Raw genomic sequence first — 56,768 nt, 5'->3', positions numbered from 1 at the left:
TGGCCCGCCACCGAACCTGCGCCACCCACACCGAGCGGACAGCAGGGAACTCGCGGACCCGCCGAACCAGTGCGTCGCGCAGGGCGACCGCCACTGGGTCGGTGGACCAGCCCAGCTTCATCTCCGCCCCGGGCCCGTAGGTCGCCCAGTCCCGCAGTACCTGCTCCCGAAAGATCGCCTGCCCGTTTCCCGAGCGAACTCCGAGCACGGCAACGCCGGTCTTCTCCAGGATGTCTCTCAGCCGCGCCGCGTCGCATTGCACCATTCCGCCAGCCGCCGGCAGCAGTTGCGCACCGAGCGCCGCGTCGGTGAACCCGAGCAGCGTGGGCGGTTGCTTGTCGTTGGGGAGCCCTCACCGTGGGTGCCCGTCCAGCACATCTCAGGAGTGTCGGCGTACGCGAGCCTGTGCTCAGGCGGGTACACGTGAAGGTGCCCGGTGGCCGTAGACAGCCTTCGGTCGGCCAACTAATTGGGGTGACAGGTCCCGTCTCGGTGGGCATGATCAGGCGGTTGTTTCGTCACGTCCGACTCCGGAGGCACACCACGACCATTCAACTCGCCCGGGACCTGCCGTGGCCCGCCGTAGACCCCCACCGGAACGCCTTCGATTGGGACGATAGCGAGGCGGCACAGCTGACGGCCCTGATCATCCCAATGGTGCCCTCCGATGCCGACCACGCGGCTGATCCGGACGGGATGGCGGGCTGGCGCTTCACCGACCAGGTCACCGCACTGTTGGTGTCCCGGTACGGCCGGTGGGCCTGCGGCTGGGACTATTCGAACCACTTCGGGGGTCCCGTTGAGACTTGGTGCTGCGTCTCGGACTCGGTTGGAGGGGCAGAGGAGACCGCCGAGCGCGTCGTGGCCTGCCTGCTTGAGTGGCGTGACTGGCTGGAGGACATCGCCGAGCGCTTCGAGCAGCTCGCACCGCTTCCAAACGCGAACGCAGAGGACCGCAGTTGGCACCTGGAACGCGCCGTGACCCGCCTGGTCACCGTGGTCGTCAACAGCACCCATGCCGACGGGGGGTGGTACCGGCTCTGCGGGACAACGCTGACCTGGTTCCTCACCTCTACCGGCCTGGGGCCGGACGAGGTCCGGAAGGCGGTGGAGGCTGCCATCGGCGGCCGCTTCAAGAGCCACGTCGCCCCGGCAACGACCTTGGTCGACACGGTCGGCGAGGACCTGGCGATCGGCCTGACCGGCCGCGGGTTCTACCGTGAGCGATGACGCGCTGGCCACCTGGTGCCTCATCAGGCAGGAGGTCGACTGGTCCTCGGCCGCCGAAGTGGATCTGACCCCGGTGCATCCTGCCGTGGACGGACTCGCCGCGTGGTTCAACGGCCCGGTCCGCCTCCGCAACGCCGACCGGGCCGACCGCCTGCTCGCGGCGATGACCGAATCCCGGGCCGCGGCCGCCTGCGGCGAACCGCTCACCCCGGCGCTCCTGGCCAACTGGCAGAAGCTGGTCCTCGGCGTGGAGGAGGTCCACCTACGCCGGAGCGACGCCTACGCAAAGGGCGGCCGGGAACGCTATGGACTCACGCCGCACACCTGGCAGGACTTCGCCGCGTACCTGCGCCAGAGCGCCGATCCGTCGCTGCCCCTGCCGGCCCGCGCCGCCAGGGCGTACCTCGACATCGCCTTCTTTCACCCGTACTCGGACGGCAACGCCCGCCTGGCACTGCTAGTCCTCGCCCACGTCCTGGACCGGGAAGGCATACGCCTGGACGAAGTGGAACCGCTGCAGACAACGCGTTACGCAGACGACCCGGACGGTGCCCTCGACCTGGCAGCTCTGATCACCATACTGATCCACACCACTCACAACCGATCCACCACACAGTGCGAGAGGAATCCTGCCGGAGCCGACAGGTGAGCACGTTCAGCAGTACGCGGTAGAGCACTTATCCGTGTACGCCGACAGGGAGCTGACCTCAGGTCAGATAAGCCTCTGCTCGGTCTGGATGTTCGTGACATTCGAAGCAGCTTCCAGAACCGCGCGGAGCTGTTCGTTGGTCAACGCCAGTTGCTGGAGCTGGGCGATGGCGAGCGCGAGGTCTGTCGCCAGCTCACGGTTTCGCCGACGGAGCTGCGGGCGGAGGGTCACGTCCGCTGGAGTGGTGTATCGACGGCCACTCGGTGATCCAGTTTCAGATTAGGCGGTGAGTGCGGTCGCGGGGGCCTCGTCGGGGTCTTGTCCCTCGATCGGGTGGAGGCGGCATCGGCCGAGGATCTCGGAGCCGATGTAGCGCCGCTGTTCGGCCCATTCGTCGCTCTGCTCGGCCAGGACGGCGCCGACCAGGCGGATGATCGCGGTGCGGTCGGGGAAGATCCCGACCACGTCGGTGCGGCGCCGGATCTCCTTGTTCAAGCGCTCTTGCGGGTTGTTCGACCAGATGGACTTCCAGACCGTTCGCGGGAACACCGCGAACGCGAGCAGGTCCTCGCGGGCTCGCTCCAAGTGCTCTGCGGCTTTGGGGAATCGCTCGTCGAGGGCGGCGATGACGGTGGCCATCTGCCGGCGGACCGCGCCGGCGTCGGGCTGTTCGAAGACGGTCCGCAGCAGGGTTGCGACCCAGGGCTGGGCGGATTTCGGGACCTGCGAGAGCAGGTTTCGGGCGTAATGGGTCCGGCATCTCTGCCAGGACGCCCCGGGCAGGGTGGCACCGACGGCGTCCACCAGGCCGGCGTGGGCATCGCTGACGACGAGCTTGACTCCGCCCAGGCCGCGGGCAACCAGGGACCGCAGGAACGCGAGCCAGCCGGCGCCGTCCTCGCTGGTGGCGACGTCCAGGCCGAGCACCTCGCGCTGGCCCTCGTTGTTGACGCCAACCGCGACGAGGCAGTGGACGTTGACGACCCGGCCGCCCTCGCGGACCTTCTGCGTCAGGGCATCGACCCAGACGAAGGTGTAGGGGCCCTGGTCGAGCGGGCGGTTTCGGAACTCGGCGACCCGCTCGTCCAAGTGCTTTGCCATCTCCGACACTTGGGACTTCGACAGCTGGGTGACGCCCAGACTTTCGGCCAGCTTCTCCACCCGCCTGGTCGACACGCCCAGCAGGTAGCAGGTGGCGACCACGCTGATCAGTGCCTGCTCGGCGCGACGCCGGCGCTCCAGCAGCCAGCTCGGGAAGTACGAGCCCGAGCGGACGCGCGGGATCGCCAGGTCGACGGTGCCCACTCGGGTGTCCCAGTCGCGATTGCGGTATCCGTTGCGGGAGTTGACACGCTCTTCGCTCGCTCGGCCGTACTCGCCGCCGCAGGCCCGGTCGACATCGGCGGACATCATCGCCTCGGCGAAGGTCTTCACCATCGCGCGCAACAAGTCCGGACTCGCCGAAGCGAGGTTCTCCTCCAGCAGGGCGGCGAACGGCAGACTGTCAGGTGCGGTCATCGTGTTGGTCTCCTCTTCGTGACGTCAGACATCTCGAAGGATCAACCGGTGGCCGTCTTAACTTTTCAGGCGACACCCGCTACCGGGACGAAACCCCCGGATCGGGTGGAACCCGTACACCACTTCCTTGGACGCAACCCGGGCGGAGATCGCCCGTCACCTCACCGAGCGGTTCAGCCTGGTACCCGGCCTGGACGTCACGCCGGTACCCGATGGGGTGGTCCCCTCCTGGTACGGATTGACCCTCACGTACCGGCCGAACAAGCTGGGCGGCTTGCCCATCGAGCGGTTCCACCAGGCTCTGCTCGCCGAGGGAGCAGTGGAGTTCGACCGGCCCGGATCCACCCGCCCCCTCCACGAACTGCCGCTCTACCAGCACCCCGACCTGCTGTTCCCGGGGCGTCCACACCATCATCGCAAGTACCAGCCCGGCGCCTTCCCGGTTGCCGAGCACGCCTACCAGCACACGATCAAGCTCCCGGCCTGGCATCGTGAGCAGGATCTCGCGCTGGCCGAGCGGTACATTCGCGCGGCCGTCAAGGTGAGCGAGCATCACAAGGAGCTACTGTGACCGTTACCTCCGCCGAGTTCCTGACCCGCCTTGTCAGCGACGCCCAACGGGACGGCATCACCGGCCTCGTGGCCGCCGCCCTCGTCACCGATGTCGACCGGATCCTCCTGGTGCGGCGCAGGCCCGAGGACTTCATGGGCGGGATGTGGGAGATCCCGTCCGGCAAGGTGGAGGAGGGCGAGAGCATCCTGGAGGCCCTCTACCGCGAGACCGCCGAGGAGACCGGCCTGACCATCGACAGCGTGCACAGCTATGCCGGGCACTTCGACTACCCGAACAGTCGCGGTGGCACCACCAGGCAGTTCACCTTCGCTGTCACGGTCGAGAAGGCCGAACCTGTCGTCCTCACCGAGCACGACGCCCACCAGTGGGCCCTGCCCGGCGAACTACCCGAGGTGAGCGAAGCGGTCCGCGAGCTGATCACTGGTTGAGTCTCGGGGCCGCCAACCTCCCGCTCCGGAACGCGGCAGGCGTGCGGCAGTGGCGGCCGGCGGGCGGGGGCGATCGAGCCTCTCCAACGGGCGTCTCCGCGGGGCACACTGCCCCTGAGTCGACTGTCCCGACGTACTGCTCCCCGCACCCGCGGGGTTGGTCCCGACGCACTCCAGCAGATGGCCATCGCCATCCACTGCTCCCCGCACCCGCGGGGTTGATCCCCGGCCGCCAGAGTCCGCGCGAATTGTGAACTGGCAGGCGCGGGAACCGCGCCGACGGCGGCGGGCGGCGGGGTTCCCCGTTGTCGGCGGCCGTTGCTGAACCACGCCCTGGAGGACAGCAGCCCTCTTCCGTCCTCTGTCCTCCACAGCCGCGCGCTGCCCAGCACGACTTGCAACCTCCGCCGGTCGGCAGCGACGGCAGACGGCAGGTGCTTCAGCCCTCGCCCAGCAGCCAGCCGTAGAAGGTGGACGCGTCCGGCCAGTCGGAGTCGGTCGGGTGAGTAACGAGCCAGACTGCGACCATGTCCAGTTCGCCATAAGAGGTGAACTCCTCGCTCTGACCCACGACCAGGGCAGCGGTCCCGACCTGCCAGGCAGCCATCCGCCAGGGACACCCTTCGGCCGAGACGGTGGCGTCGGCAACTCCGAGCTCGTCAGTCACCATTGCGCATGCCTGATGCCAGACGTCATCGAAGTCGTCCTCCACGACTTCCCAGTCCTCCAGCTCGCACTCGTCGCCAAGCGGTCCCAGGTCCGCGTACTCGCTGGCATCGACAACACAGAAGGGCAGAAAGAAACGGGACTGGCGGCCGTGCGTCCAGTCAGGGTCCGCCGCCACGAGTTGGTGGCCGGAGTCCGTGTCGACGCCCTGCCAGGCAGACTCCTCCCATCCACGTTCCTGAAGAAACACCCCTACACCGGCTTGGTCCCATTCGGTGCCTGCCAGGGCGACCATGTGCTTGATCAGATCGGGACTCAGTGGCTTCAGACGGACGATCACGAGGCTTCCTCGAACGTGGTGGGCAGGGAGCATGATCCTTGCGCATGAGATCACGGTCTCGCTCACCGGGGCACACGTCGGGCATCGTCTGGCGGTCCGACGGGATTAGCCCCTGAGCGCACCAGCACGGACCGGCGGACTCGCCGAGCCCGAAGCGGGCCGACATCACGAACGACGGTCCGTACAGACGGAGCAGCGGCGGCACCTTCGGGCGCCACGGAGCGAGGAGCTTCGACGAAAGCCGCCTGCGGTCGCCAGCCCGGTCATCGATGCGGCAGCCATTCGCCAAAAGAGCACGCACCTCGCCCGAGGGCCGATGGCGGCCACCGCGGACCGCCCGGCGCCGGCCGCATCCGCCGACCTCGGAAGCCCACTCAGTCACACACTGGTTGACTTTTGCTTCAATCGCGGCCGCGAGTATCCGTCGGCTCCCCTCGCAGACAACCTCGCCAAGCAGGAAGCCCGACGGCGCGGAGCCGCCAGCAATAACTACGCCTCATGCCAACACAAGTGGCCCCGCGTCAACCATGGAGGGTCTAACCTTGATCCACCACCCCGCCGACCGAACCACTCTGCGAGGGCTTGAACCATCGCGTCCAGGCAGCGTGATTTGGGAGGATATGACGTGATTTCGACAGAGGTGACCAAATCAATGACAGTACCCTCCAGAGCGCCGCTCGCCTGACAAACCACCAGGTCAGCAACTCTGCTCCCCGCACCCGCGGAGTTGATCCCGTGCCCTTCGGCCGCTACAAGCGCTACGACCGCTGCTCCCCGCACCCGCGGAGTTGATCCCGAGACCGGGATCGTGATCATCGTGCTCGGGGTCTGCTCCCCGCACCCGCGGAGTTGATCCCGAGATCGGCACCCCCGAGGAGCTGTCCCGCCGCTGCTCCCCGCACCCGCGGAGTTGATCCCCGCTCGCGGGCGGCGACCTCCTCGGCGGCCGTCTACTCCCCGCACCCGCGGGGTTGATCCCGGGCCACCGTCACGGCACCGCCCGGCCGGTCCACTGCTCCCCGCACCCGCGGGGTTGGTCCCAAGGGCGCCCGCATCCCGTACCGCACGGGCAACTGCTCCCTGTATCAGCGGGGTTGATCCCGGCGCCCTGTACGCCAACCGCAAGGTGATCGCCTGCTCCCCGCACCCGCGGGGTTGATCCCGACCACCCCCAACAAGGCGCCCGACATGGCGGCGCCGCCCGGCTCCGGCAAGCAGCCCATGCCGTGTTCGGGGCGGGAAGGTCGACTCGAAGTACCACCCCATGCGCTTGGCGTTCGTGCCCAAGTCCGGGAGGAGTTGGAGGCGCAGGTGCCCTCCGACCAGAGCCGGGGCGGCCGTAGGCCGAGGGCCCGCCACTGCCCCCTGGCCCGCCGAGACCGCTGCGGTGCCGCAGGCCGCAGAGCCCGCCTGGTGACAACTACCCCGCCCAGTCACAAGTGGGCGGGGCTTCGGGGTCAGAGGACCGACCGGTAGAAGACCTTCCCCTGGTGCGGCTCCACGCCGAGCGCCTCGTACAGCTCCAGCGCGGGCGGGTTGTCCCGGTCGGCCGTCCACTCGACCCTTGCGGCGCCGACCGCACGCGCTTCGTCATGTACGGCGGACATCAGGGCTCGGGCAACGCCGCGCCGCCGCGCGTTCTGCCGGACGTACAGCTCCTTCAGATAGAGGCTGATATCCGCCCCGGCCGCCGGCCACAGTCGGCTGACAGCAGCAAGCCCGACGACCTGGTCGCCGTCACGGGCCAGCAGGACCCGCGCCGCCGGCCAGTCGCCGAACAGCGCGCGGTCGACGTCGGCGACAGGCGGCGCGACGTTCTCCCCGCCGTAGTACTCCTCCACCTCGCCGAGGATCATTGCGATCACTTCGGCGTCAGCGCTGGTTGCGTACACGATGTCGAGTCCCATCGGGCTGCCTCTCAGTCAGCGGAGGGTAGCGCCAGCAGGTCATGCAGCACCCGCACCTCCGGCAAGCGTCGGTCGGTCCTCGGCACGCTATCCGCAAGATCGCGGGCGCGGTAGAGCAGCAGGGCGGATCGGTGCTCGATCGGCACGGCCTCGATCGTCTCGACGGCCAGGCCCGCGCCGTCGGACAGACGACCGTCGTAGGTCAGGCACTCGGCTCGGTCGAGGTGGACCAGGGCGCGGTCCAGGCGCTGCTCGACCGGGTACAGCTCCAGGGCACGCTGGTGTTGCTCCCAGGCCCGGCCGGTGTCGTGGAGCAGTGTCCAGGCACTCCCGCTATGGAACGCAAGCTGGGCGGCGTCGTAGCCGAGCGCGGACTGCTGCTGGTCCTCCGGGGCCAGCCGGCCGAGGGCTTCTTCGGCGCGGAGCAGTGCATCGGCTGTCTCGTCTCGGCGGCCGGCTCGGGCATACACCCGGGCCTCCAACGGGGCGGCGAGGGCGTCAGCGACGCACGGCAGGCCACCAGCCAGTTGCTGGGCCCGTACTGCGAGTTCGAGTGCACCCGCAAAGTCGCCGCCGTAGTACAGCTGGTAGGACTCCTGAGCATAGATCCAGGCGAGGACAGGCCGGTCCTCGGCCTGAGCCGCGGCGGCCCGGCCCGTGCGCCACCAGTCCCGGGCTCCGGGGTCGCCGAGCCGGAGCAGCGTCAGGGCGCCCTGGTCACCGCATGGCGGCGGCAGTATGAGGATCCGGACGCGCCGACGTTGAGCATGAGCCCGGATGGCGAGACCGTCGCCGGCCGTGGGTTCATCATGGAGCGCACCCGATAGGTGTTCGATTCAGGGAAGGCTCGACCGGTGTCCGGCGCGCGGTAGACGCGCCGGACACCGGTTCGTTAGGCAGCGCCTTCCGATGGCGAGGCCTCAGGGGTTGATCCCGCCACACCGGAGCGGCTGGACGAGATCGAGCACTGCTCCCCGCACCTGCGGGGTTGGTCCCTGGCCGCCGAAGTCCGCGCGGATTGTGTAATGGCGGGCGCGGGAACCGCGCCGACAGTTGGCGGCGGCGGGGTCCTCCGCTATCAGCGGCCGTTGCTGAACCACGCCCTGGCGGATGGCGTCCTGCTCCCGTCCCGTGTCCTGCACGCCGTGGCAGCGAGAGCCAGCAGCGCTTGGCAGGCCATACCGGTGCGTCAGAGGCCGGCGGCATAATTCGAGCCGTGGACCTGAGAGCGGAACTGCTGCCCCCGTCGGTGAGCCAGCAGCGCCTGGACGAGCTCCGCGCTGAGATCGTACGGATCGGCAACCTGGTGCTCTCCGGATCCGCGAACGCAACTGAGGCGATCAAGGACTTCAACGCGACGACGGGCCACGACTACAGCGCCCTCGACTTCGCCGAGTACCACGGCAATCAGGACCTTGCCGAGTTCGCGTTGCAGGCTGCACGACCGGCGCGCCCCCGGATCGCGGATGTCACCGTCGACGAGCTCGTCGAAATCGTCCGGAGGGTCCTAGCCGGAGACCCGGAGGGCGACTACTACCTGCGGCTGCTCACTGCCAATGTGCCGCATCCGAGGGTCAGCGACCTGATCTTCCATCCCCCAACCGCACTTCGGGACGCCTCGGCCGAGCAGATCGTCGAAGAGGCCCTCGGATACCGGCCGATCGCCCTGTAACCGGCGCAGGGCCTCGACCGGGTAAGCCCCCCACCCGGGTGGCAGTTCCGGCGGACCGAGTTCCCGGGCTGGCCGGCCCGGGAACCTCCGCGACACCAACGTGGTACCGCCTCAGCTCAGAACCCGACGATGCCCTCGCCGCCGGCGACGTCAGGCACGGTCGCCTACCCCAGGGCGGTCGGCGAACCATTCCAGCGCACGGCGAACTCGTCGACGACGCCGTTGACGCGCGTCCGCACGTGCCGATAGTGCCCGTCGTGACGTGGCAGCGGTGTCGACGGTGCCGGGGTCAGTGGGCATGGTGTCGACGGGGTCAGAGTGTGGCCATCGTCGGTGGCGCGGATGGTGGTGAGGGTGGAGTTGCCGGCGTGAGGGACGTAGAGCAGGTCGCAGACCCGGGTGACCCGGCAGGAGGCGCTCTGGCCGGTAGCGGCAAGTGGCTGCTGACTGGCGCTGCCGTGGTGGGACTCTCCTTGGAGAAATACTCGTCAACCAGGAATCCGACTGCGTGGAGCCGCCGGAACTAACTACGCCTCAAGTCGGCACAAGTGACCCCGTGTCAACCACGACGGCATAACCTTGATCCGCCGCCCCGCCGACCGAACCACCTTGCAAGGGCTTGCACCATTGCATCCAGGCAGCGTGGCTTGGGAGGATATGACGTGGTTTCGACAGAGATGACCAAATCAATGGAAGTACTCCCCAGAGCGCCGTTCACCTGACAGACCACCAGGTCAACAACTCTGCTCCCCGCACCCGCGGGGTTGGTCCCGACCCGATGAACAGCAATCCGACGTTCACAACCTGCTCCCCGCACCCGCGGGGTTGGTCCCTGCTTGTCCCAGGCGTCCTGCTTCGGGGTGACCTGCTCCCCGCACCCGCGGGGTTGGTCCCTCGCTGACCTGGAGGCATGTGAGGCCGGAATTCTGCTCCCCGCACCCGCGGGGTTGGTCCCATCTCCGTGAGTGACGAGGCGCGGCACGTGCTCTGCTCCCCGCACCCGCGGGGTTGGTCCCTCCCGTGGTTTTCCAGGCGGTTCGGCACCCGACTGCTCCCCGCACCCGCGGGGTTGGTCCCCCGGCCGGCAACCCCCTGGCGGCAGCAGGCGGCTGCTCCCCGCACCCGCGGGGTTGGTCCGTTCCTGGTCGGGATCGTCTACCTCAGCATCCTCTGCTCCCCGCACCCGCGGGGTTGATCCCACCGCGGCGCGGCCGGGGCGGTGGGTCGTGAGCTGCTCCCCGCACCCGCGGGGTTGATCCCCCTCCTCACGCCAGCTTGCCCAAAGGCTTGCCCTGCTCCCCGCACCAGCGGGGTTGATCCCGACCAGCAGTCGGACCTGTACCGGACGCGGGTCTGCTCCCCGCACCTGTGCGGGGTTGATCCCCTCGCAGTCGCGCTCCTGGTCCTTGGTGGCGGCTGCCCCCGCCCTCGCGGGGTTGGTCCCGGGGTCTTTCCGTTGCCCTTGGGCACCTCGATCTACTCCCCGCACCCGCGGGGTTGATCCCTGGTCCCGGGTCTGGACGATCGACCTCAATTCGCTGCTCGCCGCACCCACGGGGTTGGTCCCTCCGGCGGCAGCCTCCGCGACGCCGGAAACCGACGGCATGGTTCGAGTCGTGGGCCTGAGAGCGGAACTGCTGCCCCGTCGGTGAGCCAGCAGCGCCTGGACAACCTCTGCGGTGAGACCGTACAGATCGCCGACCTGGTGTTCTCCGGATCCGAAAACGCGGATGAAGCGGTCGAGGACGTCATCGAGTACGTAGGTGGCCGTGACCTTGCCGAGTTCGCATTGCAAGCCGCCCGACGGGCTCGCCCCCCGGGATCTCGGGCGTCACCGTCGGCGAGCTCGTCGAAATCGTCCGGAGGCTCCTCGCCGGAGACCCGGAGAACGACTACTACCTGCGGCTGCTCGCTGCCAATGTGCCGCATCCGAGGGTCAGCGACCTGATCTTCCATCCCCCAACCGCACTTCGGGACGCCTCAGCCGAGCAGCTCGTCGAAGAAGCCCTCCGCTACCGGCCGATCGCCCTGTAGCCGGCGCCGAACCCAAACCCGGGCAACAGTCCCCGGCCCGCCACCCAGCCGGCCCGGGGACTCCACCCCAGCCTCAGAACGCGACGATGCCCTCGCCCCCGGCCGCGTCGGGGACCGTCACCGAGCCCAGCGCGGTCAGCGAGCCATCGCCCTGCACCGCGAACTCGTCCACGATGCCGTTCCCGCCCGTCTGCACGTACAGGTAGTGGCCGTCGTGGGTGGCGGCGGTGTCGACCGTTCCGGGGTCGGTGGGCGTGTTGCCGAGGGGGGTGAGGGTGTGGCCGTCGTCGGTGGCGCGGATGGTGGTGACGGTGGAGCTGCCGGCGTTGGAGACGTAGAGGAGGTCGCCGATCCGGGTGACCCAGCAGGTGGCGCTCTGGTTGGTGGCGGCGAGGGCCTGCTGGGTGGCGGTGCCGTCGTGGTGGACGTGGAGGGTGGCGAGGGCGTTCGGGCCGGCCTCGGTGAGGAAGAGGCCGCGCGGGCCGTTGGGGACGAAGGCGAACGGGACGGCGCCGGGCAGGTTGGTGACCGTGGGCGTGGCGGCGGGGGTGCCGTCGGGGGCGAGGTCGAAGACGTCGAGGTTGTTGCCGTTGGCCTTGGTGGTCACCACCAGCTGGCGGCCGTCGCCGGTGAAGCCGACCTGGCCGGGGGTGTTGGTGAACTGGGGCGTGGCGTTCGGGTCCAGGCCGAGGTCGCGGTGCCGGTCGGGGCGGGCGTCCAGGCGGCCGTCGTGGACGGTGAAGCCCTGGACGGAGCCGCCGTCGAGGGCGTTCAGGACGAAGACGCTGTCGCCGCGCACGGCCACGCTCACCGGGAAGCAGCCGCCGGAGTCGACGACCTGACGGCGGGTCAGGCGGTCGCCGTCCACCGCGAACACGGTGACCGTGTTGCTGCCGGCGTTCGCGGCGTACAGCAGGGCGTGCTCCGGGTCGTAGGTCAGCGAGCCCTGCGAGGCCAGGTGGTCGACCATCGAGCCGTCGAGCTTCCCGCCCTGGCCGCCGGTGTCGTACACCTCCCGCTGGGTCAGCTGCCCGTCCTCGCCGCGGTGGTAGGCGACGACCTGGTTGCCGGCGGGGTTGTCGGTCTGGACGAACACGGCGTCGTGCCCGCCCTCCCGTGGGGCCTCTGCGGCGACGGACGGGGAGCTCGCGAGGGTCGCGGTGACGGCGGTGACGGCGACGACGACGGACACGGCGAGACGGACGGCACGGGGCATGGGGTACCTACTCCTGGGGTCGCGGGTGTGCGAGAACGCTAGGCGACGCGGCGCCAGAGCCACGGGAGGCGGCACCGGCGCGGGGCCGTTCGGCGGTACCCCGTCACCACCTACGGCTGCCCGCCGTCCTGCCCACTGTCCTGCCCGTCACCCTGCCCGCCGTCCTGCCCGCCGTCCTGCCCGTCGCCCTGCTCGCGGGCCTCCAGCGGGAAGTGGATCGGGCTCAGCAGGTACTGCGCCCGCTCGGGGCTCGGCCGGTGGGCCAGCCTCGGCACGATGGCGGCGCGCAGCTCGCCGATCAGCTCGTCCAGTTCCGCAGGGCTGAGCCAGAGGGCGTGCTGGCGGTAGCCGACCCGGTCGGCGAGCGGGTCGGCGCCGTCACGGTCGAGGTAGGCGTTGAACTCGGCGAGCAGGGCGGTCATCGCGGTCGCGAAGGCCTGCCGGTGGTCGTCGGCGGTGAGTGAGCGGAGCGCCTCGGGGCCGATCGCGGCCCGGTCCTGGCGCAGCCGGAAGTGGCGTTCCACCGCGCCGCGGACCTTCCGTTCCTCGGCCACCTCCAGGATCCCGCCGGCGAGCAGCAGGTCGATGTGCCGGTAGACGGTGGCCTTGGATGCCTCCGGGATCCGGGCGCAGAGCTGAGCGGTGGTCAGCAGTCGGCCGCCGCCCATCGCGTGGACGATCCGCAGCCGGATGGGGTGGGCGAGGAGTTCCAGGGTGTCCATGGCCGAATGTTCTCACAGCTGCTACCGTTCTCAGATATGAGAATCGATGGGGGTAAGGCACTGGAGGTCGCGCGGCGGTTCGCCGCGCTGCTCGGGGCGGAGGACTTCACCGGAGCCGTCGAGCTGTTCGCGCCGCCGCTGCGCGCCGCGATCTCCTCGGACTCGCTGCGGCTCGCCTGGGGCGCCGAGGCCGCGGGCCGGGGCGGGACCCGCACGATCGGGGAACCGGAAGCGGGCGGGCCGGCAACGGACGACCTGCTCCGCTTCCGCATCCCGGTCGCCTGCGCGGACGGCGGCTTCGCCGTCGTCACCTCGGTCGGCGCCGACGGCCTGCTGCACGGCCTGCGCCTCGCCGCGGCGCAGGAGAGCGCGTGGCAGGCGCCGCCGTACGCCGACCCGACCCGGTTCACCGAGCGCGAGGTCGTGCTCGGGACGGGCCCGCTCGCCGTACCCGGCACGCTGACCCTGCCCGTCGGCGCCGGACCGTGGCCGGCGACGGTGCTGCTGGCCGGCGGCGGCGCGTTCGACCGGGACGAGACGAGCGGCGCCAACAAGCCGCTCAAGGACCTCGCCTGGGGCCTCGCGACCCGCCAAGTCGCCGTGCTGCGCTTCGACAAGCCGAGCTTCGCGCACCCGGGCCGGCTGCCGGCCGGCTTCACCATGACCGACGAGTACCTGCCGCCCGCCCTCGCCGCCGTCGAACTGCTTCGCCGGCTGCCCGAGGTCGCGGCCGACCGGGTCCACCTGCTCGGCCACAGCATGGGCGGCAAGGTCGCGCCCCGGATCGCCGCGGCCGACCCGTCGATCGCGGGCCTGGTGCTGCTGGCCGCCGACGCCCAGCCGATGCACGAGGCGGCCGTCCGGGTGGCCCGCCACCTCGCGGCGCTCGCCCCGGGGGCGAGTGCGGACGCGGCGGTGGCGGCGCTGACCCGGCAGGCCGAGCTGGTCGCGAGTCCCGAGCTCACCCCCGCCACCCCGTCCGAGCTGCTGCCGTTCGGCTGGTCCGCCGCCTGCTGGCTCGACCTGCGCGACTACGACCCGGTGGCGACGGCGGCCGGGCTGACCTGCCCGATGCTGATCCTCCAGGGCGGGCGCGACTACCAGGTGACCGTCGCCGACGACCTGACGCGCTGGCAGGCCGCACTGGCCGACCGGCCCGGGGTGGCGATCCGGGTCCACCCCGACGCCAACCACCTGTTCTTCCCCGGCAGCGGCCCGGCCTCGCCGGCCGAGTACGCGCGGCCCGGGCACGTGGACCCGGCGGTGCTGGACGGGATCGCCAGCTGGCTGGCCGAGCGGGCCCGACCCTGAGGCCAACACCCGGGCGGCCGCCGTGAACCGTACTCTCATCCGCTGACCCCGGACTCTCATGAAGGACCCATTGCCCGGACGGGCCGCGGACGCGACACTCGATCCCGATGGAACTCGGGGCGACGATCCGGATGCTGCGCGCAGGTGTCTTCACCGCGCTGCTGCTGGTGCTGTCCGCGGGCGGGCACGTCCTGCTCACGGGCGCACCGCTGCCGCCCACCGTGATGGCCGCCGCCGGACTGGCCACCTTCGCGGTGACGCTGCGGCTGGCGGCCGTGGAGCGCGGGTTCGCCCGGATCGCGATCGTGCTGGGCACCCTGGAGCTGGCCCTCAACACGCTCTACAACGTCGGCCAGGACACCTGTGCGGGCCCGGTCAGGAGCGGCGGGCTGCTTCCCGACCTGCTGTGCGGCGGCGCGCCCGCGCCAACCGTCGGCGGCGGGGCACTCCACCAGGTGATCGCCGCGCCGTTCCAGCAGATCCTCACCACCCAGCTGCATCTGACGACCAGTCAGCTCGCCCTGGTGCTGCTGGCCCACCTCGCGGCGGCGCTGCTCGGCGCGCTGTGGCTGCGGCGCGGCGAGCACGCGGCCTTCCAACTCCTCGCCGCCCTGGCCCTGACCGCGATGCGCCCGGTGCGGCTCCTGCTGACCTGGCTGCTGGCGCCCGCCGCACCCGCGCCCGGCCCGCGCCTGCCCCACCGCCCGACGCCGGACCGCCGCCGGCCGCAGGACGTGCTGCTGCGCGCCGTGGCCCGGCGCGGTCCGCCCCTGGTCGTCGCGGCCCGCTGAGGGCCGACCAGGCACGCCGGCGCGACGGCACCGAGACCCGAGGAACCCGACTCGGCCCGCCCCCGCGCTCCCCGACCCACGACGACCATCCGCGCCCGCCTGCCCGGCTGTCCACCCGCCGGCCCTGCGGGGCGCGTCAGGGAGACACGCCATCATGAGCCAGCGCAACAACCAGGACGCCAAGCAGAGTGCCAAGCAGAACGCCCGCGAGCGGATGCGCGCCGAGCGCGAGCGCCAACAGCGCGCCGCGACCGTCCGCCGCAAGATCACCATCGGCGCGATATCCCTCGCCGTCGTGGTGGTCGCGGCCGGGGTCAGCGTCGCCCTGGCCGGCAACGGCGGCTCCAGCGGACCGCTCGTCCTGCCCGCCAACAGCAGCGGCACCGACGGCACCGTGATCGTCTACGGCAACCCCGCCAGCAAGAACGTGCTCGACGTCTACGAGGACCTGCGCTGCCCGATCTGCGACGAGCTGGAGAAGACCGACGGGACGACGATCCAGCAACTCGCCGACAACGGAACGTACGTGATCCACTACCACATGGCCACCTTCCTGGACTCCCGGCTCGGCGGCAGCGGCTCGCACAACGCCCTGGCGGCGGCGGGCGCCGCGCTCAACGAGAGCCCGGCCATGTTCAAGAAGTTCCACGACGTGCTCTACGCCAACCAGCCCGCCGAGGAGAACGACGGCTTCGCCAGCACCAGCCACCTGCTCGCCCTCGCCGCCCAGGTCCCGGGGCTGGTCACCCCGGACTTCACCAAGGCCGTGAAGGACGGCACCTACAAGCCCTGGGTGGACAAGGTGACCGACGCCTTCAACAACAGCGGTGTCAGCGGCACGCCGACCCTCAAGCTCAACGGCAAGCAGCTGACCGTCTTCGACGGCCAGGGGACGCCGATCAGCTCCACGCAGTACACCCAGCTGATCCAGCAGACCGTCTCCGCCAACTGAGCCCGGGGAGAGCCGAGATGACCACCGCCACCACAGCCGCCGCCGAGGCGCCGCCCCGCACCGGCAAGCTGACGGACACCGTCACCGCCGCCCGCTCCTACGCCCTGCTGCTGCTCATCGCCGGCGCCGTCGGCCTGGCGGCCTCGATCACCCTGACCCTGGAGAAGATCCGCCTGCTGGAGGACCCCTCCTACGTCCCGAGCTGCAACATCAACCCGATCATCAGCTGCGGCTCCGTCATGCGCACCAGCCAGGCCTCGGCCTTCGGCTTCCCCAACTCCCTCATCGGCGTTGCCGGTTTCGCCGTCGTGGTCACGGTCGGCGTGGTGGCCCTGACCGGCGCCCGGCTCCCCCGCTGGTTCTGGCTCGGCCTCCAGGCGGGCACCCTGTTCGGCGTCTGCTTCATCACCTGGCTGATGGACCAGACGCTCTACCACATCGGCGCCGTCTGCCCGTACTGCATCGTGGTCTGGACCGCCACCATCCCGCTCTTCTGGTACACCCTGCTGCACAACCTCCGCCACCAGGTCATTCCCACCCCCGCCCCTTGGCGCCCGGCCATCGACGGCGCGGCCGGCTACCACTGGGTGGTGCCGGCGCTCTGGTACCTGACGATCGTGATGCTGATCCTCAACCGCTTCTGGTACTACTGGCACACCCTCCTCTGAGGCCCGCCGCTCCTGTGCCCGGGAGTCGGCCGACTCCCGGGCACAGCGCTGCAGCGGCCGACGGGGCTCTCAACCCCAGGGCCTTACGAGGTGCTGCCGACGTAACTCGGGTTGGAGAGGTGGAGCGTGAGGGTGTTGTTGGTGCCCGGGACGAGGGCGTTGATGGGCAGGGATCCGATACCGAAGACGTCGGGGAGTTGGAGGGGCGCGCAGTTCTGGAAGTCGCCGATGGTGTAGGCCCCGGTGACGTCGCCGCCGGCCTGAACCGTGAAGTTGCCGCCCGCGGGTGTGGCGGCGGTGATGTTCACGGGATTGATGGTCTGGCAGTGGTCGCCGACGAACAGCGGGATCCAGGCGCCGAATACGCTGACCTGGACGTTGCTCAGCCTGATGGTGTATGAGACGTTCGAGGAGAGGGTGTTCTGGCCGGCACCGGTGTTCGTCAGCTGGCCGGTGACCGGGCCGACCTGGGTGAAGCTGGTGGTGGCCCGGATCGGGATGAATCCGAGCGCGTTGAACTGCACCTGTTGATCCGGAAGCGGCAGAGTGCCGTCGACGACCTGGGAATTGGCGAGATCGAGGGTTTCCGTCAGAGTGGTCGGACCGAGCGGGACGTCGGCGTTGATGCTGCCGATGTGCGTGGTGCCGACGGCGTCGAACGCATCCGTCAGCGTGGGGTCCGCAGCCTGCGCTGTGCCCGCCAGTCCGAGGTCGGCCAGCAGGGCGACGGCGAGCGCGAGTGGCACCGCGAACAAGCGGGCGCGGCGCCCGCGTTGGCGCCTGGACTTCATCATGGAACGTGCCTCCGATACGGAGCGTTGTGTCTCGTGCCCAGGAGCGCACGGTGTCGTCGCTGGGCAGGGGCACGGCGCGCCCCGAACGGGATCATCGATGACGAGAAGTCAGAAGTCGGACCCCGGCCGCGATGATCACTCAAACGGATGGTCTTTTCATACACCCAGAGACTCGGACGTTTCGCGGCACGGGATCGGATCTCCTCAGCAAGGTGGCGGGTTCGGTGCTCCCCGAACCCGCCACGTCACACGAGTCGTCAGACCCGCTCAGCCCTCTCGCTCAGTCACTGATCCAACGCCCCGGTCACGGGACGGTCCACTTCTGCGAGCTCGTCCCGTTGCAGGTGAAGATCTGCAGCTGCTGACCGTTGGTGGTGTTCCCGTTCGGCAGGTCGAGGCAGAGGTTGGACGGCGTGTTCACCAGAGTGCCGTCGGCCTTCGGCCACCACTGTTGCGCGCCGGTGCCGTTGCAGGTGAACAGCTGGACCTGCGTACCGCTGGCGCTGCCGCTCCCGAACACGTCCAGGCAGTGACCGAGGACCTGGACGGTGCCGTCCGGGGCGAGGGTCCACTGCTGGGCGGCCGTGCCGTTGCAGTCCCAGATCTGGATCTTGTTCCCGTCCGCCACCGAACTCGCGGAGTCGTCCAGGCACTTGCTGCCGGGTCCGGTGATCGTGCCGGTGGCCGGGGTGCTCGGGCCGACGTCGAAGGACGGCGGCGCGTCCGTGGTCGCCGAGCCCCACTGGGGGTTGGCCGTGCTGCTCAGGGTGTACTGCAGGGTCCCACCGTTGGCGACGAAGTCCTCGCCGAGCCACGGGTGGGTGCTCGCCGCGCCGTTGACGGTCAGCCCCGAGACGTAGGGGGTGTTGTCGGCGGCGCCCGGTGCGCTGATGTTGATGACCACGCCGTTCTCGCGGGTGATCGAGATGCTCGGGAACAGCGGGCTGGCCAGCGCCAGTTCGGCCCGTCCGGGGGTCTCCGGATACATGCCGAGCGCGGACCAGACCGCCCACGAGGACATCTCGCCGAGGTCGTCGTTGCCGGGCTCGCCGGTCGGCGCGTCCGAGTAGAGCTGGGTGAGCGCCTGGCGCACCACGGCCTGGGTGCGGTCGGGGCGGCCCGCGTAGTCGTAGACCCACGGAGTGCCGAGGGAGGGCTCGTTGCCGAGGTAGGCGTAGGAGGAGTTCGTCCCGGCGTTGAGCTGACCGAAGAACGAGTCCAGCTGGCCGACCGCCTTTCCGTTCCCGCCCATCGCGGTGATCAGGCCGTGCAGGTTCTGCGGCACCGCCCAGACGTTCTGCGCGCCGTCACTCTCGGCGAAGCCGTCCCCCGCCGTGGGCGTGAAGCTGGGCCAGCTGTGGTCGGCGGCGCGCGGCTGCAGGTAGCCGCTCTGGAAGTTGAACAGGTTGCGCCAGTTGGTCGAGCGGTGCAGCTCGGTGTCGTGCATGTCCGTGTCGCCGAGCCGGCCCGCGAGTTGGGCGGTCGCGAAGTCGGACGTGGCGTACTCCAGGGTCGCCGAAGCCGACCACCCCGCGTCGGTCGACACGTAGCCCTGGCCGAGGTACTCGCCCTGGAACGGACGCTCGTTCTCGTTGACCGTGCCTCCCCAGGCCTTCCAGAGCAGGCCCCAGACGTCGAACTGGGTGGCGCCGAAGGCGTACAGGGAACTGCCGATGATCGGCATCGGATCGCCGTCCATCACGCCGTCCGCGCTGTTGGCCACCGTCCAACGGTCGAAGTACCCGGCCTGGTTGCCCTGGTTGACGATCGACTGGCCGATGTCGGAGGCCTCCTGCGGGCAGAGCAGGGCCAGCAGTTGCACCTGCGAGCGGTAGACGTCCCAGCCGGAGAAGTTCGCGTACTGGGCATGACCCGTCGCGGCCGTGTGGATCTGGCCGTCGAAGCCGGGGTACCTGCCGTCGGTGTCGCTGAACACGTTCGGGGCCAGCAGCGAGTGGTAGAGCGCGGTGTAGAAGGTCCTGGTGTCCGGCAGTGAGCCGCCGCCCACCGCGATCCGGCTCAGGTCCGTGTTCCACGCGGCCCGCGTCCCCGCCTTGACCGTGTCGAGCGAGTTCCCGCCCACCTCGGCGTTCATGTTGGCGTAGGCGTTGTCGGCGCTGACGAAGGAGAGGCCGACCCGGACGGTGACGGTGGGGTTGGTCGAGGTGTCGAAGGACACCAGCGCCTGCTGGTTGTTGTTGAGCAGGGAGGAGCTGCTGAAGTTGCGGTCGAAGATGGCGGAGAAGTACACGGTGTACTTCTCCGACCCGGTGCCGCAGAACCCACCGCTGCTGCTGGAGCCGCTGATCCGGTTGCTGCCGAGGGTGAGGCTGCCGCTGTTCCCGCTGTAGCCGGCGTTGAGGGCCGTTCCCGCGTCCACGGTGAGCGACGCGGTCTGCCCGGCCGGGTAGCTGAACTGGGCGATCCCCGCGCGCTGGGTGGCGGCCAGGTTGGTGGTGATGCCGTTGTCGAACGTCACCGAGTACGTTCCGGGCGAGGCGGCCTCGTTGGTGTGCGAGAAGCCGGCGGGGCCACCGGGCGTGCTGCCCAGCATCGGCATGAAGGGGAAGTTGCCGAAGATGTCGCAGCCGGCGCCGGACAGGTGGTTCAGGCTGAAGCCGCGGATCTGGTTGCTGGTGTAGTCGTAGCTGGCGCCTCCCCCGCCCCCGACGGTGTCCGGGCTCCACTGGACCATGCCGAGCGGTGCGGAGGCGCCGGGAAAGGTGTGCCCACCGTCGAGTGACGATCCGAAATTGGTGGACTTCTGGGTGCCCACGAATGGATTGACGTACTGGGCCGGGTCGGTGACGGTGGTTGGGGCGATCGCTGCGGCGGCCGCGGTCGGCGGGGCCGCAACCGTGCCGCCGACCATCAGGAGCAGTCCGGCTGCCAGTGCGGCAGGACGGAGCAGTCTCAGTATTCGATGACGTGTTCTCATATCCCGTTCCTTGGTGGCCGTGCCGGCCGTCGGAGAATTGGTTCTGTATGGTCAGCGGCTGGTGCCGCCGATGGTTGTCGGGCCCTGCCAGGCGCCATCGGCCACCCAGTCGTTGTTGATCTTGCCACTGCCGTCCACGAACACGACGTGGTCACCGGCCGCGTCGGTGGCGATGCCGGAACCGGCACGCGCCTGACCGCCGATCGTGGCCTCCTGCCAGGCACCGTTGAGCACGTAGTCGTTGGCCACCTGGCCGTTGGCGTCCACGAAGTACAGGTGGTCGCCGGTGGCGTTCAGGGCCAGTGCAGTGTCGGAGCGCGCCTGACCGCCGATCGCCGACGGACCCTGCCAAGTGCCGTTGCTCACCCAGTCGTTGGCGATGCTGCCGCTCCCGTCCACGAACACGACGTGGTCGCCGGCCGCGTCGGTGGCGATGGCGGAGCCGGCGCGTGCCTGGCCGGCGACGGTGGCCTCCTGCCAGGCGCCGTTGAGCACGTAGTCATTGGCGACATTGCCGCTGGTGTCCACGAAGAACAGGTGGTCGCCGTTGGCATCCAGCGCCAACCCGGAGTCGGAGCGCGCCTGCCCGCCAACCGGGGCCGGGCCGTGCCAACCAGTGCTGTCGGACCAGTCGTTCACCACATTGCCACTGCTGTCGACGAACGCGACCATGGTGCCGGCCGCATTCGTCACCACCGGCGAACCCGCCCGGGCCTGACCGCCGATCTTTGACGCCGCCTGCCAGGCACCGTTGCTCACCCAGTCATTGACGACGTTGCCGTTGCCGTCGACGAAGAACGCATGGTCCGCCTTCGCATCGAACACCACTGGCGAATCGGAGCGCGCCTGACCACCGATCCCCGACGGCGCCTGCCAAGCACCATTGAGCACATAGTCGTTGGTGACGTTGCCGCTGGTATCGACGAACGCCACGTGATCACCGGCCGCGTCCATCGACACCGTGCCGAGGTTCGATGCCCCGCTGAACGACACACCGGGGTAGTAGGTGCTCAGAATCGACTGCCAGGAGTACCCGGCGGCGGCGCAGGCCTGCGACCCCCACTGGCTGAGCGTCTGCCGGGAGCTGGACGCACCGGCGCCGCAGGCCTCGGACGTGCTGTCGGTGAGGTCGTTCAGGTAGGAGGCCTCGAAGATCGAGCCGTTCTGGGTCATCACCGTGTTCCAGGTCGCCGCGACGGCGGCGTCCGTGGCGGGGTCGGACACGGTGGGGTTGTAGACCTGGTACTCGGTCGAGTCGTTGACGTTGTAGCAGGTGCCGTTGTAGATCCCGCCGCGAGAGTTGTTGACCCAGTACCAGGCGTAGGTCTTGGCCGCCATTGCGCCGGCCTTCAACGAGTCGGGCGCCCAGGAGGGGATCCACTCACTGGGCAGCACGTGCTGGACGTAGCTCTCGAACGGCACCGGGACCACGCCGATCTCCGTGCCCGTCACCGGCGCACCGGTCCTGTCGTGCGCCCCGTACTCCATCACCGTGATGGTCGAGGGCGGGGTCGTGTTGGAGGAGTAGCCGCCGCAGGAGCCGCTCGCCGTCGCCGACGTCACTGCCGCGGCCCGATCGGGCGGAGCCTGCTGCGCGACGCCTTGCTCGGTCATCGACTGTGCCTTGCCCGTCAGCAGTACGGTCAGCGCGTCACCGGTGCGCGCCGGGGTCACGCCCGCCACCTGGTACCTGCCGAAACCCGGAGCCGACACCGTGACCGTCACGGCCTTGCCGCCGGCGTCCGGGTAGTCGAAGGCGAATCGGCCCGCGCCGTCGGTGCGGCCCACCAACGTGCCGTCCACCTCGATGCGTGCTCGCGCCACTGCCGACAGCGAGGTGGGCAGGGTGATCACCCCACCGGACACCTTCTCCGCGCGGGCGTCCGACACGGTCCCCGACATGGCGATCGACGCCGGCTGCGAACTCTGTTGCGCCGGTTCCGGCTCCGGCGACGCGACTGCCGGGCAGACCGCCGCACCGCACACGGCCGCCATCGCCGTGACGCCGATGAGGGTCATGCGCAGACCACGGATGACTGACAAATCCGATTCCTTACTCGTGGACCGCGCCGGCTGTAAGGGCCAGCCGGCGCGGTGGTCTGGTCGTACCTGTGGGACTCGGCGGTGGTCAGCGGCTGGTGCCGCCGATGGTGGTCGGGCCCTGCCAGGCGCCGTTGCTCACCCAGTCGTTGGCGACGCTGCCGCTGCCGTCCACGAACACCACGTGATCACCGGCAGCGTCGGTGGCGATGCCGGAACCAGCACGCGCCTGGCCGGCGATCGCGGCCTCCTGCCAAGCGCCGTTGAGCACGTAGTCGTTGGCCACCTGGCCGGTGGTGTCCACGAAGTACAGGTGGTCGCCGTTGGCGTTCAGAGCCAGCGCGCTGTCGGAGCGGGCCTGACCCCCGATCGCCGACGGGCCCTGCCAGGTGCCGTTACTCACCCAGTCGTTGGCGATGCTGCCGCCACCGTCCACGAACACCACGCGGTCGCCGGCTGTGTCCGTGGCGATGGCGGAACCGGCCCGCGCCTGACCGGCGATCGTGGCCTCCTGCCAGGCGCCGTTGAGCACGTAGTCATTGGCGACATTGCCGCTGGTGTCCACGAAGAACAGGTGGTCACCGTTGGCATCCAGCGCCAACCCGGAGTCCGAGCGGGCCTGCCCACCGACCGGGGCCGGACCGTGCCAACCAGCGCTGTCAGACCAGTCGTTCACCACATTGCCACTGCTGTCGACGAACGCGACCATGGTGCCGGCCGCATTCGTCACCACCGGCGAACCCGCCCGGGCCTGACCGCCGATCTGCTGCGCCGCCTGCCAGGCACCGTTGCTCACCCAGTCATTGACGACGTTGCCGCTACCGTCGACGAAGAACGCATGGTCCGCCTTCGCATCGAACACCACCGGCGAATCCGAACGCGCCTGACCACCGATCCCCGACGGCGCCTGCCAAGCACCGTTCAGCACATAGTCGTTGGTCACATTGCTGTTGCTGTCAACGAAAGCCACGTGATCACCGGCAGCATCCATCGACACCGGCGAGGTCCGGGCCGGGGCGATGTTGTTGTAGCGCAGAGCGATGAAGTCGGAGATGGAGAACCCCTCCAGCGTGCTGGAGTAGATGCTGCCCTGCCGCTGGTCGGCGACCTCACCGTAGGTGTGCTCGGCGTCGTAGTCGAACGTCCCCGCGACCGGGTCGACCCACGAGTCGAACAGCACGACGTGGTCGGCGGTGTAGTCCAGCGCGTCGCCCGGCTGCAGGTTGGTGTCACCGCTGATGTTGGTGGCGGTGGTGGTCGCGACGCTCGGCAGGGTCTGGGTGACCAGGCTGTCCGTCAGGCCCCAGGCCATGGAGACGAATCCAGAGCAGTCCTCACGGTACGGACCGCCGGTCGCGCCGTCCTGCCAGGCGGCCTTCTCACTGTACGGGACCTTGTTGTCGATCCAGTCGTGTGCCCTGGCGATGATCTGCTGCTGGGTGATCGCACTGCCCGGGGCGGCCGGACCGAGGGATCCGGTCGAGGTGGGGCTGCCGAGCCCGACGGTGTCGGCCGAGGCGGCGCCGGCCGGTACCAGCGCGGCCGCCGCGCCGACCAGTGACGCGGCCGCGAGTATCGCAACGCCCCGTACGTGCTTGTGGATGGACATGACTTCCCTTCAGTGATTTCGCTGATCCTGCGTGTGTCAGTGCGTGCCGGCCGGGCCGGCCAGCAGGTTCGTGAGCAGCGACAGCACGTTCGGGTCCTGGTGCACGTCGTACGGAGCGGCCGAGGATCCGCCGCCCAGTTCGTCGAAGTGCAGGACCAGCACGGACGTGCCGGCCGCCGCGAGGTAGAGGTGGTTGGTCTGCGTGCCCGCGGCCGACAGGCCCTCGACGCCGGTCCAGCTGCGTTCGAACGCCGCCGCCTTCGGGGCCGTCGCAGTCTGCTGCGCCGCTGCGTCGGTGTTGACGTGCTTCGCGCTCTGCAGGGCCCTGGACGTGGCTTGACACGAGCTCATGCCGGACGTGACCTGCTCGTACGCGGTGTCGGCCGCGGCCTCGGTGCCGAAGATGTAGAGCTCCAGCACCGCGGGGTTGCCGGCGCCGCTCAGATACGGCTGCTGCTGCCAGGTCGCGGCGTCGTGCACGCTCGCGCACTCGTTCAGCGCGACGTCGTGCCCGCGGACATCGCGCACCGGGCCGGCGGTCTGCGCCGTCCACGACTCGGCGGTGGTCGCGGCGAGACCCGAGCGGACCGCGGTCACGGTCGTCGTGCTGGAGACGGGCGCCGTGGCGGCGTTGCCCGGGGTGGCGGCGGAATCCTCGGGAGCCGGTTGCGCCGGAGTCTCGGAGGTGCTCGGTGTCACCGACGCCGAGGGCGTCGGCACGTCGGGTGCGCTCGTGCCCGGCAGCGCTGACGCCGCGACAGCGCCCGCCGGGAGCGGCTGCGCCCGGGGGTGCTTGGTCACCGCAGTGCCGCAACCAGCGAGTCCGAGTCCGAGCATGACGACACAGGCCAGACCGAAGGCGACCCGACCCGATCGCGTGCCGGTGCGTCGCCTGGTCCGCCGCGCGCCGGCTCGACCCGCTTCCCCATCAACGGCTACCGAAGCGCGCACGCGGCTGAACTTCATCTGTCGCCCCCCTTGGACTGGTTGCTTCTTCCCGACGGCAAGAGCCTTCCGGTTCCCGGCAACCCGGCACTCACGCGCCGACAACGAGCGGTGGCAGCGGGCCCCGAGCCCCAGGCCGAGCGGCCGTCCGCCCACGAACCGACAATGACTGCAAAGATCGTCAACGGACCAGTAACATGCGGGCAACGGGACCTCGTCGGACACGAAGGCGAGCCCACGGGTCCTGGGGGGAAACACCGGTGCGCTTCAGCCTGCTCGGTCCGCTGACCGTCCATGATGGAACGTCAGCTCGGACGCTCGACGGCCACAAGGTGCGCGCGCTGCTGGCCGTCCTCCTGCTGAACCCCAATCAGCCGGTGTCCACCGACCGCCTGCAGGAAGCCCTCTGGGGAGAGAACCCGCCGGCCACGGCGAACGCCTCGCTCAAGAACCACGTCGCGCGACTCCGCCGCGCCTTGGCCGAGGACGGCGCCGACGAGTCACGGATCAGGGTGGTCCCGGGCGGATACCTGCTGGGCGTGGGAGCAGGCGAACGTGATGCCGACGACTTCACCGACGCGCTCGCGCTGGCCCGCGACGCCTACCTCCGGCAGGACTGGCCGACCGTCAGCCGACAGACCGGGCAGGCGGTCGCGCTCTGGCGCGGCGAACCGTTACCCGACCTCGCGGACCTGCCTGAGGCCCAACCCCACATCGAGCGGTACACCCAGGCCCGCTGGCAGGCCTTGGAGTGGCGCATCGACGCCGAACTGGCGCTCGACCGCCACCTCGGCCTGGCCCCCGAGCTCACCGGACTGATCACCGAACAGCCCCTGCGCGAGGCGTTCCACCGGCAGCTGATGCTGGTGCTCCACCGCACCGGACAACAGGCGGAGGCCCTCGCGGTCTTCGGCCGGCTGCGCCGCACGCTGGTCGACGAGCTCGGTGTCGAGCCGGGCCCTGACGTCCTGGCCGCCCACCAGGAGGTCCTGCGGCCCAGCGCCGTACCCGTTCCCGCCATCTCCCTCCCCCCGGAACCGGTGGACGAGCTGGACCAGGACGCGCCCGCGCCGACCACCGGGCCCGGCGTGCTGGCGCCCCGGGGTGATCTCGCGGAGGCCGCCGAGGCGCTGGCACGCAACGTGCACAGCCGCTGGATCCGCGAGGAGGAGCAGCGCCGGATCCACGATCCGTTCCCGCTCCCCGTGCGGTGGCGGTCGGCCCCTGCCGGCCTCCTCGATCACCGGGACAACATCAGCGGGACGGCCCCCGGAGCCGCGACCGGGACGCTGTCGCTGGAGGGTGACTTGGCCCGGATCGCGGAGGTCTACCGCCGCATCGGATCCGGGCGGCTGGTGGTGCTCGGCCGGGCCGGCTCCGGCAAGACCGTGCTGACGACGCGGTTCGTCGTCCACTACCTGGCCACCCGCACCGGCAGTGATCCCGTGCCGGTCATCTTCAGCATCGGATCGTGGGACCCGACCGTCACCGCGCTGCGCGACTGGCTCGTCGACCGGCTGCTGCGCGACCACCCGCACCTCGCCGCCCGTGCCGCCGGCCGTTCGACGCTGGCGGCCGCCTTGGTCGACGCCGGCTGGATCCTGCCGGTCCTCGACGGCTTCGACGAGATCGCCCCGGGACTCCACCGACCCGCCCTCCAGGAACTCAACGCGACGACCCTGCCGCTGCTGCTGACCAGCCGCACCGAGCAGTACACCGACGCGGCCACCACCGGCGTGCTCAGGAGGGCCGCCGGCATCGAACTGACCGACCTGACCACGGACGACCTCGCGCACTACCTGCCACGCACCGCCCGACCGACCGCGCCGGGCGAGCCGGGAAGCCCGGCCACGACCATGTGGGATCCCGTCCTGGCGGAGCTGCGAAGCCACCCGGAGAGCTGCTCCACCGTCAACCTCACCACTGTGCTGAGCACTCCGCTGATGGTGCTGCTCGCCCGCACCCGCTACAGCGACGCCCCCGGACAGGACCCGGCCGAGCTCCTCGACACCACCCGCTTCCCCACCCCGCAGGCCCTCGAACAGCACCTGCTGGCCGGCTTCCTCCCCACCGTCTACCGCGACGGCCCGACGGCCCGGACCGACACCGCTCCCCCGCGCCCGCGCCGCACGTGGGCCCCGGACCGCGCCCGGCACTACCTCAGCCACCTCGCCGGGCACCTCGCCCGGCCCGAGCAGCGCGACCGCCAGGACCTGGCATGGTGGCAGCTGCCGACCGGGTTGAGCCTGACCGCGCGTGTTCTCGCCGTCGTCCTTGCCTGCACCTTGGTGACAGACCTCAGCGGCGCACTCGTGAGCGGGATCGCACACCTGTTTTCGCCCGGTGTGCCGTTCACACTGCCCGGGATCGTTCTGGACGGATTACTGGACAGCCTGATCGTCAGCCTGGCCTTCGGGCTGGTCTACGGACTCGCCGTGGCGTTGCGCAAGGAGAGGTTCGAACCGTCCCTCATACGGCTGCGCCTACCGGGCCTCGGCCGGCCAACCGGTGCCATGCCCGTCCGCAGATTGCGCACCGCTTCGTGCGCCGGACTGCTGGTCGGCTCCGTCCTGGGATTCGAACGTGGCCTGTATCTGTCACTCGTCCACTTTCCGGGGGCAACGGAGGTCGTCGCCAAGTCCATGGCCGAGGCCATCCTGATCCGCACGACCCTGGATGTGGGCACCTTCGGTGCGACTGGCGGCCTGGCCCTCGGGCTCATGGCCGCCCTGGAGGCGCCACTGGAGATCGGATCCGCCGCCACACCCGCGAATCTACTGGCCGTCAATCGCCGTACGGTCGTTCGTCAAACACTGCTCGTCGCTCCGGTGATCACCATCGCCTTCAGTACTCTCTGGCGGGCAGTGGCGAGCGTGATCTTCCGGAGCCACATCAGCCCATGGCCCGCTTACTCCGAGCAGTTCCGTGTCGCTGTCCAATGCGGGATCACCGGAACCCTCTGCTACGTCCTCTCCTTCACCGCCTGGGGTCAGTGGGTGCTCTTCACCCGCATCTGCCTCCCCCTGACCGGCCGGCTCCCCTGGTCGACCATGGCGTTCCTGGAGGACGCCCATCACCGGGGAGTGCTCCGCCAGGTCGGCGCCGTCTACCAGTTCCGCCACGCCCGGCTACAGGGTCACCTCAGCCCCACTCCTCACGAACCGGAGCAGGGCGTGCCGACCACGGTGCCGACCTAATCGTCGACGGGCTCGCCGATCGGCCAGGCGATCTCCAAGCGGTTGTCCGGGGCGTCCGGCGTCCCGGTCCAGCGGCGGAAGACCATCCGGACCGGGCCCGCGAAAGCGAAGCCGTGCTGGGTGATCCAGTCGGCGACGGCGTCGTACGCGCCGAGGATCTGCGGGAACACAGCGGCCGCGCCCTCGACCTCCGTGCAGGCGAGGGCGGTCTCGGGCAGCTCGCGCACGGTCATGCCCTCGGGCAGGTCCGTGGGCTGCGCGCCGTCCTCCCAGAACGGCAGGCAGGCCTCGACGAGCGTCTCGTTCTCGTCGTCGCACACCCCGTGGAAGCGCACGAACGCGGGCCTGGGGAGCGTGAGCGGGCCGCGGCCGGCGACCTCGTACATCTCCTGGTAGGCGCTGCAGAGGAAGGCGTCAAGCCCGGAGTTGTCCACGGTCGCCCCGCGAACGAGGATCCGTTCGGCGGTGCCCTGGCGCACCGTCACGCGGTGGGTCATCCCTGCTCCTTCGGTCAGTCGGCTCAACAGGCGGTGGACCGTGGAGCGCTGCACCTCCAGCCGCCGTTCGGCCGCCCGCAGATGCGCCTGCAGGGCGGCGACCAGCTCCTCCTCGCCGCCGCCGAGCAGCCGGCGCACCTCTTCGACCGGGATGTCCAACTGCCGCAGCGCCCTGATCGACTGCGCCGTACGCACCTGGTCACGCCGGTAGTACCGGTAGCCGCTCACCGGATCGACCAGCGTCGGCACCAGCACGCCACTGGCGTCGTAGTGCCGAAGCGCGGTGACCGAGAGGCCGCTGGCCTGCGAGAACTGCCCGATCGGCAGCAGGTTTCTCCTGTCCACAGCCATGACTGTGCCGTCTCGGGTTACCCGAGAGTCAAGCCCGTTCCTTCACCGCTGTCTCCTTCACCGCTGTCTCCGCCGTCGCCTTTACCGCCGTCGCGCGCCGCGATGCCCTGGCCCTGGTAGATCCCGTCGTAGTAGTGGATCACCAGGGGGCGGGTGAGCATGGCCTCGAACGTGGCGGTGAAGCCGTGCGCGGTGCGCCAGGCGAGGTAGTCGGTGTAGTTGTGCGCCTCGGTCCACTGGGTCAGGCCTGCGACGTGGTCGACGTCGTTCTGGTCGCGCAGGATGCGGATCTCCTCGCAGCCCTCGTGCTTGAGGCTCTCGCCCAGGATGTCCAGCAGCAGCGTCGCGACGTCGTCGCCGCGGCCGGGCCGGGCGAACAACTCGGTGATGACCAATGTGCTCATGCCGGGCCCGCCTTCAGTAGGGCGACGGCTCGTTGTGCACGATGACCAGGGAGCCGATCGTGCCGTCGGCGACCGTGAGGTAGCTGGTCAGGACCAGCTCGTCGGGCAGGTTCGTCTTGTCGTACTCCCCGTCGTAGCGCGCCCGCACGATCGTCAGGGTGCCGCGCTGCGCGACCTCCGTCACGTCCATGGTGACCTTGTCGCCGACGATCTCCCTGCTCACCCAGGCGCGGATCGAGGCGCTGTCGGCGAACTCACGGCGCGCGTCGTTGACCACGGCGTCGTGGGAGAAGGTGGCCATGACGGCGTCGACGTCGAAGGCGTTGACGGCCTCGATGTAGGCGGCGACGACGTCGGGGAGCACTGTGGCCCGGGCGTTGGTGTTCATGAGGTGGCTCCTTCGATGACCCCGGCACCGTGCGGTGCCTGATCAAACGGTGTCTGCTCAAACGGTGGGCCCTGCCCGTGCGGGAGAGTCAACCGGCGGCCCCGCCTTGGACCCTCCGGCAGGGGGAGGGTTGACGCTGGTGCCATGCACACAGGCTTGACGGTCGGCGAGTTCTCCCGGGTGACCCATCTGAGCATCAAGACGTTGCGGCACTACCACGACGTGGGGCTGCTCGCGCCGGCCGATGTCGACCGGGGCACCGGCTACCGGTACTACTCCCTGGACCAGGTGCCCACCGCCCAGGTGATCGTGCGCCTGCGGAACCTGGACATGCCAGTGGCCGACGTGAGGGCGGTGCTGGCCGCCGAGGACGTGAGCACTCGCAACGACCTGATCACCGCGCATCTCGCCCGTCTGGAAGACCGGCTGGCGCAGGCGCAGAGCCCCGTCGAGTCACTGCGCGACCTGCTGGCCCGGCCCGCACACGGCTCGGCCATCGAGTACCGCACGGTCCGCGAGCAGCCGGCGATCGGCATCCGCGAACTCGTCGACCGGCAGGACGTGGTGAGCTGGTGGCAGGGCGCCCTCGGCGAACTGCACGGCTTCCTGACAGCCCGAGGACTGCGCCCGACCGGCCCGATGGGCGGCCTGTTCGCGAGCGAGCTGCTCCAGGACGAGCGCGGCGAGGCCCTCGTGTTCGTCCCGGTCGACGGCGCGGCGCGCCCGGTCGGCCGGATCAGCACCGTGGTCGTCCCCGGCGCGGAACTCGCGGTCGCGGTCCACCGCGGCCCCCTCCAGACCATCGACCTCACCTACGCCGACCTGGGCACCCACACCACACGCCACGAAATCGGCGTCGCCGGCCCCCTGCGCGAGTTCTACCTCCGCGGCCCCCTCGACCTGGCCGACGAACACGCCTGGGTCACCGAGGTCGGCTGGCCCATCTTCCGCTCGAACGGCTAGCGGAGTTGGGCGTACGCAGCGAATGACAGGCCGTCAGTACCACGCCAGGTGGTACCCGCTGTCGACATCGCGGGTACCACCTGCACCGCTGGCCGGTGCGGCCGGTCAGTGCCAGTTGCCCAGCTGCTCCACGTAGGCCTGGCCGGTGACCGGTGTGCCGCGGACGGTTCCCGTTACCGTGCTGTCGCCCTCGAAGATCCCGCCGTCGGTCTGCACCTCCTGCTGCGGCAGTGGTGTGGAGACGGTCAGTGTCGTGTTCAGGTCCGGGATGTGGACGGTCCAGTGGGTGGCGTACCGCTGTCCGGTCGTCGGGCTGGTCCAGAAGCCGCCGGCTTCGGGGGCGAGCGGTTGGACCGGGACGACCTCGGTGGTGCCGTTGGGCTTCAGGACGGTGGCGTAGTGCTGTTCGGCGCCGTCGGCGAACAGGTCCCACAGGTTGAGGCGTTCGCCGTTGGAGAGTTGGACGCCCATCCAGGTCCACTTGGACAGCGTGCTCCAGTTCCAGTTGCCCCACTGGCGGTCCAGCCAGGAGGTGCCGGTGACGTGGTAGGAGGTGCCGTTCTCGGTGAGGGTGCCGGTCGTTGCCAGGTCGGGCAGCGAGTAGTAGTAGCTGCTGCCGCCGAGGAACGGCATCAGGCCGTTGCCGTCGTTGTAGAGCACCGGGCCCTTCGCGTTCAACGTCAAGTCCAGCGTGCCCTGTGGCAGTTCGGCGGTCAGGTGCATCGCGTTCATCGGACCGCTCAGGCTCGCGGTCGGCAGGCTCACGTCGAGGGAGGTGCTGGAGAAGGTGCCCTGTGCGGGAGCGTAGTTGGTCGTCTTGGTGTAGTACTGCCCGGTGGTCAGGTCGGTGAGGGCCAGTTCGGTCTGCGGGGGCGTCTGGCCGGACCCGGCGACGATCTGGACCTCGTAGCCGAACTGGTGCCCGCCGGCCCGGAGATGACCGACGGTGTACCACCACTCGTCCTGCACGCCGGGGTGGGCGGCCTGGTCCGCGGGCAGGTGCACGAACGTCGCCAGGCCGGAGTCGGCCGGAGCGGAGGAGGCAGGTGCCGTCGTGGCCGTCGCGTTTGCCGAGGCGGGCACCGCGACCGCGGTGACGGTGACGGTGGCGGCCAGTGCGGCGAGCAGGATGGACTTGGAGAGCATGGGTCTTCGCTTTCCGTTGTTGTGGATCGGGGCGGATCGGGGCGGATCGGGGCGGATCGGAGCGTGATGTCCGCAGGCCGTTCAGCCGAACTGGCCGGGCTGGTAGTCGCCGGCGGGCTGCTGGATCATGACGTTCACCCGGTTGAAGGCGTTGATGACGGCGATCTGCGAGACGAGTGAGGCGAGTTGCTCCTCGTCGTAGTACGCGGCCGCGTTCTGCCAGACCTCGTCGGGCACGCCGCCGGCCGCGTCGGCGATGCGGGTGCCCTGCTCGGTCAGTTCCAGGGCCGCGCGCTCGGCGTCGGTGAACACCGTGGCCTCCCGCCAGGTCGCGACCAGGTTGAGCCGGGTGGCGGTCTCGCCGGCGTGCGCCGCCTCCTTGGTGTGCATGTCGGTGCAGAATCCGCAGCCGTTGATCTGGCTGGCGCGGATCTCGATCAGCGCGATGGTCGTCTCCGGCAGCGCCGACTCCTTGATGGCCCGGCCCGCCGCGACGACGTGCTTCAGGACCTTGGCCGCGATGGGGCTGGTGTGCAGGTTCAAGCGTGCGTTCATGGTTCGACTTGCTCCTCTTGGAAGGGTGATCGATCGGTGAGTGCGGGCCGGGCCCGTCAGGGTTCGAGGTCGACCATCGCGTTGCCGCTGACGACGTCGAGCGGCACCGAGACCTGGTCGTGCACGATGAGCCACCTGTCGTCGAACTTCTGGCAGCAGTAGGTGACCCTGACCCACATGCCCCGCATCGCGGAGCCGTCCTTCAGCGTGCCGCTCAGCCGGGCGAGCGCGTGCCCGAAGGCCAGGCGGTCGTCCGCGGTGACCGTCAGATCGCGGATCTCGTACGCCACGGTGTCGAGGAACGCGAGCACCGGCGCCCAGTTCTCGAGCTTCGCTTCCACTCCGACGTGCTGAAGCGGCGGCTCGACGTCGTAGGACACGATGTCCGCCGCGTAGACCTCCCGCAGGACCTCGACGTCCTTGGCCTCAAGCCCTTCGACGATCCGGCCGATCAGTCGGCGGACCGCGGCTTCGTCTTCCTCGTGCTGCGTGGCCATGGCACCCAACTCCTTCTGTGAGACTGTCACTTCGTGCTCTGACGCACCCTCACACTATGATTCCCGAGGCATCTTGCCAAAGATCAATATTGCTAAGACGCTATGCCTCGGGAGTCATGATGGATCTGAACTCGCTCCGGCAGTTCTTGGTGGTGGCCCGACTGGAGCACCTGAGCCGGGCGGCCGAGGAGCTCCACATCGCCCAGCCGTCGCTCAGCCGAACCATCGCGCGCCTGGAGGGCGAACTGGGCGCAGCACTCTTCGATCGCGGTGGCCGGCTCCGGCTGAACGACACGGGCAGGCTCTTCCGCGACCACGTCGAACGCGCCCTCGGCGAGCTCGACGCGGGCCGCCGCGCCGTTGCCCAGGCCAGCAGTCAGGGCCTGGGCGCCGTGCGGCTGGCCTCGGAGACCTTCCTCACCCTCACCGGCCCGATGGCGGCCTTCAAGAGCGCCCATCCCGCCGTGGAACTCGCACTCCACTGGTCGCCGCCGGAGGACATGGCCCGGCGCCTGCGCGCCCAGGAGGTCGACCTGTGCGTCGCCTCGCAGCCGATCCACGCCGAAGACCTGGAATCGGTGCAACTGTTCGACGAGGCGGTGGGAATCGGCGTCCCCCTCGGCCACCCGCTGGCGGGGCGGGCGTCCGTGACCATCGACGAACTCGCCGACCAGCCTTTCGTCACCGCCCGCCCGGGGCACTGGCTACGCCGCCTGCTCGATCGCCTCTTCGCCGCGCGCGGCCTCACCCCGAAGATCGTCTGCGAGGCCGACGAGCACGGCGCCATCGCCGAACTGATCATCGCAGGCCTCGGCATCGGCCTCGCCCCCGCATTCGCCCGACGCAACGCCGTGAGCGCCCCCGTCGCCTGGATACCCGTCGACAGCCCCGACTGCCGCCGCACCGTCACCCTCTACTGGTCCGCCGACAGCCACCTCCCCACCGCCGTCCGCCTGATGCGCACCACGATCACCAACTGGAACTGGAGCGGCGGCGAACCCCGGGCCGGCGCCGATGACAGGCCCGCACGGCAGGCCTGACTGGGCGTCACATCCTCGACTCGGTGCCTCATGCTCCGCACTGGACGGCTGAACCCCTCAACAGGAACTGCGTCGCTCAAGCTGAGGTGACGAAGCGGCCCCCACCGGTGACTTGGTGGGGGCCGCGGTTTGTCGGGCATCAGGTCCGCAGGGCGCGGGGGCGATCTCGACGGTGTCCGGGATGTTGATCGGACCGGCCTGCCTGGCCTGCCCGTTGCGCAGGGTGGCCCATGACCCGTCGGGGCGCCATAGTTCGGTTGCCGCGATAGTGCCGTCCTGGTTGCAGTAGGCGGGTGGCGGTTGCCGCAACGCCGCAACGAGATCCCTCCAGGTCCGCGTTGCGGATTCCGTGGGACGCCGCACCAAAGTGCAGGCCGCGCGGTTGCGCCGTGGGTGACTGTTGCCCGATCGTCCGCGGTTATGGCGGGACTTGGACCGAACCCGAAAGCTTCAAGGCAGCGAGGGGAAGAAACGCCCCTCGTCGCCCGGGTCCGGGCGCACGTCACCGCCTCCGGGCCCGGGAGCGACAGCACAGCCGAGCTTGCAAGAGCCAGATCGGATTCATCCTTCGTGTGCGCAAGATTGTCGCACCGACCATGCATGACAAGAAAGGGTTTACCGAGCATGCGTACCTCTTCGCGTGGAACGGCCCGTTTCGTCAAGGCGTCCCTCCTGGGGCTGGTCACGACGTCGCTGCTGGCCGTAGGGGCGGCCGCACCGGCTTCGGCCGCGTCCGGGATCACCTGGCAGAACGGTCTGTACGGCCACTCCTACTACCTTGCGTCGAACGGCTACCAGGCACAGCCGTTCATGGCCTACGGGAGCAACCCTCCCGCGTCGAACTGGACCGACATCGAGAACAGCGACGGCACCTGGGACGAGGTCGACTTCGCGGGGTTCTGCCTGACCGGCTACGGCAGCACCGTCGAGACGATGCCCTGCAACGACGCGAAGGACGCCACCGACGGGCACATGCGGTGGCGTGAGATCAACACCGGGGACGGCTGGAAGCTGCAGAACGTCCTCAGCGGCTACTTCCTGGACTGGACCGGGAGCAGCCCCAACACCGGCACGGTCTACCTCCACAACGGCGACGCGGGGAACCCGAACGAGCGCTGGTACTGAGCCGGGCCGGGGCTGAGCTCGTCGTTCAGCCCCGCGGGTCACCCGACCTCCGCGGCGGCGGGGTTCAACAACCTCACCAGGAGAACGTCCCGCAAGAAGGCGGAGCTGTTCGGCCCAGCCATGTGCTCACCTCTCCGGGCCGCCCCGCGGGGCGGCCCGGCGCAGGGGCTCGCGACGTTGGCGGGGCGCAGGCCGTTGCAGGTCGCGCGAGCTCACCAGCACCGCGTAGCCGAGCAGCCCGAGGCCCAGCGCCGTGGGCAGACCCCAGAGCAGGGTGAGCCGCTCCAGTTCGGCGGAGCTCGCCGGTACCGGTTTCAGCGGGGAGTCGCCGCCCGGCATGTAGTACGCGTCGATCGGGCTGCCGTCGGGCGCCGGGCAGGAGCCGGTGGTGCGCATCGGCTCGGTGTCACCGCCCGGCAGGTCCAGGTAGCACTGGCGGTAGGCGGTGCCGTGGCTGCCGGTCTCGGTGTCCGAGTAGGCGACCCGGACCGTCCCGTGGGTGCCGAGCAGGACCACCGCCAGCTCGCCGGTGAACGCGGTCGCGTAGCCCAGCAGCAAGGTGGCCAGCACGTAGGCCACCTTCACCGACCGCGGCGCCCGCCGCCTGCCGTACACCAGCCGGCGCACCAGCAGGAACCAGCCGGCGATCAGCCCGACCGCGCCGACCACCATGCCGACGCCCAGGTCGAGCAGGCCAAGCGCCGCCTGCGCGAGCAGCAGCGGCAGCACCAGCGCCCAGCCCGCCGCCACCCGCCGCCGGGTGCGCGGCAGCAGTGGCTTGGCCTTATCGCCACCCTTGCCACCCTTGCCACCGCCCGACCCTGACGTCGGGTCGGGCTCGCGCAGCCCGCGCTGCGCCAGCTGCTCGCGCAGCGCCGACCCGGGCCGGCGGCCCGCGAGCCGCCACGCCTCGCCGATCCGCGCCAGGTCCGCCGTGCCGGGCCGCTCGTCCGGGTAGCAGGTGGTGAAGACCAGCAGCACGCTGCGGATCTGCGAGACCCCGTACTTGCTGCGGCTCAGCGCGCGCAGCCGGTCGAAGTCGAAGCCGGCCCGCACCAGCTCCCGGCGCTGCTCCTCCGTCAGCCGCGGAAGGCCGGGCGAGTACCAGTCCTGCGGAGTGTCGTCCACGTCGTCCCCCGTTCCGTGTCCGGCGGACCCTACCGCACGCCGCTCACCAGACGGCAGCTGGTGGCAAGCATCTCAACGAGTTGGCGGGCCGACTCCGGCTCCGTCTCCGACGGGTCCGCGCCTGGCCGGGGCTGCGCCGGCACCCTTCAGGCGAAGAGGCGTAGCGGGCCCGCGTGCGGGATGCGACGTCGGCGGGTGGGGCGGTCCGGTCGTCGGGGTTGCTCCCGCGACCGTGCCGGGGACGCGGCGTCACAGCGGTCTGACAGTCGGTGGTGGTCGGCGGCGTCGTTGCCGTCGGGGTGGGTTCGACACGCGGTGTGTTGCGCTTCGGTGTTCAGCCGGTCATCACTCTTGGTCACTTGGAGGACGTTGAGTCCGTATCTGGTAGTGGCCGCGTCCGGGTTGTTCGAGGAGTCCCTGACGAACAAGTCGCCCCGGGCGGGAGCGGGTGACGTTGGGTCACGCGGCGAGCGTGGCGACCCCGAGTAGGGCGCTGAGCTGCGCGGCGGTTCGCGTCGGGTCGTCGGCGAGCACGGTCGTGATGCCGAGCGCTGCGGCCGGGTCCAGGTTCTTGGGCTGGTCGTCAACGAACACGCATGCCTCGCCCGGCAGCCCCATTCGTTCCAGGACGCGCCGGTAGATCTCCGGGTTCGGCTTGGCGATGCCCTCGCGCTCGGAGATCACCGTCACGTCGAACAAGTCCCACACCCCGGCGTGCGCGTAGGGGTCGTGGGGGTCCAGGCCGAAGCTGTTCGAGAGCAGCGCGACCGTGTAACCGGCCGCCCGCGCGGCTCGGGCGACGGCGATCACGTCGTGTGCCGGCGACACGTCGCCCCACGCCTGCCCCATCAGGTTCACCGGGTCGATGTTCGGGCCCATCAGCGGCGCGGTGCGCTCGTTCCACTCGGCCTGCGAGATGCGGCCGACCTCCAGATCCGCGTACAGGGCCCGGCCGGTGGGGTTGTCGTTCAGCGTCTGGCGCCACGCCTCCGGGCGCAGTCCCTGGGAAACGCACCAGCGACGGTGAGTCTCCAGAACCCCCGCAGTGAGGACGCCGACGAAGTCAAGGATCAAGCCACGCAAGGCGGCTGGGGGCGTGTTCAGGTCGGACGATTGGTCCATGATGGGTCTTCCCTTCCCGGTTCGTCGCTGTACCGGAAGGTACCCCGCACACGGCGGGGCGCACTGACCGGCCGTTCCCGATGCGGAGTTGGGCACCGGGAACGGCCGGCGTCGCGTAGGGTGCGCTCCCCGAACCGGCTGACCCCTGGTCGCCGGTTCGCACGGAACGATCTCGCTCTCCGACAGCCGGAGTTGCGGTTCGGGCTGCCGAAGTCAGCAGCCGATCGGATCGTCGCCGACCCGCTCGTGCCTACCCGCGAGCCACACCGCTGTGACTCTGCCAGGTTCGCTCTCGCCGTGACCGCAGCCGCTGGCGCCGACACCCCGTTCGCCGCCATTGTCACGCGGTTGGCGCCGAGGACGCGGTCCACCGCTCGGGCTCGGCCTGTTGGCGGGCGAGGCGCAGCAGGGACACGGTCTTGCCGCCGCCCGACCGGATGCTTGATACTGCCCATCACGCGCACTTACGGTCTAGACCACGCGCCGATCGAGCAAATCCTGCGCACTCCCCGTCTTCCTCACCCCGGGCAGGCCATGCGATCCCTCACCGCCACGCTCACTGCCGCGCTCGTCGCCGCAGTGGTTCCGCTCTCCTTCCTCCTCCCCGCCACCGCCTCGGCCGCCGCAGTGCCGGCGGCCGTCGGCTCGCCCACCACCCCGCCGACCACCGTGCCGGCCCTGAGCGCCTGGACCCCAGCGGCCGGGTCGTTCGTGTTCGGCGCGTCCAGCCGGATCGTCCTCGACCCCGCCAGCGGTTCCCAACTCGCAAGCGACGCGGCCACGTTCGCCGCCGACCTGACCGCGCTGGAGGGCCGACCCGTTGCCGTCGCGCCCGCCGGGAGCACCCCAGCGGCCGGCGACATCGTGCTCGGCCTGGGCGGCGATCAGCCCGCCGAGGGGTACCGGGTCGTGGTCGGGTCCACGATCAGCGTCCAAGGGTCCACCACCGACGGGGAGTTCTGGGGCACCCGGACCATCCTGCAGTGGCTGCACCAGAGTTCCACCATCGCCGCCGGCACCGGGACGGACGCGCCGGACAAGGCCGAGCGCGGGCTGATGATCGACACCGGGCGGAACTTCTTCCCGGTCGACTGGGTCGAGAACCAGATCCGCGAGATGTCGTACCTCAAGCTCAACTACCTGCACCTGCACCTGTCGGACACCTACGGGTTCCGGCTGGAGAGCAGCACCCACCCGGAGATCACCTCGGCCCAGCACTACTCGAAGGCCGACATCGCCGCGATCATCGCGCTCGGCGACCAGTACCACGTCGCGGTGGTGCCGGAGATCGACATGCCGGGGCACATGGACGCGATCCTGTCCGGCGAGCTGGCCATCGGGAAGGACTACCGGCTCAAGGACAGCTCCGGCAATCCGAGCAGCAGCTACATCGACGTGACCATACCCGGCGCCCGCGCGCTGATGAGCGATCTGATCACCGAGTACGAGCCGCTGTTCACCTCCTCCAAGTACTGGCACATCGGCGCCGACGAGTACGTCACCGACTACGCCTCCTACCCGCAGCTGTTGAGCTACGCCCGCGCCACCTACGGGGCCGGCGCGACGGCCAAGGACGCCTTCTACGGGTTCGTCAACTGGGCGGACGCGATCGTCCGGGCCGGCGGGAAGACCGCGCGGATGTGGAACGACGGGATCAAGGCCGGGGACGGGACGATCGCGCCGAATCCGGACATCGTGGTCGAGTACTGGTACGACTACGGTCTGACCCCGCAGCAGTTGATCGACGCCGGGCACACCGTCGCCAACGAGTCCTGGACGCCGACCTACTACGTCTACGGCGGCGCCAAGCCCGACACCACCTGGATGTACCAGTCCTGGAACCCGGACCTCTTCCAGGGCTCCGCCACCATCAACGACCCCACCCGCAACCTCGGTTCGCTGCTGCACGTGTGGTGCGACAACCCGACGGCCGAGACGGTGGACCAGACGGCGGCGAACCTGCGCTACCCGCTTCGGGACCTGGCCCAGGCGACATGGAACTCCCCCAAGCCGGTGGCGAGTTACGCGGCCTTCGTGCCGATCATGGACGCGATCGGGCGCAACCCGCTCTACCCGGCGCCGGTCATCCCGGGCGACCTGGCACAGGGGCGGCCGACCACCGCGTCCAGCGTCGAGACCGCCGACTTCCCGGCCGCCAACGCGACCGACGGGGACCTGGGCACCCGCTGGTCGAGCCAGTACACCGACCCGACCTGGCTCCAGGTGGACCTGGGCGGCGAACACACCGTCAACCGGGTGGTGCTGGCCTGGGAGGCGGCGTACGGCAAGGACTACCAGATCCAGCTCTCCGACGACGGCACCACCTGGACCACCGTCTACACCCGCACCGGCGGCACGGGCGGCACCGAGACGCTGACCGGCTTCACCGGCACCGGCCGCTACCTCCGCCTCTACGGCACCGCCCGTGGCACCCAATGGGGCTACTCGCTCTACGAGTTCGAGGCCTTCGACGACGCCTGGCCAGCCGGCACCCACACCCTGAGCGCCGGCACCCAGGCCCTCGACGACCCGGCGAGCTCGACCACCGCCGGTACCCAGCTGATCAGTTGGGGCCTGCACGGCGGCCCCAACCAGCAGTGGCGCCTCACCCCGCAGGACGACGGCGGCTACACGCTGACCAACGCCGTCTCCGGCCTCTGCGCCGACGTCGACGGCGGGTCCACCGCCGCCGGGGCGTCCGTGATCCAGTGGACCTGCACCGGCGGCTCCAACCAGCACTGGCGGGTGACCCGGCTGCCGGACGGGAGTTGCACGATCGCCTCCGTCAACAGCGGCCTGCTGCTCACCACCGCGTCCACGGCGAACGGCGCCCTGATCACCCAGCAGGCCGACACCGGATCGCCGCTCCAGCACTGGACCCTCGCCTGACCCCGAAGCCTCGTACGCTCGGCCCGGACGAGTTTTCCGGGCCGAGCGGGCGCCGGCCACGAATTCCGAAGGCGGCGGCCACGAGTGACGGGCCGTCCGATTACCCAAGCCCCGTGACACGAAACCTGCGGATTTCGTGGAATTCCCGTCCTTGACGGACTTTCCCGCCGTTCGGCACGATCCTTTCCAGCGCGGGACCGCCACCACGCAGACCGACGGCCCACGCACGGATGAGCGAGATGACCACGCGAACCACCCCACCCGACTCGCCCGGCTCCCCCGGCTCCCCCGCCACCGCCGGCCTGGTGCTGGCCGGCATGTGCGGCCTGCAGGCGGGCGCCGCGCTGACCACCGGGCTCTACCCCGCCGTCGGCACCGCCGGCGTGGTGACCCTGCGGCTCTGCTTCGCGGCCGCCGTGCTCTGCGCGCTCTGGCGCCCCGGCCTGCGGCGCGACCGCGTCACGGGGCGGCGGTGGGACCGGGGCACCCTCGCCACCGTGATCGCGACCGGCACACTGCTGACGGTCCATCACCTCACCTACTACGGCGCCGTGGTGCGGATCCCGCTCGGCGCGGCGACCACGGTGGAGTTCCTCGGCCCGTTCGCCCTCGCGCTGGCCGGCTCGCGGCGCGCACCCGACCTCGCCCGGGCGCTGCTCGCGCTGGCCGGCGTGGTGCTGCTCGGCGCGGGCGGCCTGGCCCTGGACCCGGTCGGCGTCGCCCTCGCCGCCGTGGCGGGCGCCTGCTGGGCCGGGTACATCCTGCTCGCCGGCCGACTGGCCCGGCGGGTCGCGGGCGGCGGCGGGCTGGCCCTCGCCGTCGGCTGGGGCGCGCTGCTCAGCCTGCCGTTCGGGGTCGCCTCGGGCGGTGCCGCGCTGCTGCGGCCCGGGGTGCTGGCGCTCGGCCTGGCGGTGGCGGTGCTGTCCAGCGTGCTGCCCTACTCGCTCCAGTTCGAGGCGATCCGCCGCCTGTCACCGCGCGTCTTCGGCCTGCTGACCAGCCTGGAGCCGGCCGTGGGCGCGCTGATCGGCCTGCTCTTCCTCGGCCAGCGGCTGGCCGCCGCCCAGTGGATCGGCATCGCGGCGGTCGCCTGCGCCTCGGCGCTCGCGGCCCGCTCCTCCGGGCGGCCCGAGCCCCGGGCCCAGGCGACGGACCGTCAGCTCACCCCCGCCGCCGAGGCCTCCTGACCCCGCGCCCGGGACGGTCGCAGCGCCGCGAACAGCGCGTGCAGCAGGACCGCGGCGACCGTGCCGGTGACCACCCCGTTGCCGAGCACCGTCCGGGCGGCGCTCGGGAGTCCGGCGTACAGCGCGGGGGCCACCACCGGCAGCAGTCCCACGGTCAGTGCGAGGCCGATGACCAGGGCGTCCGGGGAGTCGCCCGCCCGTGCCCGGCCGAGCAGTTCCACGCCCATGACCGTGATCACCGCGTAGACCGCCAGCGCCGATCCGGCGACGACGGCCGCGGGCAGCCCCGCCACCAGGCGGGACAGCGGCGAGAGCAGGCCGGCCACGATCAGCAGGCCGCCCGCGGTGGCGGTCACGAAGCGGCTGCGCACGCCGGTGAGCCGGTTGATCCCGATGTTCTCCGAGCTGGTCACCATCGGCGGGGTGCCGAGGACCCCGCCGAGCAGCGACACCAGCGCGTCGGCCCGGGCGACCCGCGGCACGTCCCGGGCGGGGTCGGGCGGCTCGCTGTTGAGCACGGTCTGACCGGTGGCCTCGGCCAGCGAGGCGAGGCTGAACAGCAGCAGCGGGAGCGCGGCCGGCAGGTCGAACTGCGGTGTGCCGTAGGGCAGCAGGTGCGGCAGGGAGACACCGGTCCCGGTGGCGGGCGCCAGCCTCCCGAGTCCGGTGGCGACGGCGAGGACGGTGCCGCCGGCCAGCCCGACCAGCACCGCGGACTGCCGCCAGGCGCCCCGCAGCAGCAGGTGCGCGGCGATGGTGACCGCCACGGTGAGCCCGGCCGTCGCCAGCGCCTTCGGCGCGGCGCTGCCGCTGGGGCCCGCGAGCAGCTGGGTGGTGACCCGGACCATGGAGATCCCCACCAGCAGCACCGTCACCCCCATGACCAGCGGCGGGAACAGGCCGACCACCCGGCCGTACAGCGGCGCGACGGCGAGCAGCAGCAGCGCGGCCAGCAGCACCGAGCCGGAGGCGACGGCGGGGCCGCGGTCGTGGGCGATCTGCAGGTAGAGCGCGGTGGCGGCCCCGCCCGGCAGCATCACGAACGGCAGCCGGGCGCCGAAGCCCCAGACGCCGAGCGACTGGAGCACCGAGCCGACCCCGGACAGCACCAGCAGCGCGCCCAGCAGGGCGGCGGTCTGACCGGGTCTCAGGTGCAGCGAGGCCGCCATCAGGAAGGCGGTGGAGACCGGGGTCGCCGCCATGGCGAGCACGTGTTGCAGGGCGAGCGGCAGCAGTGCGCGCAGCGGCGGGCGCTCGGCGGCGTCGACCCCGTGGGCGGCGGTGGTCACGGGCGGGCCTCCAGCCACGGGATCTCCTCGGGGGCGTAGCGGTAGGCGCGGAAGAGGGCGTTGGGTTCGGCCGGGAAGAGGGTGCGGACCTCGCGCTCGGTGTAGGCGCCGAAGTACGGCACCACGTACTCCCAGCAGAGGTAGCCGTCCGCCGTCACCTCGAAGAGCCGGCCGGCCGGGGAGTCGGTCACCAGGGTGTTGCCGTTGGGCAGCCGCTGGGCCGAGCCCATGAACGGTGCGAAGAACGACTCGCGGGCCGGGTCCTGGTACTCCCAGACCACCTCGCCGCCGGGCCGCTCGATCTCGATGACGCGCGAGTACGGCACGTCGTGGCCGGGCCGGAACACGCCGTTGTCGAAGACCAGCAGCCGCCCGTCGGCCAGTTCGGTGGGGTGGTGCTGCTGGGAGACGGTGCCGGGCTCGGTGCGCCAGAGCACCTCGCCGGTGGCCCGGCTGATCACCACGACGGCGGAGACGCTGCGCAGGCTGGCCAGCACGTTGCCGTCGGCGAGCGGGGTCACGCTGTTGATCAGCGGCCAGTGCTCGCGCGCGTAGTCGGGGTGCAGCGGGTAGTCGGCGCGGTCGAGGTGGTCGGCGGCCCGCCAGGTCCAGCGCGGCGATCCGTCCGGTCCGACCTCGGTGATGGTGTCGGCCCACACCGTCGTCCCGTCGGCCTCGGAGCCGGGGACGCCGCCGAGGACGGCGCTCGCCGCCGCGCCGCGCAGGGGTTCGATCCCGGTGTAGAGGACGCCGCCGTCGTCGAGGTGGTGGGCGTCGTGGTGCTGGCGCGGGTCCCGGTGCTCCCACAGCACGGTGCCGTCGGGGGCGGCCCGGAGCATCACGCCGCCCCGGTACTTGTGCCACATCGGGAAGAGCGCCTCCTCGCCGGGCAGTACGCCGTTGTAGGCCAGCACGCCCTGGTCGGTCACCAGCCGGGCGTGCCGCCCCGGCCGGTAGGGCAGCTGCCAGCGGTGCGCGCTCACGCCGTGCAGGTCCACCAGGTGCACCTCGCCGCCGGCGGTGAGCGGGGCGAACAGCGTGAAGCCGGGGAAGGCGGCGGCCGGGTCGAGGGCGATCAGCCCGGTGCCGCGACGGCGGCGCTGGTTCTGGTCGACGCGGGACACGCGGGACATGGGCACTCCGTTCATGGGTGCGCATCAAACTTTTTTTGATGACGCCAAAGTGCTTCGACCGTAAGGGCGTCATGTGTCGGCCTTGTTGCAGCCGTGCGAAACGTGCCCGGCGAGTGCGTAGGGTGGCCGCAGGAGGGAGCAGTGATCATGGGCGAGACGGGCACGGACACGGGCACCAAGGCCGGCGGGGACGGCGGGGACGCGGTCCCCCGGCTCGGCGGCGCGGTCCGCCGCCGGCGCCGCACCCTCGACCTGACCCTGGCGGAGGTGGCCCGGCGCACCGGCCTGTCCGTGCCCTTCCTCAGCCAGATCGAGAACGACCGGGCCCGGCCCAGCATGCGCTCGCTCCAGCGCATCGCCGACGGCCTGGGCACCACCGCCGTCGAACTGCTGGGCGCCGCCGACGCCACCGCCCGCCCGGTCGACGTGGTGTTCGCCCGGGACGACACGGGGCTGTCCCCCGACGCCGGGGTCCGCCCCCTGGTCCGCGGCCAACGCCGGCTGCACGCACTGGAGTTCACCGGCGAGCAGCAGGACGACCGGGAGTTCCTGCACCCGGGCGACGAGCTGATGTACGTGGCCGACGGCGCGGCCGAGGTGGTGGCCGAGGGCCGGGTCCACCAGCTCCACCGGGGCGACACGCTCTACCTGGCCGGCGGCGTCCGCCACCGCTGGCGCAGCACCCGGCCCGGCACCCGGGTGCTGCTGGTGGCCGTCTCCGAGAACCCGACGGCCGATCAGACGGCGTCACCACCGCACTAGCTGACGGGGCGTGCGCCCCCGCGCAGCAGCCGGACGATCTCGGCGCCGGTGACCAGGCCGACCAAGCGGCCGTCCACCACCACCAGGACGGGCGGCGGCGCGGTGGCGTGCTCCAGCACCTGGACCAGCTCGTCGTCCGGCCCGGCGACCGCGCACCGCGCCAGCGGCCTGGCCAGCTCGCGCACCCGCACCTCGGCCCGGCGGGCCTGCGGGAGCAGGGCGAGCCGGCGCAGGTCCGCCAGGCCGCTCGGGCGGCCGTCGAAGTCGACCAGCGGGAAGACCGCGGGCACCGGCCGGTCGGGGTGCTCGGCGGCCTCGGCGAGCAGGCGCTCCACGGTGGTCCAGTCGGGCACGGTGGCCACCGGGGAGGTCATCACCTGGCCGATCCGGAGCCCGCCGAGCCGGGTGATCAGCGTCGCCCGGCGCACCTCGGCGAGCGCCGAGGTCCAGATGAACAGGCCGGCCAGCACCAGCCAGAAGCCGGCGGAGTCGCCGCGCAGGAACAGGATCCAGCCGACGGCGGTGAGCGCGACGCCGCCGGCCTGGCCCGCCCGGCCGGCGATCCGCTCGGCGCGCTCCCGGTCGCCGCCGCGCCACCACAGGCCCGCCTGGAGCAGCCGTCCGCCGTCCAGCGGGGCGGCGGGCAGCAGGTTGAAGCCGGCGAGCAGCAGGTTGGTCCAGCCGTTCCAGAGCAGCACGGCCGCGGGCAGCGTCCAGTGCAGGCCGTGCTGCACGCCGAGACCGGCGGCCAGCGAGAGTCCGCCGAGCACCAGGCTGGTGAGCGGGCCGACTCCGGCGGTGGCGAACTGCAGCCGCGGCGTCGGGGGCCGTCCCATCCGGGTGACGCCGCCGAGCGCGAACACCGTCATGTCCTCCACCGGGATCCCGGCGCGGCGGGCGGCGACCGCGTGGGCCGCCTCGTGCGCCAGCAGGCCCAGGGTGAGCAGCAGCGCCCCGACCAGGCCGGCCAGGTCGTAGACGGTGCCGGAGCGCCCCGGTGCCCACACGGGCAGGACCTGCCGGGCCAGGCCGACGCCGAGGAAGAGGACCAGGACGGGCGCGCTCCAGTGGACCTTCAGCGGTACGCCGAAGACCTTGCCGAGCGGAGCGGATCCGCGCATTCCGGCCTCGCCGCCTCTCCCGTGCTCGCCGACGGCCTTCCTGCTCTTCCTGTTCCCCGTCCGGCCCGCCTTCGCACGGGCCGGGCACCGTCCGGTACCGGATCGATGCAATCGCTTATGAAAACCATTTCCAATAACGTAGGATCGCCCCGAGACGGCGGCACCACCCGAAGGAGGGTCAGTTGAGCGGCAGCGGGCGGGGACTGTTGAGCATCGTGTCCGGCAACAGCCCCGGCGTGCGCGGCCAGGTGGTGGACCTGCTGCGGCGCTTCCGGCCCGACGCCGCGGTGCTGGCGGTGTCGATCGGCACGGGCGACGGCCAGTACCCGACGGTCCAGCGGTTCACCACCGCCCCCGGGGCGCAGAACGCCGGGCAGGGCCGCTCCGGCACCGGGGATCCGGCGGTGATCCTGCGCCAGGACCTGGACGCCCTGGTCCGCCGCCCGGGGTGCCCGGCGGTGATCCTCGCCCTCCCCTTCGAGCTCGACCTCCTCCCCTTCCTCGCCGACCTCTGGCACGCCCCGATCGGCACCACCGCGCTCGCCCGCCACTACGAACTCGCGCCGGTGACCATCGGCCTCGACCCGGAGCTCCTGCTCAGCGACCTGCGCTGCACCCACCGCCTGTCCGCCGCGCCCGGCGCGCCGGGCGACGGCCTGCCGGTGACGGTGGGCGAAGCCGCCGCGCGGCAGGTCGAGGCCGCGCAGACCGTGCTGCTCGCCCGCGCCGACGACGCCGAGCCCGAGCTCCCCGCGGCCGCCCGCGCCGTCGCCTCGCACCTGAACCCGTCCGCCACCGTGCTGTTCCTCCCGCGCCGCCCGGACCGGGCGGTGGAGCGGGCCGGCTCGGCCCTGCTCGCGCCGGTGCCCCCGCAGGCCGTCGCGGAGCGGCTGGCCCGCGTCCGAGAGACCGTCAGCACACCGGCCTGGCAGCCGCGCGAGAGCCACGGTGTCCGCTCGGTGTACTGGCGGGCCAGGCGCCCCCTGCACCCGCAGCGACTGGCCCGGGCGATGCCCGGGCTGATGCGCGCGGTCACCCGCAGCCGCGGGCACGTGTGGCTGGCCAGCCGGCCCGACACCGTCGTGACCTGGCGCTCGGCCGGGCACCGCCTGGAACTCGCCGGCGTCGACCAGTGGTTGCCGGAGCCGGACGCCGGGGGCTGGCCGGCCGCGTCGCCGGAGCGGCGGATGCTCGCCACCTGGCACTGGGACCCCTACTACGGCGAGCGCCGCAACGAGATCGTGCTGATCGGCGCCGGCCTCGACGAGGAGCGGCTGCGCGGACTGCTGGACGGCGCCCTACTCACCGACGAGGAACTCGCGCTCGGCCCGACCAGCTGGCACGAGCTGCCCGACCCGATCCTCGGCGCCCCGGAACAGGGTGGCCGCCGGGAGTCCTGACGCACTCATTGACATGGCCAGGTTGATTCACCATCCTCTGTCGCACCGTCAGAACTCCCGTGCGATTCACCGAAGACAGGGGAACACCCGTGCGCCCTATGCTCCCGGCCGCCGTCACCGCACTCGGACTCGCCACCGCGCTCACCCTCGCCGCCGCGCCCACCGCCGGGGCGGCCGCACCGACCGCCACGCACCCCGCCCACCACGTGGGCCGGCACTCGGGCGGGAACTCCAACTGGGCCGGCTACGCCGTCACCGGCGGCACCTTCCACACCGTCACCGGCAACTGGACCGTGCCCGCGCTGAACTGTTCGGCCACCGCGGGCGACATATCCTTCTGGTCCGGCCTCGACGGCTGGCTCAGCACCAGCGTCGAACAGATCGGCCTCGACGCGGTCTGCACCCGCAACCACACCGTCCAGTACAACCCGTGGGTCGAGATGTACCCGGCGAACTCGGTCTACTTCACCGAGACCGTCAAGGCGGGCGACACGATGACCTCCTCCGTCACCACGGACGGCAGCGGCAGCTTCACCCTGGTCCTCGCCGACCCCACCCAGGGCTGGACCAAGACCTACACCGAGTCGGCCCCCGGCGTGGCGCTCAGCTCCGCCGAGGTGATCGTCGAGGCGATCGGCTCGCGGACCATCCCGGCCTGCCCCGACTTCCAGCAGGTCCAGTTCAGCGATGTCACCGCCAACGGCCAGGACTTCGCCACCGCCGGCACGGTGGCCGCCACCAACCTCGAACGCAGCGGCACCTACCTCACCCAGGACGGCGCCCTGACCGGCACCGCGTTCCCGGTGACCTGGCTGCACGCCTGATCCCGACCCGGCACCCCGGACCGCCGGCTCCGGCCGCCCGAGGTGCCGGGCACCCGCGTGCTCACGGCACGGAGCCGCCCCGGCCGCGCGCGCCCGCACCGCGTCGTGCGCGCGGCCGCAGTTCCAGCCAGGAGGCGGCGAGGAAGACCGGCAGCGCGAGGCCGACCAGCAGCGCGCACCCGCTGAACGCGCTGGCCAGGAACGGCCCGGGCACGCGCGCCACGCCCTCGTAGTAGCCGAGCACGGCGAGCATCAGCAGCAGGTACCCGCCCAGCGCGGTGGCCGCCACCTGCCGGATCAGCCCCGGCCAGCCGCGCCGCCCGGTCGCGGCGCGCGGCGGGCGGCGGTCCGGGCCCCGCAGCAGCGTCCGCAGGCCCACCGCCAGGTAGAGCATCAGCAGCACGTAGGCGGCGAGCATCACGGCGACGGTCAGCGGGACGGACAGCAGCGGGGCGACCGGCGGCGTCCGCTCGATCGGTGTCACCCGCCGGGCCCGGTCACTGGCCGTCGCGCAGCAGGAAGTGCCAGCCGCGCACGAAGGTGTGCCAACCGAACCAGAGCCAGAGCGCGAACAGCGCCCAGCGGCCGACCGGGTAGCGCATGACGGCCCGGGCGGTGTCGCTCAGCGTGGGGTGGCCGGAGGCGGCGCCGCCGCGTGCCAGGGCGAGGCCCTCCAGGGCGAACAGGGCGCCGAACACCACCGCCCAGGCCAGGTATCCGAGCACCGCGTGCCGAGCCATCACGACCCCTTCCGCTCGCCGCCACCGCGCCGCCCGCCCCGCCCGCGCGGGGGCGCCGCGGCCCACCCGGCGATCCTGCTGCACCGCGCCGCCGAACCGGCGCCGACACGCGGTCGCCCGGCCCGCGAAGGGCGCGGCCGCCGGGTCAGTCGTGCGGGACGACGGCGACCGGGCAGGTGGCGTGGTGGACGGCGGCGTGCGCCACCGGGCCGGTGCGGGGCCCCGGCCCGGCCCGGTGGCCGCGACCGACGACCAGCAGGCCCGCGCCGGGCGCGATGTCCACGACCGCGCGGGCCGGGCTCTCCTCGCCGAGGTGCTCCACCACGTGGACGGCGGGGAACTTCTCGCGCCACGGGCGCAGCGCCTCGTGCAGCTGCTCGCGGGCCGCCTGCCGCGCCGCCTCGTCCGGCGGTGCCTCGCGGCCGAGGAAGGAGCGGCGGTGGCCGGTGGTGTGCAGGGCGAGCAGCGGCACACCGCGCCTGGCGGCGGCGCCGAAGGCGAACTCCAGGACGGTCCGGTAGCCCGGGCGCAGGCTCACGCCGACGGCCACCGGGCCGGGAGGCGCGCCGTCCGCGCCGACCTCCGCCGGCTCCTCGGGGGCGCGGACCAGCACCACGGGACGCTCGGACCGGGCGACGGCGTGCAGGGCGACCGATCCGAGCACGTAGCCCTGGACGGCGCCCAGCCCCTGGGAGCCGAGCACCAGCAGCACCGCGTTGCTCGCGGCGGGCAGCAGCTCCGCCGCCGTGTCGGCGGGGACGAGCTCGGTGATGACGGGGACCCGGGGGAACCGTGCGAGCAGGTCGCCCTCCGCGTGCTGGAGGACGCGCTGGGCGGCCTCGCCCTGGGAGTTCTCGTCGGGGACGTTCCGGGCCCACATCGACGGCAGGAGCCACAGGTGCAGTAAGCGCACCGGCAGGCCCCGGAGTTCGGCCTCGTGGGCGGCCCATCGCGCGGCGGCCAGGCTCTCGGCGGAACCGTCGAGGCCGACCGTGATCTCTGGTTGCATGGCAGTCGCCTCCGTCTCCCAGTCTGCCCCGGACCGGGTCGGCCCGCCGCACCCTCATTCCGCCGCCACACGGCCCGACGAAATCGCTTCCACGGCCACCCGGAAATCGGAGTGGTGGCATTCCGGAAACCGCGAGCAATGGTGCCGGTGGTGGTGGCGGTGAACGAGAGGACCGTTCACGGCTTTCACCGCCCCGCCGCAAAGCGATCGGGGCGCGGAATTCCATTCCGACCCGTATGCAGATCTTGTGACAGTCCGGAGGTGTTCCTACAGTGAGTGCGCAACACAGCACGTTCGGCACGTGAAGGTTGCGGGCCGATTCCCCGGCGGACAGCACCGCGCGACCACGGTTATCTCGGGACGGAGCCGGCGGAATTGACTCCGTGACAACCCTGCGATGGCTCTGGAGAGGCTTCCCATGCGGTTGTTGTTGGCGGCTCATCGGGACGAGCACGGCGATCGTCCCCTTGACCGGGCCCTGCGGAACCAGGGGTTCGTCGTCCACCGGGCCCGCATGGACGACGTCGACTCGATCGTCGGATTCGGCCCCCGGGCGATCCTGCTGGAGGTGGGCTTACCCGACCCGGAGGCGCTGGCCGCCTGCCGGCGGATCCGGCAGGCGACGGACGCCGCGCTGCTGGTGTCGACCTGCCGGGTGGACGCCCGGTTCTGGCTGACGGGGCGTCACCTCGGTGTCGACGACTTCGTGGTGCACCCGTTCGGGGTGGACGAGTTGGCCGTCCGGGTGCACGCCGCGCTGCGGCCCGTGCCACGGCAGGCGCCACGGCGGATCGTGCTCGGGCGGATCGCCATCGACCTGGACGGGCGGACCGTCTCGGTCGGCGGCTCGGCGGTGGCGCTGACCCGCACCGAGTTCGACATCCTGCGGATGCTCGCCGACACCCCCGGGGCCGTGGTGCGCCGGGAACGGATCTGCCGCGAGGTCTGGCAGGGCGCCCGCACCGAGGGCAACCGCAGCCTGGAGGTCCACATCGCCAACCTGCGCGCCAAGCTCGGGGTGCGGGACGCCGTCCGGACGGTGCGCGGAGTGGGCTACCTGATCGAGCAGCCGGACGCCCACGCCGCGTGAACCGCCGGCGGCCGGACAGCGGACGCGGCGCCGGTCAGATCAGCCCTTCCCGGATGGCGAACGCGACGGCGTGGGTGCGGTTGCGCAGCTGGTAACGGGTCGTCACGTTGTGCAGCAGGCTGGTCACCGTGCGCGTGGAGTAGGCGAGTTCGGAGGCGATCTCCTCGGTCACGAAGCCCTCCGCCGCCAGCCGCAGCACCCGGCGCTCCCGGTCGGAGAGGCCGCCCAGGGTCAGGCCCTGCGGGCGCAGCACCCGCTGCTGGAGCCGGCCCACCTGCTTGAGGAGGCGGGCCAGCAGGTCCGGGGGCAGCGCCGCCTTCCCCGCGGCGGCCCGCAGCACCGTCTCGGCCAGCCAGGTGGAGGTGGCCTCCCAGCGCCACAGCACCGAGCAGGCCCCCGACTCGACGACGGCCAGCAGGTCGGCGTCGGACAGGGCGGAGACCACCAGCACGGCCTGGGCGCCGCTGCGGGCGCGGACCGTCCGAACCAGTTCGAGATCGGGTTCCGACAGCGTGTCGAGCGCGAACACCACCACCCGGGCCGTCCCGTCCAGGGGCAGGTCGACGAGTTCGAACTCGGGGCGCTGGCGCAGCTCGGTCGCCAGGCCCGCCCGGGTGATCGGGTCGCCGGCGTGAATCGACACCGGAATCCGGCCTTCCACAGTGTGACCTCCAAGGGTCCGAGAGCCGGCCGGCGCGGGGCACGTCGGCGCGGGGTCCCACAACTGACCACGCCCGGTGCGGCGCTGTCGACGCCGGACCGCACCGCCCGGCGCCCGGAGCCCGGCCCGCCGACGGCCCCACCTGCGCAAAGCGGCGTTCGGGACTCTTTGTGAAGTCTTCATCAACCGTCGGTGACCACCGCTCGTCTGGCACTCCGTCGGCTTTGCCGGGCCACGCACGGCTGCGCTTTTCGCTGCGCGTTCACGCAAGCGCCCCGCCGACCGGCGTTGCCACCCTGGGCGGGCCGGGGGAGCGACAGGACGGATCAGGGAGCAGGAAGGGGGCCGGGCCGATGGGAGTCTCCGTCGTCTTCGAGGACGGCAGCGAGGCGGTCGAGGTCGTGCCGGGCGAGGAGGCCGTGTGCGTCCTGCGGGTGGCGAACACCGGGATGGTGGTCGACCGCGTGCTGTTCGACGTGCTCGGCGAGACCGCCGAGTGGGCGCACGTCGAACCGGCCCGGGCGAACCTGCTGCCGCAGGAGTCCACCCGGGTGCGCATCGCGTTCCGGCCGCCGCGCACCGCCGGACTGCTGCCGGGCGAGCTCCCGTTCGGCCTGCGGGCCATGTCGACGGAGGACCCGGAGGGCTCCCGGGTCGAGGAGGGCCTGGTCCGGATCGGCGAGTTCGGCGACCTCGGCGCCCGCCTGGTGCCCGCCAGCGCGGCCGGCCGGCGCGGGGCGCGGTTCAAGCTGGTCGTGGAGAACCGCGGCAACCGCCCCGAGAGCGTCCGGGTCGAGGCCCTGGACCCGGAGGTCAGGCTGGGTTTCCGGATCCGGCCCGCCGCCTTCGACGCGGCCCCGGGCACCGCCACCTTCGTGCGGTTCCGGGCCGTGCCGCGCAAGACCTTCCTCAAGGGCCCCAACCGGACGCTGCCGTTCGAGGTGGAGGTGCGGCCGGCCGCCGGCGAGGCGGCCACGGCCGAGGGCGTGATGCTGGAGAAGCAGACGCTGCCCGAGTGGCTGCTGCCGGCCCTCGGCGCCGCGCTCGCGGGTTCCGGGCTGCTGCTCGGGCTCTGGTTCGCCGTGCTGCGGCCGGTGGTGCACTCGGCGGCGAGCGCGGCGGACCAGGCCAAGGGCGCGGCCGACGCGGCGCAGAACGCGAACGCCGCGGCGGGTTCGGCGGCGACCGCCGCGGCCCAGGCGGCGGCCGGGCCGGGCAAGGGGGCGCCGGGCGGCGGCGGGCCGGCGGTCACCGGTCTGGTGCTGGCCCTGGCCGACCCGACCGTCGTGGTCGGCGGCACCGATCCGGCGACCACGGTCAGCACTCCCGTGGGCGCGGCGCCCAAGCTGGCCTGGGCGTCCTCGGACCCGAAGGTCGCCACGGTGTCGGACTCGGGCGTGGTGACCGCGGTCGGACCGGGCACGGCGACCATCACGGCCAGCATCGCCACAGCCGGCGGCCCGGGCCCCGCCGCATCCACACCGGCACCGACGGCAGCACCGACGCCCACTCAGACGCCCGGGGCGCCCGGGACGGCACCCGCCGACCCGCAGCTCGTCTCCGGCCAGACGACCGTCCACGTGGTGGCCCCGCTGACGGTCGCCACCCCGACGCTGGGTCAGGCGACGCGCGGCCAGGGCTACTCCGTGTCGCTGCTCGGCAGCGGCGGGACGGGGGCCGGCGCGGCCTGGTCGGTCAGCGCGGGCGCGCTGCCGCCCGGGCTCACCCTCAGCTCCGGCGGCGTGCTGAGCGGCACCCCGAGCACGGCCGGCACCAGCACCTTCAGCGTGCGGATGGCCAGCACCAGCCCGCTCGACCAGTCCCCCGCCCAGCAGCTCTCCCTGACCGTGCGCGACGCCCCGGTGGTGGACACCACCGAGCTCCCGGGGGCGACCAGCGGCGAGCCCTACGACCAGTTCCTCAAGGCGGACGGCGGCATCCTGCCCTACACCTGGGCGGTGGCCCAGGGCACGCTGCCGGCCTGGCTGCACCTGGACCCGAACACGGGCGAGCTCAAGGGCACTCCCCCCGCCTCCGGCGCCGGCTCCTCGGGCGTGGTCGACTTCGGCGTCCAGGTCACCGACGCCACCGCGCAGCAGTCCGCCGCCCAGCACCTGACCCTCGGTGGCGTCCAGCCGGTGGGCATCGGCACCGCGGTGCTTCCGGGCGCCGTGGTCGGCGCCGGCTACTCCCAGACCCTGACCGCCTCGGGCGGCACCCAGCAGTACCAGTGGTCCGTGCCGCCCGGCACGCTGCCCGCGGGGCTGAGCCTGGACGCGGCGTCCGGGACGATCAGCGGGACCCCGCTGCGCAAGGGCTCCGCGACCTTCACCGTCACCGCCACCGACGCCGCCCGGCCGGACCTGAGCGCGCAGCGGACGTTCACCGTGCCGGTGGAGTCCGCGCTGGCCGCCGGCGCCTCGGGCGTGCTCCCGGCGGTGGCCGGACAGGCCATCGCCCCGGTGCAGTTGACCGCCACGGGCGGCGACGGGTCGTACCTGTGGACGCCGACCGGGCCGTTGCCGCCCGGGCTGGGCCTCGGTCCGGACGGCAGCTCGATCGTCGGCACGCCGACCACGACGGGCAGCTTCGCCGTCACCGTGGAGGTCACCGACACCAGCGCCCCGCCGCTGACCAGCACCGAGACCCTGACGATCCCGGTGACGGCCGCGCTGCGGACCACCTCGACGGCGCTGCCGCCCGCCGTGGTCGGCGAGCCGTACTCGGGGCGGCTGACGGCGGCCGGCGGCAGCGGGCCCTACTCCTGGTCCTCGTCGAGCCCGCTGCCGCCCGGCCTGCACCTGGACGCCGACACCGGCACGATCTCCGGCACCCCGAGCGCCGTCACCGACCCCGCGGCCGCGCCGCTGCTGTTCGCCGTGACGGACACCGGGGCGCCGCAACAGCAGCAGTACGTCTCCCTCCCACTGACCGTCAGCACCGCGCTGAGCGCGCCCTCCTGGGGCGCCCTGCCGCCGGCCGTCCCCGGGGAGCCGTACACGGCGCGGCTGCCCCGGCCGGACGGCGGCAGCGGGCAGTACGTCTGGACCGTCCCGCCGGGCTCGCTGCCGCCGGGCCTGGCTCTCACCGACCCCGTGCGGGGCACCGTCTCCGGCACCCTCACCTCGACCGACGTACCGCACACCTACGCCTTCCAGGCGACGCTGACCGACCCGGCCGGCGGCGCGCCGCCCGTGCGGGTGCCGCTCTCCGTCACCGCCGTCGCCCCCGTGGAGATCGACACCCTGGCCGTGCCGGGCGCCGTCCTCGGCTCCGCTTACTCGACGACGCTGAGCGCGACCGGCGGGACCGCGCAGTACGACTGGTCCGTCCCGCCCGGGACGCTGCCCGCCGGGCTGCGCCTCGACCCGGCCACCGGGACGATCAGCGGCACCCCGCTCGGGGCCGGCTCCTCGACCTTCACCGTCACCGCCACGGTCGCCGGGCGCCCCGACCTCGTCGGATCAGCGGACTTCAGCCGGACCCAGACCCTCACCCTGACGGTGGTGCCGCCCCTGGTCCCGACCGCCTCCGAGGTGCTCCCGGCGGTGACCGGACAGGCCATCACCCCGATCCGACTGAGCGCGACCGGCGGCACCGGCCCCTACCTGTGGCGCCCGACCGGCTCACTGCCGCCCGGACTCACACTGGGCCCGGACGGCAGCTCGATCGTCGGCACGCCGACCGCGACCGGCAGCTTCGCCGTCAGCGTGGCGGTCACCGACGACGGCGCGCCGCCGCTCACCGCCACCGAGACGCTGACCGTCCCGGTGACGGCCGCGCTGCGGGTCACCTCGACCTCGCTGCCCACCGCGCTGGTCGGCGTGCCGTACACGGGGCGGCTCACGGCGGCCGGCGGGACCGGCCCGTACTCCTGGACCTGCGCGGGCACGTTGCCGCCCGGCCTGCACCTGGACGCCGACACCGGCACGATCTCCGGCACGCCGACCGGCGTGCCCGCTCCCGAGGCCGCCCTGACCTGCACGGTCACCGACGCCGGCGTCCCGCAGCAGCAGCGGACCAGCGCCACCCTCGCGCTGCCGGTCAGCACGCCGCTGACCTTCACCCAGCAGTCCCCGCTGCCGCCCGTGGTCACTGGGAAGCCGTACTCGGCGCAGCTGTCCGCCCCGGGCGGCGGCGACGGGCAGTACGCCTGGTCGGCGGCGCCCGGCTCACTGCCGGCCGGCCTGACCCTCTCGCCCGCCGGCCTGCTGTCCAGCCCGGGCGTGCCGGGCACCGGCCCCGGGACGCTCGACCTCCAGCTGACGCTGACCGACACCAGCGGGATCGTGCCGCCCCTGACGGTCCGTCTGCCGCTCACCGTGGTCGACCCGCTGACCGTGCCGTCCTACGCCTGGACCAGCTCCCCGTCCCAGCCGGACGGCACCCGGTACGCGATCCAGCCCGCCGGGGGCGTGGGCCCGTACAGCTACTCCTTCGACGGCCCGCACCCCGACTGGCTGCGGCTCGACCGCCGCACCGGCCTGCTCTCCTGGACCGCGCCGAGCCGGACGTTCACCAGCAGCACCGACAGCGACGGCCGGGCGAGCTTCCCCGGCTGGTCCGCCGCGTACCCGGCGAACGTGGTGGTCACCGACAGCGCGGGCAACACGGCCACGGCCGGGGTGACCCTGACGCTGGCGGTGCCGGCCCTGACAGTGACGCACCCCACCACGCTCACCCAGACGGCCGGCGCACCCTTCGCCGCCCCTCTCGCGACCGACCTGAACGGCGGCTACGGGAGCGGGAGTTCCTACCACTACACGGTCACCGGCACGCTGCCGGGCCCGGGCGACACGCTCGACCCCGCGACCGGCGTGCTGTCCGGGAACCTGCCGGCCCTGGCCGCCGGCTCGTTCCCCGTCACCGTGACCGTGACGCAGACCGATCCGGCGGACCCGCACAGCACCATCTCGCTCTCCTACCCGCTGGTCATCACCACCGCCCCCGCCGCAACTCCGACGCCGACGCCCAGTCAGGCGCCCAGCCAGACAGCCGCTCCGACGCAGGGAGAGACCCCGTGACCGGCTCGCCGCCCGCGCCGCTCCCGCTCGACGTGACGGTGCTGCAGACCGCCGCCGCCCTGGAGAACCTCGCCGTCGCCGTCTACCGGGCCGCCGCCGGCCTGCCCTTCGCCCCACCGGGCAGCCGGCTGCGCGAACTGACGGACCGCAACCAGGCCCACCACGCCGCGCACGCCCAGGCCTTCAACCAGGCCCTCGCCAAGGCCGGCGCCGCCCAGCAGC

The 56,768-nt window shown here is 71.7% G+C and carries 49 protein-coding genes and 2 CRISPR repeat arrays (2 of these 51 running past the window's edge); of the genes, 21 read left to right on the top strand and 28 right to left on the bottom strand.

Annotation, left to right across the window (positions count from 1 at the left end):
* Positions 1-121, bottom strand: partial view of a cation diffusion facilitator family transporter gene (locus FHX73_RS28070; RefSeq protein ID WP_145908695.1) — the 5' portion only. 290 nt of this gene lie to the left of the window's left edge; only the first 121 of its 411 coding nucleotides appear in the window; it begins with the start codon at positions 119-121; its stop codon lies off the left edge, out of view.
* Positions 122-498: 377 nt separating this feature from the next.
* On the opposite strand from FHX73_RS28070, the gene FHX73_RS28065 reads away from it, so the two are divergent.
* Complete coding sequence (locus FHX73_RS28065) at positions 499-1,230, top strand: hypothetical protein (RefSeq protein ID WP_246213975.1); 732 nt, start codon at positions 499-501, stop codon at positions 1,228-1,230.
* Positions 1,220-1,879 (top strand): Fic family protein, encoded by a 660-nt coding sequence (locus tag FHX73_RS28060; protein ID WP_211786355.1) that lies wholly within the window; start codon positions 1,220-1,222, stop codon positions 1,877-1,879. The genes FHX73_RS28065 and FHX73_RS28060 overlap by 11 nt, the downstream gene beginning before the upstream one ends.
* Positions 1,880-1,942: 63 nt before the next feature.
* On the opposite strand, the gene FHX73_RS44970 is transcribed toward FHX73_RS28060, so the two are convergent.
* Positions 1,943-2,110: a hypothetical protein gene (locus FHX73_RS44970; RefSeq protein ID WP_170305108.1), complete on the bottom strand. Its 168-nt coding sequence runs from the start codon at positions 2,108-2,110 to the stop codon at positions 1,943-1,945.
* A gap of 48 nt (positions 2,111-2,158) precedes the next feature.
* Positions 2,159-3,397, bottom strand: a complete 1,239-nt coding sequence (locus tag FHX73_RS28055; protein ID WP_145908694.1) for an IS256 family transposase — start codon at positions 3,395-3,397, stop codon at positions 2,159-2,161.
* Between the two features lie 127 nt (positions 3,398-3,524).
* Here FHX73_RS28055 and FHX73_RS28050 point away from each other — a divergent pair, with 127 nt between their 5' ends.
* Positions 3,525-3,968, top strand: coding sequence for an aspartate aminotransferase family protein (locus tag FHX73_RS28050; RefSeq protein WP_170305107.1), 444 nt, complete (start codon positions 3,525-3,527; stop codon positions 3,966-3,968).
* On the top strand, positions 3,965-4,399 hold the full coding sequence (locus FHX73_RS28045; protein WP_246213920.1) for an NUDIX hydrolase: 435 nt from the start codon (positions 3,965-3,967) through the stop codon (positions 4,397-4,399). Before FHX73_RS28050 ends, FHX73_RS28045 begins: the two co-directional genes overlap by 4 nt.
* A gap of 439 nt (positions 4,400-4,838) precedes the next feature.
* On the opposite strand, the gene FHX73_RS28035 is transcribed toward FHX73_RS28045, so the two are convergent.
* The 3 genes from FHX73_RS28035 to FHX73_RS28025 form a co-directional block, all read right to left on the bottom strand.
* The gene (locus FHX73_RS28035) at positions 4,839-5,405 is read right to left on the bottom strand and encodes a hypothetical protein (RefSeq protein WP_145908691.1); all 567 of its coding nucleotides are present in this window, start codon (positions 5,403-5,405) and stop codon (positions 4,839-4,841) included.
* A gap of 706 nt (positions 5,406-6,111) precedes the next feature.
* Positions 6,112-6,568: a CRISPR direct-repeat array (repeat unit 29 nt; unit sequence CTGCTCCCCGCACCCGCGGAGTTGATCCC).
* Between the two features lie 294 nt (positions 6,569-6,862).
* The gene (locus FHX73_RS28030; RefSeq protein ID WP_145908690.1) at positions 6,863-7,312 is read right to left on the bottom strand and encodes a GNAT family N-acetyltransferase; all 450 of its coding nucleotides are present in this window, start codon (positions 7,310-7,312) and stop codon (positions 6,863-6,865) included.
* An 11-nt stretch (positions 7,313-7,323) separates the two neighbouring features.
* Complete coding sequence (locus tag FHX73_RS28025) at positions 7,324-8,013, bottom strand: NsdA family TPR-like regulatory protein (RefSeq protein WP_484140837.1); 690 nt, start codon at positions 8,011-8,013, stop codon at positions 7,324-7,326.
* A gap of 515 nt (positions 8,014-8,528) precedes the next feature.
* Between FHX73_RS28025 and FHX73_RS28020 the strand changes: the two genes are divergently transcribed.
* Positions 8,529-8,984 (top strand): hypothetical protein, encoded by a 456-nt coding sequence (locus tag FHX73_RS28020; protein WP_246213919.1) that lies wholly within the window; start codon positions 8,529-8,531, stop codon positions 8,982-8,984.
* Between the two features lie 743 nt (positions 8,985-9,727).
* Positions 9,728-10,305: a CRISPR direct-repeat array (repeat unit 29 nt; unit sequence CTGCTCCCCGCACCCGCGGGGTTGATCCC).
* Positions 10,306-11,091: 786 nt separating this feature from the next.
* On the opposite strand, the gene FHX73_RS28010 is transcribed toward FHX73_RS28020, so the two are convergent.
* Together FHX73_RS28010 and FHX73_RS28005 are read right to left on the bottom strand one after the other, a co-directional pair.
* On the bottom strand, positions 11,092-12,234 hold the full coding sequence (locus tag FHX73_RS28010; protein WP_145908688.1) for a lactonase family protein: 1,143 nt from the start codon (positions 12,232-12,234) through the stop codon (positions 11,092-11,094).
* Positions 12,235-12,344: 110 nt separating this feature from the next.
* Complete coding sequence (locus FHX73_RS28005) at positions 12,345-12,956, bottom strand: helix-turn-helix domain-containing protein (RefSeq protein ID WP_145908687.1); 612 nt, start codon at positions 12,954-12,956, stop codon at positions 12,345-12,347.
* A gap of 36 nt (positions 12,957-12,992) precedes the next feature.
* Between FHX73_RS28005 and FHX73_RS28000 the strand changes: the two genes are divergently transcribed.
* The 4 genes from FHX73_RS28000 (at position 12,993) to FHX73_RS27985 (ending at position 16,678) form a co-directional block, all read left to right on the top strand.
* The gene (locus FHX73_RS28000) at positions 12,993-14,267 is read left to right on the top strand and encodes an alpha/beta hydrolase family protein (RefSeq protein ID WP_145908686.1); all 1,275 of its coding nucleotides are present in this window, start codon (positions 12,993-12,995) and stop codon (positions 14,265-14,267) included.
* Positions 14,268-14,374: 107 nt separating this feature from the next.
* On the top strand, positions 14,375-15,058 hold the full coding sequence (locus FHX73_RS44965) for a hypothetical protein (RefSeq protein WP_170305106.1): 684 nt from the start codon (positions 14,375-14,377) through the stop codon (positions 15,056-15,058).
* A gap of 154 nt (positions 15,059-15,212) precedes the next feature.
* Positions 15,213-16,010 carry a DsbA family protein gene (locus FHX73_RS27990; protein WP_145908685.1) on the top strand — a complete coding sequence of 266 codons (798 nt, stop codon included), beginning with the start codon at positions 15,213-15,215 and terminating at the stop codon, positions 16,008-16,010.
* A gap of 17 nt (positions 16,011-16,027) precedes the next feature.
* Positions 16,028-16,678, top strand: coding sequence for a vitamin K epoxide reductase family protein (locus FHX73_RS27985; protein WP_145908684.1), 651 nt, complete (start codon positions 16,028-16,030; stop codon positions 16,676-16,678).
* Positions 16,679-16,761: 83 nt separating this feature from the next.
* Here FHX73_RS27985 and FHX73_RS27980 read toward each other — a convergent pair whose 3' ends face one another.
* From FHX73_RS27980 to FHX73_RS27960, 5 genes are all read right to left on the bottom strand, one after another.
* Positions 16,762-17,472 (bottom strand): hypothetical protein, encoded by a 711-nt coding sequence (locus tag FHX73_RS27980; protein ID WP_145908683.1) that lies wholly within the window; start codon positions 17,470-17,472, stop codon positions 16,762-16,764.
* Positions 17,473-17,776: 304 nt separating this feature from the next.
* Positions 17,777-20,410 (bottom strand): GH92 family glycosyl hydrolase, encoded by a 2,634-nt coding sequence (locus FHX73_RS27975; RefSeq protein WP_145908682.1) that lies wholly within the window; start codon positions 20,408-20,410, stop codon positions 17,777-17,779.
* A 51-nt stretch (positions 20,411-20,461) separates the two neighbouring features.
* On the bottom strand, positions 20,462-22,429 hold the full coding sequence (locus FHX73_RS27970) for a SpoIID/LytB domain-containing protein (RefSeq protein ID WP_145908681.1): 1,968 nt from the start codon (positions 22,427-22,429) through the stop codon (positions 20,462-20,464).
* Between the two features lie 109 nt (positions 22,430-22,538).
* Positions 22,539-23,762 (bottom strand): PLL family lectin, encoded by a 1,224-nt coding sequence (locus FHX73_RS27965; RefSeq protein WP_145908680.1) that lies wholly within the window; start codon positions 23,760-23,762, stop codon positions 22,539-22,541.
* Positions 23,763-24,095: 333 nt separating this feature from the next.
* Positions 24,096-24,860: a hypothetical protein gene (locus FHX73_RS27960; protein WP_145908679.1), complete on the bottom strand. Its 765-nt coding sequence runs from the start codon at positions 24,858-24,860 to the stop codon at positions 24,096-24,098.
* A 404-nt stretch (positions 24,861-25,264) separates the two neighbouring features.
* Here FHX73_RS27960 and FHX73_RS27955 point away from each other — a divergent pair, with 404 nt between their 5' ends.
* On the top strand, positions 25,265-28,201 hold the full coding sequence (locus FHX73_RS27955; RefSeq protein ID WP_170305105.1) for a BTAD domain-containing putative transcriptional regulator: 2,937 nt from the start codon (positions 25,265-25,267) through the stop codon (positions 28,199-28,201).
* Here FHX73_RS27955 and FHX73_RS27950 read toward each other — a convergent pair.
* Genes FHX73_RS27950 through FHX73_RS27940 form a run of 3 tightly spaced genes read right to left on the bottom strand, consistent with a single transcriptional unit; the run spans position 28,198 to position 29,841 of the window.
* Positions 28,198-29,049 carry a MerR family transcriptional regulator gene (locus FHX73_RS27950; RefSeq protein WP_246213918.1) on the bottom strand — a complete coding sequence of 284 codons (852 nt, stop codon included), beginning with the start codon at positions 29,047-29,049 and terminating at the stop codon, positions 28,198-28,200. The two genes, FHX73_RS27955 and FHX73_RS27950, sit on opposite strands and share 4 nt — an antisense overlap.
* Positions 29,050-29,066: 17 nt before the next feature.
* On the bottom strand, positions 29,067-29,453 hold the full coding sequence (locus FHX73_RS27945; protein WP_145908676.1) for a putative quinol monooxygenase: 387 nt from the start codon (positions 29,451-29,453) through the stop codon (positions 29,067-29,069).
* Between the two features lie 13 nt (positions 29,454-29,466).
* Positions 29,467-29,841 carry a nuclear transport factor 2 family protein gene (locus tag FHX73_RS27940; protein ID WP_145908675.1) on the bottom strand — a complete coding sequence of 125 codons (375 nt, stop codon included), beginning with the start codon at positions 29,839-29,841 and terminating at the stop codon, positions 29,467-29,469.
* Between the two features lie 144 nt (positions 29,842-29,985).
* Between FHX73_RS27940 and FHX73_RS27935 the strand changes: the two genes are divergently transcribed.
* On the top strand, positions 29,986-30,804 hold the full coding sequence (locus FHX73_RS27935) for a MerR family transcriptional regulator (RefSeq protein ID WP_145908674.1): 819 nt from the start codon (positions 29,986-29,988) through the stop codon (positions 30,802-30,804).
* 105 nt (positions 30,805-30,909) lie between these two features.
* Here FHX73_RS27935 and FHX73_RS27930 read toward each other — a convergent pair whose 3' ends face one another.
* The 3 genes from FHX73_RS27930 to FHX73_RS27920 all read right to left on the bottom strand — a co-directional run bounded on the left by FHX73_RS27930 (position 30,910) and on the right by FHX73_RS27920 (position 33,002).
* A complete protein-coding gene (locus FHX73_RS27930; RefSeq protein ID WP_145908673.1) occupies positions 30,910-31,950 on the bottom strand; it encodes a lipocalin-like domain-containing protein in 1,041 nt (346 codons plus the stop codon).
* Positions 31,951-32,031: 81 nt separating this feature from the next.
* Positions 32,032-32,505 (bottom strand): carboxymuconolactone decarboxylase family protein, encoded by a 474-nt coding sequence (locus tag FHX73_RS27925; protein ID WP_145908672.1) that lies wholly within the window; start codon positions 32,503-32,505, stop codon positions 32,032-32,034.
* Between the two features lie 56 nt (positions 32,506-32,561).
* The gene (locus tag FHX73_RS27920; protein WP_145908671.1) at positions 32,562-33,002 is read right to left on the bottom strand and encodes a YybH family protein; all 441 of its coding nucleotides are present in this window, start codon (positions 33,000-33,002) and stop codon (positions 32,562-32,564) included.
* 56 nt (positions 33,003-33,058) lie between these two features.
* Between FHX73_RS27920 and FHX73_RS27915 the strand changes: the two genes are divergently transcribed.
* Together FHX73_RS27915 and FHX73_RS27910 are read left to right on the top strand one after the other, a co-directional pair.
* Positions 33,059-34,042: a LysR family transcriptional regulator gene (locus FHX73_RS27915; protein ID WP_246213917.1), complete on the top strand. Its 984-nt coding sequence runs from the start codon at positions 33,059-33,061 to the stop codon at positions 34,040-34,042.
* A 624-nt stretch (positions 34,043-34,666) separates the two neighbouring features.
* Positions 34,667-35,167 carry an RICIN domain-containing protein gene (locus FHX73_RS27910; RefSeq protein ID WP_145908670.1) on the top strand — a complete coding sequence of 167 codons (501 nt, stop codon included), beginning with the start codon at positions 34,667-34,669 and terminating at the stop codon, positions 35,165-35,167.
* A 126-nt stretch (positions 35,168-35,293) separates the two neighbouring features.
* On the opposite strand, the gene FHX73_RS27905 is transcribed toward FHX73_RS27910, so the two are convergent.
* A complete protein-coding gene (locus FHX73_RS27905; RefSeq protein ID WP_145908669.1) occupies positions 35,294-36,295 on the bottom strand; it encodes a hypothetical protein in 1,002 nt (333 codons plus the stop codon).
* Between the two features lie 459 nt (positions 36,296-36,754).
* Entirely contained in the window at positions 36,755-37,417 is a 663-nt protein-coding gene (locus tag FHX73_RS27900; RefSeq protein ID WP_145908668.1) for an HAD-IA family hydrolase, read from the bottom strand.
* A 534-nt stretch (positions 37,418-37,951) separates the two neighbouring features.
* Between FHX73_RS27900 and FHX73_RS27895 the strand changes: the two genes are divergently transcribed.
* Both FHX73_RS27895 and FHX73_RS27890 read left to right on the top strand, forming a co-directional pair.
* The gene (locus FHX73_RS27895) at positions 37,952-40,306 is read left to right on the top strand and encodes an RICIN domain-containing protein (protein WP_145908667.1); all 2,355 of its coding nucleotides are present in this window, start codon (positions 37,952-37,954) and stop codon (positions 40,304-40,306) included.
* Between the two features lie 239 nt (positions 40,307-40,545).
* Positions 40,546-41,493 (top strand): EamA family transporter, encoded by a 948-nt coding sequence (locus FHX73_RS27890; protein ID WP_145908666.1) that lies wholly within the window; start codon positions 40,546-40,548, stop codon positions 41,491-41,493.
* On the opposite strand, the gene FHX73_RS27885 is transcribed toward FHX73_RS27890, so the two are convergent.
* Together FHX73_RS27885 and FHX73_RS27880 are read right to left on the bottom strand one after the other, a co-directional pair.
* Complete coding sequence (locus tag FHX73_RS27885) at positions 41,463-42,782, bottom strand: solute carrier family 23 protein (RefSeq protein WP_145908665.1); 1,320 nt, start codon at positions 42,780-42,782, stop codon at positions 41,463-41,465. The two genes, FHX73_RS27890 and FHX73_RS27885, sit on opposite strands and share 31 nt — an antisense overlap.
* Entirely contained in the window at positions 42,779-43,915 is a 1,137-nt protein-coding gene (locus FHX73_RS27880; protein WP_145908664.1) for an aryl-sulfate sulfotransferase, read from the bottom strand. The genes FHX73_RS27885 and FHX73_RS27880 overlap by 4 nt, the downstream gene beginning before the upstream one ends.
* A 147-nt stretch (positions 43,916-44,062) precedes the next feature.
* On the opposite strand from FHX73_RS27880, the gene FHX73_RS27875 reads away from it, so the two are divergent.
* The gene (locus FHX73_RS27875) at positions 44,063-44,677 is read left to right on the top strand and encodes a helix-turn-helix domain-containing protein (protein ID WP_145908663.1); all 615 of its coding nucleotides are present in this window, start codon (positions 44,063-44,065) and stop codon (positions 44,675-44,677) included.
* Here FHX73_RS27875 and FHX73_RS27870 read toward each other — a convergent pair.
* Positions 44,674-45,798 (bottom strand): site-2 protease family protein, encoded by a 1,125-nt coding sequence (locus FHX73_RS27870; protein WP_145908662.1) that lies wholly within the window; start codon positions 45,796-45,798, stop codon positions 44,674-44,676. The two genes, FHX73_RS27875 and FHX73_RS27870, sit on opposite strands and share 4 nt — an antisense overlap.
* A 182-nt stretch (positions 45,799-45,980) precedes the next feature.
* Between FHX73_RS27870 and FHX73_RS27865 the strand changes: the two genes are divergently transcribed.
* Positions 45,981-47,198, top strand: coding sequence for a GTP-binding protein (locus FHX73_RS27865; RefSeq protein ID WP_246213916.1), 1,218 nt, complete (start codon positions 45,981-45,983; stop codon positions 47,196-47,198).
* A 98-nt stretch (positions 47,199-47,296) separates the two neighbouring features.
* Complete coding sequence (locus tag FHX73_RS27860; RefSeq protein ID WP_281292747.1) at positions 47,297-48,022, top strand: G1 family glutamic endopeptidase; 726 nt, start codon at positions 47,297-47,299, stop codon at positions 48,020-48,022.
* A 61-nt stretch (positions 48,023-48,083) separates the two neighbouring features.
* Here the strand turns inward: FHX73_RS27860 and FHX73_RS27855 are convergent, their stop codons facing one another.
* The 3 genes from FHX73_RS27855 to FHX73_RS27845 all read right to left on the bottom strand — a co-directional run bounded on the left by FHX73_RS27855 (position 48,084) and on the right by FHX73_RS27845 (position 49,771).
* Positions 48,084-48,506: a DUF6256 family protein gene (locus FHX73_RS27855; protein ID WP_145908660.1), complete on the bottom strand. Its 423-nt coding sequence runs from the start codon at positions 48,504-48,506 to the stop codon at positions 48,084-48,086.
* Positions 48,507-48,519: 13 nt separating this feature from the next.
* On the bottom strand, positions 48,520-48,762 hold the full coding sequence (locus FHX73_RS27850) for a DUF6186 family protein (RefSeq protein ID WP_211786353.1): 243 nt from the start codon (positions 48,760-48,762) through the stop codon (positions 48,520-48,522).
* A gap of 145 nt (positions 48,763-48,907) precedes the next feature.
* Positions 48,908-49,771 (bottom strand): universal stress protein, encoded by an 864-nt coding sequence (locus tag FHX73_RS27845; RefSeq protein WP_145908658.1) that lies wholly within the window; start codon positions 49,769-49,771, stop codon positions 48,908-48,910.
* A 514-nt stretch (positions 49,772-50,285) separates the two neighbouring features.
* On the opposite strand from FHX73_RS27845, the gene FHX73_RS27840 reads away from it, so the two are divergent.
* Positions 50,286-50,861 carry a winged helix-turn-helix domain-containing protein gene (locus FHX73_RS27840; RefSeq protein ID WP_170305104.1) on the top strand — a complete coding sequence of 192 codons (576 nt, stop codon included), beginning with the start codon at positions 50,286-50,288 and terminating at the stop codon, positions 50,859-50,861.
* A 34-nt stretch (positions 50,862-50,895) separates the two neighbouring features.
* Here FHX73_RS27840 and FHX73_RS27835 read toward each other — a convergent pair whose 3' ends face one another.
* The gene (locus tag FHX73_RS27835; protein WP_246213915.1) at positions 50,896-51,504 is read right to left on the bottom strand and encodes a helix-turn-helix transcriptional regulator; all 609 of its coding nucleotides are present in this window, start codon (positions 51,502-51,504) and stop codon (positions 50,896-50,898) included.
* A 371-nt stretch (positions 51,505-51,875) separates the two neighbouring features.
* On the opposite strand from FHX73_RS27835, the gene FHX73_RS27830 reads away from it, so the two are divergent.
* Together FHX73_RS27830 and FHX73_RS44960 are read left to right on the top strand one after the other, a co-directional pair.
* On the top strand, positions 51,876-56,546 hold the full coding sequence (locus FHX73_RS27830) for an Ig domain-containing protein (protein ID WP_145908655.1): 4,671 nt from the start codon (positions 51,876-51,878) through the stop codon (positions 56,544-56,546).
* A protein-coding gene (locus FHX73_RS44960; RefSeq protein WP_170305103.1) for a ferritin-like domain-containing protein crosses the window boundary here: on the top strand, positions 56,543-56,768 show its 5' end (the start). The gene runs 338 nt beyond the window's last position; the window shows 226 of its 564 coding nt (coding positions 1-226); its start codon is at positions 56,543-56,545; its stop codon lies off the right edge, out of view. The genes FHX73_RS27830 and FHX73_RS44960 overlap by 4 nt, the downstream gene beginning before the upstream one ends.

It is taken from the genome of Kitasatospora viridis (assembly GCF_007829815.1).
Taxonomy (GTDB): domain Bacteria; phylum Actinomycetota; class Actinomycetes; order Streptomycetales; family Streptomycetaceae; genus Kitasatospora; species Kitasatospora viridis.
The sequence above is the reverse complement of the archived record's forward strand: the minus strand, read 5'-3'. Positions and strand labels throughout refer to the sequence as shown.

Excerpts from the sequence above, each read along its gene's own strand:
- FHX73_RS28065 (WP_246213975.1), top strand. The coding sequence starts at position 499 with ATGATCAGGCGGTTGTTTCGTCACGTCCGACTCCGGAGGCACACCACG.
- FHX73_RS28055 (WP_145908694.1), bottom strand. The coding sequence starts at position 3,397 with ATGACCGCACCTGACAGTCTGCCGTTCGCCGCCCTGCTGGAGGAGAAC.
- FHX73_RS28030 (WP_145908690.1), bottom strand. The coding sequence starts at position 7,312 with ATGGGACTCGACATCGTGTACGCAACCAGCGCTGACGCCGAAGTGATC.
- FHX73_RS28010 (WP_145908688.1), bottom strand. The coding sequence starts at position 12,234 with ATGCCCCGTGCCGTCCGTCTCGCCGTGTCCGTCGTCGTCGCCGTCACC.
- FHX73_RS28005 (WP_145908687.1), bottom strand. The coding sequence starts at position 12,956 with ATGGACACCCTGGAACTCCTCGCCCACCCCATCCGGCTGCGGATCGTC.
- FHX73_RS28000 (WP_145908686.1), top strand. The coding sequence starts at position 12,993 with ATGAGAATCGATGGGGGTAAGGCACTGGAGGTCGCGCGGCGGTTCGCC.
- FHX73_RS44965 (WP_170305106.1), top strand. The coding sequence starts at position 14,375 with ATGGAACTCGGGGCGACGATCCGGATGCTGCGCGCAGGTGTCTTCACC.
- FHX73_RS27990 (WP_145908685.1), top strand. The coding sequence starts at position 15,213 with ATGAGCCAGCGCAACAACCAGGACGCCAAGCAGAGTGCCAAGCAGAAC.
- FHX73_RS27985 (WP_145908684.1), top strand. The coding sequence starts at position 16,028 with ATGACCACCGCCACCACAGCCGCCGCCGAGGCGCCGCCCCGCACCGGC.
- FHX73_RS27980 (WP_145908683.1), bottom strand. The coding sequence starts at position 17,472 with ATGATGAAGTCCAGGCGCCAACGCGGGCGCCGCGCCCGCTTGTTCGCG.
- FHX73_RS27975 (WP_145908682.1), bottom strand. The coding sequence starts at position 20,410 with ATGAGAACACGTCATCGAATACTGAGACTGCTCCGTCCTGCCGCACTG.
- FHX73_RS27970 (WP_145908681.1), bottom strand. The coding sequence starts at position 22,429 with ATGACCCTCATCGGCGTCACGGCGATGGCGGCCGTGTGCGGTGCGGCG.
- FHX73_RS27965 (WP_145908680.1), bottom strand. The coding sequence starts at position 23,762 with ATGGCCTGGGGCCTGACGGACAGCCTGGTCACCCAGACCCTGCCGAGC.
- FHX73_RS27950 (WP_246213918.1), bottom strand. The coding sequence starts at position 29,049 with ATGGCTGTGGACAGGAGAAACCTGCTGCCGATCGGGCAGTTCTCGCAG.
- FHX73_RS27945 (WP_145908676.1), bottom strand. The coding sequence starts at position 29,453 with ATGAGCACATTGGTCATCACCGAGTTGTTCGCCCGGCCCGGCCGCGGC.
- FHX73_RS27940 (WP_145908675.1), bottom strand. The coding sequence starts at position 29,841 with ATGAACACCAACGCCCGGGCCACAGTGCTCCCCGACGTCGTCGCCGCC.
- FHX73_RS27935 (WP_145908674.1), top strand. The coding sequence starts at position 29,986 with ATGCACACAGGCTTGACGGTCGGCGAGTTCTCCCGGGTGACCCATCTG.
- FHX73_RS27930 (WP_145908673.1), bottom strand. The coding sequence starts at position 31,950 with ATGCTCTCCAAGTCCATCCTGCTCGCCGCACTGGCCGCCACCGTCACC.
- FHX73_RS27925 (WP_145908672.1), bottom strand. The coding sequence starts at position 32,505 with ATGAACGCACGCTTGAACCTGCACACCAGCCCCATCGCGGCCAAGGTC.
- FHX73_RS27920 (WP_145908671.1), bottom strand. The coding sequence starts at position 33,002 with ATGGCCACGCAGCACGAGGAAGACGAAGCCGCGGTCCGCCGACTGATC.
- FHX73_RS27915 (WP_246213917.1), top strand. The coding sequence starts at position 33,059 with ATGATTCCCGAGGCATCTTGCCAAAGATCAATATTGCTAAGACGCTAT.
- FHX73_RS27910 (WP_145908670.1), top strand. The coding sequence starts at position 34,667 with ATGCGTACCTCTTCGCGTGGAACGGCCCGTTTCGTCAAGGCGTCCCTC.
- FHX73_RS27900 (WP_145908668.1), bottom strand. The coding sequence starts at position 37,417 with ATGGACCAATCGTCCGACCTGAACACGCCCCCAGCCGCCTTGCGTGGC.
- FHX73_RS27895 (WP_145908667.1), top strand. The coding sequence starts at position 37,952 with ATGCGATCCCTCACCGCCACGCTCACTGCCGCGCTCGTCGCCGCAGTG.
- FHX73_RS27890 (WP_145908666.1), top strand. The coding sequence starts at position 40,546 with ATGACCACGCGAACCACCCCACCCGACTCGCCCGGCTCCCCCGGCTCC.
- FHX73_RS27880 (WP_145908664.1), bottom strand. The coding sequence starts at position 43,915 with ATGTCCCGCGTGTCCCGCGTCGACCAGAACCAGCGCCGCCGTCGCGGC.
- FHX73_RS27875 (WP_145908663.1), top strand. The coding sequence starts at position 44,063 with ATGGGCGAGACGGGCACGGACACGGGCACCAAGGCCGGCGGGGACGGC.
- FHX73_RS27870 (WP_145908662.1), bottom strand. The coding sequence starts at position 45,798 with ATGCGCGGATCCGCTCCGCTCGGCAAGGTCTTCGGCGTACCGCTGAAG.
- FHX73_RS27860 (WP_281292747.1), top strand. The coding sequence starts at position 47,297 with ATGCTCCCGGCCGCCGTCACCGCACTCGGACTCGCCACCGCGCTCACC.
- FHX73_RS27850 (WP_211786353.1), bottom strand. The coding sequence starts at position 48,762 with ATGGCTCGGCACGCGGTGCTCGGATACCTGGCCTGGGCGGTGGTGTTC.
- FHX73_RS27845 (WP_145908658.1), bottom strand. The coding sequence starts at position 49,771 with ATGCAACCAGAGATCACGGTCGGCCTCGACGGTTCCGCCGAGAGCCTG.
- FHX73_RS27840 (WP_170305104.1), top strand. The coding sequence starts at position 50,286 with ATGGACGACGTCGACTCGATCGTCGGATTCGGCCCCCGGGCGATCCTG.
- FHX73_RS27830 (WP_145908655.1), top strand. The coding sequence starts at position 51,876 with ATGGGAGTCTCCGTCGTCTTCGAGGACGGCAGCGAGGCGGTCGAGGTC.